Annotated in this window: 45 protein-coding genes (2 of these 45 running past the window's edge); 21 read left to right on the forward strand and 24 right to left on the reverse strand. The window is 69.4% G+C overall.

Annotation, left to right across the window (positions count from 1 at the left end; all coding sequences use genetic code 11):
- Window positions 1-8, forward strand: partial view of a LysR family transcriptional regulator gene (locus tag VV867_RS10500; RefSeq protein WP_328566328.1) — the 3' end only. It extends 856 nt beyond the left edge of the window; only the last 8 of its 864 coding nucleotides appear in the window; its start codon lies beyond the left edge, outside the window; its stop codon occupies window positions 6-8.
- Here the strand turns inward: VV867_RS10500 and VV867_RS10505 are convergent.
- Window positions 1-2058, reverse strand: partial view of a putative bifunctional diguanylate cyclase/phosphodiesterase gene (locus tag VV867_RS10505; RefSeq protein ID WP_109933474.1) — the 5' portion only. The gene continues 9 nt to the left of window position 1, outside the view; only the first 2058 of its 2067 coding nucleotides appear in the window; it begins with the start codon at window positions 2056-2058; its stop codon lies off the left edge, out of view. The genes VV867_RS10500 and VV867_RS10505 overlap by 17 nt on opposite strands.
- Window positions 2059-2227: 169 nt before the next feature.
- Here VV867_RS10505 and VV867_RS10510 point away from each other — a divergent pair, with 169 nt between their 5' ends.
- Window positions 2228-3325, forward strand: a complete 1098-nt coding sequence (locus tag VV867_RS10510; RefSeq protein ID WP_328566329.1) for an FUSC family protein — start codon at window positions 2228-2230, stop codon at window positions 3323-3325.
- Window positions 3326-3337: 12 nt separating this feature from the next.
- Here VV867_RS10510 and VV867_RS10515 read toward each other — a convergent pair whose 3' ends face one another.
- The 3 genes from VV867_RS10515 to VV867_RS10525 form a co-directional block, all read right to left on the reverse strand.
- Window positions 3338-3664, reverse strand: a complete 327-nt coding sequence (locus tag VV867_RS10515; protein ID WP_089394314.1) for a helix-turn-helix domain-containing protein — start codon at window positions 3662-3664, stop codon at window positions 3338-3340.
- On the reverse strand, window positions 3648-3902 hold the full coding sequence (locus VV867_RS10520) for a type II toxin-antitoxin system RelE family toxin (protein ID WP_109933475.1): 255 nt from the start codon (window positions 3900-3902) through the stop codon (window positions 3648-3650). Before VV867_RS10520 ends, VV867_RS10515 begins: the two co-directional genes overlap by 17 nt.
- Window positions 3903-4062: 160 nt before the next feature.
- Window positions 4063-4821 (reverse strand): 3-oxoacyl-ACP reductase family protein, encoded by a 759-nt coding sequence (locus tag VV867_RS10525; protein ID WP_109933476.1) that lies wholly within the window; start codon window positions 4819-4821, stop codon window positions 4063-4065.
- A gap of 120 nt (window positions 4822-4941) precedes the next feature.
- On the opposite strand from VV867_RS10525, the gene VV867_RS10530 reads away from it, so the two are divergent.
- Both VV867_RS10530 and VV867_RS10535 read left to right on the forward strand, forming a co-directional pair.
- On the forward strand, window positions 4942-5868 hold the full coding sequence (locus VV867_RS10530) for a LysR family transcriptional regulator (protein ID WP_275630377.1): 927 nt from the start codon (window positions 4942-4944) through the stop codon (window positions 5866-5868).
- A 230-nt stretch (window positions 5869-6098) separates the two neighbouring features.
- Entirely contained in the window at window positions 6099-6362 is a 264-nt protein-coding gene (locus tag VV867_RS10535; protein WP_328566330.1) for a hypothetical protein, read from the forward strand.
- An 84-nt stretch (window positions 6363-6446) separates the two neighbouring features.
- Here the strand turns inward: VV867_RS10535 and VV867_RS10540 are convergent, their stop codons facing one another.
- Entirely contained in the window at window positions 6447-6758 is a 312-nt protein-coding gene (locus tag VV867_RS10540) for an I78 family peptidase inhibitor (RefSeq protein WP_109933479.1), read from the reverse strand.
- Window positions 6759-6970: 212 nt separating this feature from the next.
- Between VV867_RS10540 and VV867_RS10545 the strand changes: the two genes are divergently transcribed.
- The 6 genes from VV867_RS10545 to VV867_RS10570 all read left to right on the forward strand — a co-directional run bounded on the left by VV867_RS10545 (window position 6971) and on the right by VV867_RS10570 (window position 14396).
- Window positions 6971-7333: a hypothetical protein gene (locus VV867_RS10545; protein ID WP_089394318.1), complete on the forward strand. Its 363-nt coding sequence runs from the start codon at window positions 6971-6973 to the stop codon at window positions 7331-7333.
- Between the two features lie 1208 nt (window positions 7334-8541).
- Window positions 8542-9879 (forward strand): putrescine-ornithine antiporter, encoded by a 1338-nt coding sequence (gene potE / locus VV867_RS10550; protein WP_328566331.1) that lies wholly within the window; start codon window positions 8542-8544, stop codon window positions 9877-9879.
- The gene (locus VV867_RS10555) at window positions 9876-10766 is read left to right on the forward strand and encodes an amino acid ABC transporter substrate-binding protein (protein WP_328566332.1); all 891 of its coding nucleotides are present in this window, start codon (window positions 9876-9878) and stop codon (window positions 10764-10766) included. The genes potE and VV867_RS10555 overlap by 4 nt, the downstream gene beginning before the upstream one ends.
- An 83-nt stretch (window positions 10767-10849) precedes the next feature.
- Window positions 10850-11560 carry a TetR/AcrR family transcriptional regulator gene (locus tag VV867_RS10560; protein WP_328566333.1) on the forward strand — a complete coding sequence of 237 codons (711 nt, stop codon included), beginning with the start codon at window positions 10850-10852 and terminating at the stop codon, window positions 11558-11560.
- 328 nt (window positions 11561-11888) lie between these two features.
- A complete protein-coding gene (locus tag VV867_RS10565) occupies window positions 11889-12269 on the forward strand; it encodes a RidA family protein (RefSeq protein ID WP_328566334.1) in 381 nt (126 codons plus the stop codon).
- 126 nt (window positions 12270-12395) lie between these two features.
- A complete protein-coding gene (locus tag VV867_RS10570; protein ID WP_328566335.1) occupies window positions 12396-14396 on the forward strand; it encodes a peptidase U32 family protein in 2001 nt (666 codons plus the stop codon).
- Window positions 14397-14450: 54 nt separating this feature from the next.
- Here the strand turns inward: VV867_RS10570 and VV867_RS10575 are convergent, their stop codons facing one another.
- Both VV867_RS10575 and VV867_RS10580 read right to left on the reverse strand, forming a co-directional pair.
- A complete protein-coding gene (locus VV867_RS10575; protein WP_328566336.1) occupies window positions 14451-15656 on the reverse strand; it encodes a cytochrome c biogenesis protein DipZ in 1206 nt (401 codons plus the stop codon).
- Between the two features lie 60 nt (window positions 15657-15716).
- Window positions 15717-15971 (reverse strand): DUF2790 domain-containing protein, encoded by a 255-nt coding sequence (locus VV867_RS10580; protein ID WP_089394325.1) that lies wholly within the window; start codon window positions 15969-15971, stop codon window positions 15717-15719.
- A gap of 223 nt (window positions 15972-16194) precedes the next feature.
- On the opposite strand from VV867_RS10580, the gene VV867_RS10585 reads away from it, so the two are divergent.
- The 4 genes from VV867_RS10585 (at window position 16195) to VV867_RS10600 (ending at window position 19511) form a co-directional block, all read left to right on the forward strand.
- Window positions 16195-16935, forward strand: a complete 741-nt coding sequence (locus tag VV867_RS10585) for a response regulator (protein ID WP_328566337.1) — start codon at window positions 16195-16197, stop codon at window positions 16933-16935.
- Between the two features lie 5 nt (window positions 16936-16940).
- Window positions 16941-18233, forward strand: a complete 1293-nt coding sequence (locus VV867_RS10590; RefSeq protein ID WP_328566338.1) for a sensor histidine kinase — start codon at window positions 16941-16943, stop codon at window positions 18231-18233.
- Window positions 18234-18359: 126 nt separating this feature from the next.
- Window positions 18360-19001, forward strand: coding sequence for a ferric reductase-like transmembrane domain-containing protein (locus tag VV867_RS10595; protein WP_275630386.1), 642 nt, complete (start codon window positions 18360-18362; stop codon window positions 18999-19001).
- Between the two features lie 21 nt (window positions 19002-19022).
- Window positions 19023-19511 (forward strand): HvfX family Cu-binding RiPP maturation protein, encoded by a 489-nt coding sequence (locus VV867_RS10600; RefSeq protein WP_109932464.1) that lies wholly within the window; start codon window positions 19023-19025, stop codon window positions 19509-19511.
- 812 nt (window positions 19512-20323) lie between these two features.
- Here the strand turns inward: VV867_RS10600 and VV867_RS10605 are convergent.
- The 7 genes from VV867_RS10605 to VV867_RS10635 form a co-directional block, all read right to left on the reverse strand.
- A complete protein-coding gene (locus VV867_RS10605; RefSeq protein ID WP_328566339.1) occupies window positions 20324-21115 on the reverse strand; it encodes an HvfC family RiPP maturation protein in 792 nt (263 codons plus the stop codon).
- Window positions 21108-21953, reverse strand: coding sequence for an HvfB family MNIO-type RiPP peptide maturase (locus tag VV867_RS10610; protein ID WP_328566340.1), 846 nt, complete (start codon window positions 21951-21953; stop codon window positions 21108-21110). The genes VV867_RS10605 and VV867_RS10610 overlap by 8 nt, the downstream gene beginning before the upstream one ends.
- Window positions 21954-22013: 60 nt before the next feature.
- Window positions 22014-22472 (reverse strand): HvfA family oxazolone/thioamide-modified RiPP metallophore, encoded by a 459-nt coding sequence (locus VV867_RS10615; protein WP_328566341.1) that lies wholly within the window; start codon window positions 22470-22472, stop codon window positions 22014-22016.
- Between the two features lie 767 nt (window positions 22473-23239).
- Complete coding sequence (locus VV867_RS10620) at window positions 23240-25684, reverse strand: TonB-dependent siderophore receptor (protein WP_328566342.1); 2445 nt, start codon at window positions 25682-25684, stop codon at window positions 23240-23242.
- A gap of 122 nt (window positions 25685-25806) precedes the next feature.
- Window positions 25807-26781: a FecR domain-containing protein gene (locus tag VV867_RS10625; RefSeq protein ID WP_328566343.1), complete on the reverse strand. Its 975-nt coding sequence runs from the start codon at window positions 26779-26781 to the stop codon at window positions 25807-25809.
- Window positions 26778-27293, reverse strand: coding sequence for a sigma-70 family RNA polymerase sigma factor (locus VV867_RS10630; protein WP_328566344.1), 516 nt, complete (start codon window positions 27291-27293; stop codon window positions 26778-26780). Before VV867_RS10630 ends, VV867_RS10625 begins: the two co-directional genes overlap by 4 nt.
- Before the next feature lie 114 nt (window positions 27294-27407).
- Window positions 27408-27731 carry a DUF2388 domain-containing protein gene (locus VV867_RS10635; RefSeq protein WP_328566345.1) on the reverse strand — a complete coding sequence of 108 codons (324 nt, stop codon included), beginning with the start codon at window positions 27729-27731 and terminating at the stop codon, window positions 27408-27410.
- A 172-nt stretch (window positions 27732-27903) separates the two neighbouring features.
- Between VV867_RS10635 and VV867_RS10640 the strand changes: the two genes are divergently transcribed.
- Window positions 27904-28590 (forward strand): type 1 glutamine amidotransferase domain-containing protein, encoded by a 687-nt coding sequence (locus tag VV867_RS10640; RefSeq protein ID WP_328566346.1) that lies wholly within the window; start codon window positions 27904-27906, stop codon window positions 28588-28590.
- Window positions 28591-28605: 15 nt separating this feature from the next.
- Here the strand turns inward: VV867_RS10640 and VV867_RS10645 are convergent, their stop codons facing one another.
- Window positions 28606-29505: a universal stress protein gene (locus VV867_RS10645; protein ID WP_328566347.1), complete on the reverse strand. Its 900-nt coding sequence runs from the start codon at window positions 29503-29505 to the stop codon at window positions 28606-28608.
- Window positions 29506-29709: 204 nt separating this feature from the next.
- On the opposite strand from VV867_RS10645, the gene VV867_RS10650 reads away from it, so the two are divergent.
- A complete protein-coding gene (locus tag VV867_RS10650) occupies window positions 29710-30279 on the forward strand; it encodes a phosphoribosyltransferase family protein (RefSeq protein ID WP_275630396.1) in 570 nt (189 codons plus the stop codon).
- 6 nt (window positions 30280-30285) lie between these two features.
- Here VV867_RS10650 and VV867_RS10655 read toward each other — a convergent pair whose 3' ends face one another.
- From VV867_RS10655 to VV867_RS10670, 4 genes are all read right to left on the reverse strand, one after another.
- Entirely contained in the window at window positions 30286-30957 is a 672-nt protein-coding gene (locus VV867_RS10655) for a phosphoribosyltransferase (protein ID WP_109936962.1), read from the reverse strand.
- A gap of 23 nt (window positions 30958-30980) precedes the next feature.
- On the reverse strand, window positions 30981-31445 hold the full coding sequence (locus VV867_RS10660) for a CBS domain-containing protein (RefSeq protein ID WP_109936961.1): 465 nt from the start codon (window positions 31443-31445) through the stop codon (window positions 30981-30983).
- 135 nt (window positions 31446-31580) lie between these two features.
- Complete coding sequence (fnr, locus tag VV867_RS10665; protein WP_328566348.1) at window positions 31581-32327, reverse strand: fumarate/nitrate reduction transcriptional regulator Fnr; 747 nt, start codon at window positions 32325-32327, stop codon at window positions 31581-31583.
- A 108-nt stretch (window positions 32328-32435) separates the two neighbouring features.
- Window positions 32436-32978, reverse strand: a complete 543-nt coding sequence (locus tag VV867_RS10670; RefSeq protein ID WP_328566349.1) for an Hsp20/alpha crystallin family protein — start codon at window positions 32976-32978, stop codon at window positions 32436-32438.
- Between the two features lie 206 nt (window positions 32979-33184).
- Between VV867_RS10670 and VV867_RS10675 the strand changes: the two genes are divergently transcribed.
- Complete coding sequence (locus tag VV867_RS10675) at window positions 33185-33898, forward strand: hypothetical protein (protein WP_328566350.1); 714 nt, start codon at window positions 33185-33187, stop codon at window positions 33896-33898.
- Between the two features lie 91 nt (window positions 33899-33989).
- On the forward strand, window positions 33990-34886 hold the full coding sequence (locus VV867_RS10680) for a universal stress protein (RefSeq protein WP_109936957.1): 897 nt from the start codon (window positions 33990-33992) through the stop codon (window positions 34884-34886).
- A gap of 75 nt (window positions 34887-34961) precedes the next feature.
- Here the strand turns inward: VV867_RS10680 and VV867_RS10685 are convergent, their stop codons facing one another.
- On the reverse strand, window positions 34962-35147 hold the full coding sequence (locus VV867_RS10685) for a hypothetical protein (protein ID WP_109936956.1): 186 nt from the start codon (window positions 35145-35147) through the stop codon (window positions 34962-34964).
- 15 nt (window positions 35148-35162) lie between these two features.
- Window positions 35163-35723 (reverse strand): GNAT family N-acetyltransferase, encoded by a 561-nt coding sequence (locus VV867_RS10690; protein ID WP_109936955.1) that lies wholly within the window; start codon window positions 35721-35723, stop codon window positions 35163-35165.
- A gap of 280 nt (window positions 35724-36003) precedes the next feature.
- Here VV867_RS10690 and VV867_RS10695 point away from each other — a divergent pair, with 280 nt between their 5' ends.
- Genes VV867_RS10695 through VV867_RS10705 form a run of 3 tightly spaced genes read left to right on the forward strand, consistent with a single transcriptional unit; the run spans window position 36004 to window position 39800 of the window.
- Window positions 36004-37362, forward strand: coding sequence for a glutamine synthetase family protein (locus VV867_RS10695; protein WP_328566351.1), 1359 nt, complete (start codon window positions 36004-36006; stop codon window positions 37360-37362).
- Between the two features lie 42 nt (window positions 37363-37404).
- A complete protein-coding gene (locus tag VV867_RS10700) occupies window positions 37405-38490 on the forward strand; it encodes a polyamine ABC transporter substrate-binding protein (RefSeq protein ID WP_328566352.1) in 1086 nt (361 codons plus the stop codon).
- 14 nt (window positions 38491-38504) lie between these two features.
- Window positions 38505-39800, forward strand: coding sequence for an NAD(P)/FAD-dependent oxidoreductase (locus VV867_RS10705; protein ID WP_328566353.1), 1296 nt, complete (start codon window positions 38505-38507; stop codon window positions 39798-39800).
- 168 nt (window positions 39801-39968) lie between these two features.
- Here the strand turns inward: VV867_RS10705 and VV867_RS10710 are convergent, their stop codons facing one another.
- The 3 genes from VV867_RS10710 to VV867_RS10720 all read right to left on the reverse strand — a co-directional run bounded on the left by VV867_RS10710 (window position 39969) and on the right by VV867_RS10720 (window position 42301).
- Window positions 39969-40850, reverse strand: a complete 882-nt coding sequence (locus VV867_RS10710) for a helix-turn-helix domain-containing protein (protein WP_328566354.1) — start codon at window positions 40848-40850, stop codon at window positions 39969-39971.
- A 136-nt stretch (window positions 40851-40986) separates the two neighbouring features.
- Window positions 40987-41661 carry a DUF2931 family protein gene (locus VV867_RS10715; protein WP_328566355.1) on the reverse strand — a complete coding sequence of 225 codons (675 nt, stop codon included), beginning with the start codon at window positions 41659-41661 and terminating at the stop codon, window positions 40987-40989.
- Window positions 41648-42301: a DUF2931 family protein gene (locus VV867_RS10720; protein ID WP_275630404.1), complete on the reverse strand. Its 654-nt coding sequence runs from the start codon at window positions 42299-42301 to the stop codon at window positions 41648-41650. Before VV867_RS10720 ends, VV867_RS10715 begins: the two co-directional genes overlap by 14 nt.
- Window positions 42302-42401 lie beyond the last annotated feature (100 nt).

A 42401-nucleotide genomic window follows, 5' to 3' on the forward strand; every position in this document is an offset into this window, starting at 1 on the left:
CTGGGTGAGGCGGCCGAGGAACTGCTCGGCCGGGCACGGCTGGCCAAGCAGGTAGCCCTGCAGCGAGTCGCAGCCCAGGCGGGTGAGGAAGTCCTGCTGGCGCGGCGTCTCCACACCCTCGGCGACGATGCGCAGGTCCAGCGCCTGGCCGAGGGCGACTATGGCCGAGACGATGGCGGCGTCGTCGCTGTCCTGCTCCAGGTCGCGGACGAAGCCACGGTCGATCTTCAGCTCGTTGGCCGGCAGGCGCTTGAGATAAAGCAGGCTGGAATAGCCGGTGCCGAAGTCGTCGATGGACAGGTCCACGCCCATGTCGGCCAGCTGGCGGAGGATCGCCAGGCTGTTGTCGGCATCGCGCATGGCGGTGGTCTCGGTGATCTCCAGGGTCAGGCAGTTGGCCGGCAGGGCGTGGCGGCGCAGGGTCGCGGCGACGCTCTCCACCAGCGCGGCATGGCAGAACTGCAGCGCCGAGAGGTTCACCGCCACGCGCCAGTCGACATGGCCCTGCCCGTACCACTGGCGCATCTGCCGGCAGGCCTCGTCCAGCACCCAGTCGCCGATGGGGATGATCAGCCCGGTGCGCTCGGCCAGGCCGATGAACTCGTCGGGCATCAGCAGGCCGCGCTGCGGGTGCTGCCAGCGCAGCAGCGCCTCGGCGCCGATCAGGCGCTGGCTGGCGGCGTCGAACTTGGGCTGGTAGTGCAGCACGAACTGGCCCAGGCCCAGGGCCGCGCGCAGGTCCTGGAGCATCTGCAGGTGGTTGCGCGCGTTGGTGTTCATCGACTGCTCGAAGAAGCTGTAGGCGTTCTTGCCGGCGCCCTTGGCGTGGTACATGGCGGCGTCGGCGTTCATCAGCAGTTCCTGCTGGGTGGCGCCGTTGCCCGGGTAGAGGGCGATGCCGATGCTGCCGGAGATGCGCAGCTCCTGCTCGCCGACGCGGAACGGCTCGGCCAGCAGGCCGATCTGCTGCCCGGCCAGGGCCGCGGCGTCTTCCGGCGCCTTCAGCTCCACCAGCAGGACGAACTCGTCGCCGCCGATGCGCGCCAGGGTGTCCTCGCCGCGCAGGCTCTCGCGCAGGCGCCGGGCCACGGCCTGCAGCAGCTGGTCGCCGATGTGGTGGCCGAAGGCGTCGTTGACCGGCTTGAAACCGTCCAGGTCGAGGAACATCAGCGCGAAGCAGCCGCCATGGCGCTGCACCTTGGCGATCAGCTGGCCGATGCGGTCCTCCAGCAGCAGGCGGTTGGGCAGGCGCGTCAGGTTGTCGTGCAGGGCCAGCTGGGTGAGCTCCTGGTTGGCCTGCGCCAGGGAGTCGGTGAGCTGCGCGGTGCGCGCCTCCAGGCGGGCGTCGAGCACCGAGGTGAGCAGCGCGATGGCGAGGATGGCCAGGGTCACGAGGATCACCAGCAGCGCCAGCCAGCCATTGTCCAGCCCGGCCGGCGCGGCGCCGCAGAAGCTGCCCAGGGGGAAGCGCGCGGCGGCCATGCCGGTGTAGTGCATGCCGACGATGGCCAGGCCCATCAGCAGCGCCGCGCCGCCGCGCACCAGGCGCACGTAGGGGGTGTTGCGGCGCAGGCGGAAGGCGATCCACAGCGCGGCGCCGGAGGCCAGCGCGGCGACCACCAGGGACAGGCCGAACAGCAGCGGGTCGTAGTCGATGCCCGGCTGCATGAGCATGGCGTACATGCCCAGGTAGTGCATGCCGGCGATGCCGCAGCCCATCACCAGGGCGCCGGCCAGCAGCTGCCAGCCGGGCAGGTGCGGCTGGCCGACCAGGGCCAGGGCGAAGCCGGAGCTGAGCACCGCCAGGGCCAGGGACAGCAGCGTCAGGCTCAGGTCGTAGCCCAGCGGGATGGGCAGGCTGAAGGCGAGCATGCCGATGAAGTGCATGGACCAGACGCCGATGCCCATGGCCACGGCGCCGCCGCCGATCCACAGCAGGGCCCCGGCGCCCCGGGCCCTGGCGATGCGCCCGGCCAGGTCCAGGGCGGTGTAGGAAGCCAGGACGGCGACGAAGAGGGAAATCAGCACCAGCGCAAGGTCGTAACGGCCTGTCAGCATCTCGAATCTCTGGAGCGCCGCCCGTAGCGCGCGCAAAAGCGCAGATTCTAGCCAAGCGCCAGCACCTCGAACCAGATGCATTTTCATTGCGCGACAGCCGCGGGTTTGCCGCTCGTCGGCCACAGCACCTAAGCTGAGCGGGTCCGCCCCGCGAGGAGAGCGCAGCGTCTTGGCGAAAGTCCTGCAATTCCTGGCCCGGCCCTGGCGCCGCCTGGCCAACCCCTACACCCGCTACCGCTACGCCGCATGGATCCACTGCGTGCGCGTGGGCCTGGCGCTGCTGGCCTCCATCCTGCTCACCACCGGCATCGACATCCCCCACGGGCTCTGGGCCTCGGTCACGGTGCTGGTGGTGATGGGCGGCCTGGTGCACCAGGGCACCATCCGCGGCAAGTCCCGCGAGCGCACCCTGGGCACCCTGCTGGGCGCCGCGGTGGGCCTGGCGATCATCCTGGTGCACAACCTCACCGGCTCCGATCCGCTGGTCTATGTGCTGATGTCGGTGGCCGGCGCGGTCTCGGCCTTCTACGCCATCCGCCGCCCCGGCTACGTGGCGCTGCTGGCGGGGATCACCATGTGCACGGTGGCCGGGCATGGCGACAACAGCATGACCGAGGGCCTCTGGCGCATGCTCAACGTGCTGGTCGGCGTGGCCCTGGCGCTGGTCTTCGCGCAGATCTACCCGTTGCGCGCGGTCTACGTCTGGCGCTACCTGCTGTCGGACAACCTGCGCGCCTGCGCCCGCCTGTTCGGCCAGCTGAGCAGCAGCGCCGACCTGCGCGCCGAGCACTTCGCCAGCCAGTTGGAGGAATTGGACCAGCGCCTGGTGGCCTCCCGCGCGCACCTGGCGCCGGTGGCGCGGGAAACCGGCATGCCGCTGCGCGAGCTGGAACTGATCCAGCGCGCCCACCGGGCCATCATGGGCACCCTGGAATCGCTGCTGGCCTCGCGCCAGTTCGCCGCCCAGGCCGGCGGGATCGCCCCGCTGCCGGCGGACCTGGAACCGCTGCGGCAGGCCATCGGCCGCCTGCTGCTGCAATCGGCCCACGCCCTGAAGTTCAGCCGCACCTCGCGCCTGGTCCAGGAATGCCAGGGCACCGCCCACCTGCCGCCACGCCCGCGGAGCCTGGCCGGCGCCTTCGAGACGCAGGGCTTCTACTGGCTGACCCTGCGCCTGTACGAGCAGGTGGAGCAGCTTTCCGCGCAACTGGCCGGCAGCGCCGCGCACTGGAACATCCAGAGCCGGGAGCGGCCGGCGGCGCGGTGAGGTTTCGGGAACTCAAAGCTCCAATTGCGCCGGCGCAATGCCGAGTGCCCCGGCGATGCGCGCGCGGGTGGCTTTCCTCGGCCGTGTCGAGGCCTCCTGCTGCGCATAGGCGGACTGCGTCACCCCCAGGCGCTCGGCCACCTCCAGCTGCGTCAGCCCCAGGTGCTCCCGCCAGGCCCTGATCGCGCTTGCACCATCCACCATGCGGCTGACCACGTCATGGGGAATCAGGTTCTCGTCCAGGCGGTGCTGCGCCACGTAATCGGCATAGGGAATCACCACGAAGGCCGGTTTACCGTCTGCGTCATTGATGATCTGCACCTTAGTAGGTTCGCTCATCGCGCTTCCTCACTTCTTGCACCGCAACGATCCTGATTTCACCGTCCCAATCGAACAGTACCCGGTAGTTGCCGACGCGAAGCCGGTAACCGTAGGCGTGATCGCTCAGTGCCTTCACTTGCCGGCAGTCGGGCATCCGCCTCAGCTCGCCAACGGCGTCGCGAACCTGCACCTGGTGACGCCTGTCCAGCCTGAGCAACTGCTTGACCGCCTTCCGCGTCCAGTTGACGGAGTTCATCGGATATTAGCCTTTTATTAGAGTTCCGATAAATACCTTATATCCATGCCAATCCCCGGGACTGCACTCCTCGAAAGCGACTCATGCCTTGGGCATTGGTGGGATGACGGGCAAGGCAGGTGGCGGTATTGCTTGCCGCCACCTGCCTCCGCGAAAGGTCTCAGGCCGCGAAGCCGCCGTCGATCAGCAGGTTGGCACCGGTGATGTAGGCCGCTTCCGGGCCTGCCAGGTAGGCCACGAAGGAGGCGATTTCCTCCGCGCGGCCGTAGCGGTCCAGGGCCATCAGGCCTTTCAGCGACTCGGCGAAGTCGCCGCTGTCCGGGTTCATGTCGGTGTCCACCGGGCCGGGCTGCACGTTGTTCACGGTGATGCCGCGCGGGCCCAGGTCGCGGGCGAAGCCGCGGGTCAGGCCGGTCACCGCGGCCTTGCTCATGGCGTAGACGCCGCCGCCGGCGAAGGGCATGCGCTCGGCGTTGGTGCTGCCGATGGTGATGATGCGGCCGCCCTCGCCCATGTGCCGGGCCGCGGCCTGGGTGGCGACGAATACGCTGCGCACGTTGACCGCCAGGGTGCGGTCGAAGTCTTCCAGGGTGAATTCGTCCAGCGGCGCCACGGCCAGCACGCCGGCGTTGTTCACCAGGATGTCGAGGCGGCCGAAGTGCGCGGCGGCGCGCTCGATGGCGGCCTTCAGCGAGTCGGCGTCGGCGCTGTCGGCCTGGATGGCCAGGGCGCGGCCACCGGCGGCCTGCACGGTGGCGGCCAGGTCCTCGGCCTTCTGCGCCGAGCTGACGTAGGTGAAGGCCACGGCGGCGCCGTCGCGGGCCAGGCGCTGGACGATGGCCGCGCCTATGCCGCGCGAGCCGCCCTGGACGAAGGCGACCTTGCCGGCGAGGGGAGTGTTGGGGGTGCTGTTGCTCATGTCGGTGCTCCGGGAATGGGGGAAGGTGAAGCGACGGGCACAGTCTCCTCCCGCGATTCATTACCCGGTAGCCGGTAATCGCTATATTCAGTCGATCCATCCGGTTTACACGAGCGCGCCATGGAAACCCTCAACAGCCTCGAATGCTTCGTCCGCAGCGCCGAGGCCGGCAGCTTCGCCGCCGCGGCCCGGCGCCTGGGCCTGACGCCGGCGGCGGTGGGCAAGAACGTCGCCCGCCTGGAGGCCGGCCTCGGGGTACGCCTGTTCCAGCGCAGCACCCGCAACCTCAGCCTGACCGAGGCCGGCGAACGCTTCCTGGCCGAAGTGGCGCCCGGCCTGGGCAGCATCCGCAACGCCCTGGCCAACCTGGCCAGCGCCGACGGCCAGCCCGGCGGCACCCTGAAGGTCAGCATGGGGCTGGTGTTCGGCCGCGACTACATCCTGCCGCTGCTGGGCGAGTTCCTCGGCCGCTACCCGGCGATCCGCCCGGACTGGCACTTCGACAACCGCCAGGTGGACCTCATCGCCGAGGGTTTCGACGCCGCCATCGGCGGTGGCTTCGAGTTGCCGCCGGGGGTGGTGGCGCGGCGCCTGTCGCCGGCGCACCTGGTGCTGCTGGCCAGCCCCGCCTACCTCGACGGCCGCCGGCCGATCCGCACGCCGGCGGACCTGGCGCAGCACGACGGCATCCGCATCCGCTCGCCACAGACCGGCCGCGTGCGCCCCTGGGGGCTGAGCCACCGCGGCGACAAGGGCCAGGCGCCCATCGCGCTGGGCGAGCGCATGTTCATGAGCGACCCGGAGGCGGCCTGCCATGCCGCCCTGCAGGGCCTGGGCATCACCCTGGTGAGCATGCAGCACGCCCTGCCCTACCTGGAGTCGGGCCAACTGCGGCGGGTGCTGCCGGACTGGTACGTGGACGCCGGCATCACCAGCGTCTACTACACCGCCCACAAGCTGCTGCCGGCCAAGACCCGCGCCTTCGTCGACTTCGTCCTCGAGCACTTCCGTGCGCAGCAGCTGGAGCGGCGGTTTTCCGCGCTGTAGCGAAAAACGGCGGATAACGCCTGGGGCGTTATGCGCCCTACGGGATGGACGCGCGGATGGCGGGGGCGAAAAAAATGACACGAACGGCGCGGGGGCCGGTCGAAACAGGCGTCAGGTATTCCTGGCCACCTTGATCGACATCAGGTGAAGCGGCATCCACGGGCCCGCGGGCTTGCTCGCGCACGGCCCCGCCCCCAGGTTCACGATGAACCCGTTCAGGAGACAACCCCATGAAGAAGATCGCCCTCGTCCTCGCCGCCACCCTGGCCCTGCCGATGGCAGCCATGGCCGACAGCAAGCTCTGCGACGCCAACCTGACCCAGTTGAAGGACTTTCTCGCCACGGCCAGCAAGAACGCCACCGGCGTGAAGGTCAACGTGGTCCAGGACCATATCGACCAGGCCGAGAAGGCCCGCGCCGCCGGCGACTACGAGTCCTGCGTGAACCACACCACCCAGGCGCTGCGCATCATCCGCAAACCGGCCAACCGCTGACCGGGCCCCGCCCGTGCGGGAGCCCGCGCCGGGCTCCCGTCACCCCGCGCCCGGGCATTGCACGCCGGGCGCAGTTCTCCCACCTCAGCCGCAGTTGAGCCCGCGCACCAGTTCGCGGTCGTCGACATTGATGTTCAGCCGCTGCGAGTTGTACTCCAGGGTCACCGCGTCATGGGGATGCAGCACGCGTGCGTTCTGCGCGCCGGCGTCGCGCCGGGCCTGCTCCACCAGCGCCTGGGACAGCGGCTTGCCGACCAGCGACTGCACCGCCCCGGCATTGCAGCGGCCGGCTTCGGGCGCGGCGGCCGGGGATTCGGCGGGCTTGTCGGCACTGCTGCAACCGGCCAGCAGGATGGCGCCGAACAGCATGGCCGGCAGGGCTCGATTCAAGGGCATAAAGCCTCCTTGGCTTGAGGGAAAACCCCAACCATAACAAGCCGCGCCGCCGCAGGCCCGGTTTTTGTGTTGCCGGCTGCATCGAAGAAACCCCGGAACGACCGTATGGCGCCCTTTACACAGGATTTACACAGCGCCGGTTACACTTTGCCTGAACAGAATGTCTTAGAAGTATCCGACCTCAAGGCCGGAACTTTCAGGAGGTAAGACAGATGATTCGCCGGATTCCGCAACTCGCCCTGGTGTTGTGCGCATCCTTCGCCCTGGCCGGGCAGGCATCGGCCAACAGCAACACCGATGCCGCGGCCATAGGCGCGGTGGTCGGCGCCGTCGTGGGTGGCGCTGTCGTCGCCGGCGCCTCCGCGCCGCCGGCACCGGTCTACGTGCAACCCGCCCCGCCGCCGGCCTACTACTACCCGCCGGCGCCGGTGTACTACGCCCCGCCGCCGCCGGTGGCCGTGGTGGTGCCGCCGCCGGTGCGCTACTACCGGCCGGTGTACTACGGGCCGGCGTACTATGGCCCGCGCTACTACGGGCCGCCGCATGGCTACTATCGTGGGTATCGCCACTGGTGATGGTGCGCGGGTCATGAGGAAACGCCGTTTTCTTTAGTAAGGGGAACGGCGTTTTTCATTTCCAACGAGGGGGCGAGGCTGTTGTAGGAGCGTGGGGGATGCCTGGTTCTTGCTCGCGAAGCTTGGGCCCGCACATCTCACTTCAACCTCGTCATTCTCGCGAACGCGGGAACCCAGTGGCTTGGGGCTCGGTGTAGCGCGCCGCTCCGAGTGTTCGGATATCTCTCGTTTCGCCCCCTCGGGCGAGTCCCTTTTGTCAAACGCCACAAAAGGAACCAAAAAGGCTTGCCCCGACATACGGGCCCGATGGAGCCGGGCTACCCTCGCGAATTCCCCCGCCACGGAGGCCCGCCCCGAGGGTACGTCCCTGTAGCCCATCGGGGCTCTCGCGACATCCATGTCGCATGACCTCCTGAGCGCCGGTTTCGCTCGGCCTTCTGAAGGGGCATTCCGGTGCGCTCGGAGGTTTCTCTGGAAGTCCAAAGGCAAGAGCCGCTTTTGCTCTTCGTAGGAGCGAGCTTGCTCGCGAACCCTGGCTTCCCGCGTTCGCGGGAATGAGGACGGCGGTGAGGACTATCAGGATGACTCCGGACGCTCCGGCAGCTCGGGACAGCCCCCTCTCCCTTCAGGGAGAGGGTTGGGGAGAGGGGACGGACTTCGCCCACGCACCTCTGCCAACCCTGACACCGCACCCCCTCCCTAACCCTCCCCCGCAAGCGGGAGAGGGGACCGTTCGGCGCAATGCGGAACCGCGAAGTTCCCGGGCTCCCCGTAGGGCGCATAACGCCTACGGCGTTATCCGCCAGATCGCGGACAGAGTCCGCTCCTATGGTTCCAGGAAGCACGGACGTAGGAGCGGGCCCTGCCCGCGATTCGCGCGCAGGGCGCGCTCCTACAGGGGATTGGCATGGCTCGGGCGTAGGAGCGGACTCCGTCCGCGATTGGGCTCACCGGCCGCGCCGGACGCTCCGGTGGCGTGGCCGACGGCGGATAACCGCGAACGGTTATTCGCCCTACGGTGGCGGGGTGTGAGGATGACGCCGGGCTCTCCGCCTGCACAGGACAGCCCCCCAAAATGCCACTCCAGTCCCATTCCCGAAAAATCGCCCCCCGCGCCATGGCCGCTCCGCCGGGCCGTGCCTATCCTTTGAGCATTCCACCGCCGTAAACCACAGCGTCGCCACCGGTCACCGACCCAGGAGCCCTGCATGGCCGCGACCAGGAAGATGGGCCTCACCGGGCTGACCACCCTGGTGATGGTCAACATGATGGGCTCGGGGATCATCATGCTGCCCTCCAGCATGGCCCAGCTGGGCGCGGTCTCGCTACTGTCGTGGGTGTTCACCGCCGTGGGCTCCATGGCCATCGCCTACTGCTTCGCCCAGTGCGGCATCTACTGCCCGCGCTCCGGCGGCATGTCCGCCTACAGCGAGGAGGCCCATGGCAAGTCGGCGTTCTTCCTCTGCTCTTATCTGTACTTCCTGTCCCTGGTGATCAGCAACGTGGCCATCAGCCTGTCCGCGGTGGGCTACCTGACGCCCTTCTTCCCCTGGCTGGGCAGCGGCGCGGTGCCCCTGTTCCTCGGGACCCTGGGGCTGATCTGGCTGACCACCCTGGCCAACTTCGGCGGCCCGCGGATCACCGGGCGGCTGGGCTCGGTCACCGTCTGGGGGGTGATCATCCCGGTGGCCGGGCTGGGCTTCTTCGGCTGGTTCCGCTTCAGCCCGGAAACCTTCGCCGCCGCCTGGAACCCCAACAACCTGCCGGTCAGCCAGGCGATCACCGACAGCATCCCGCTGACGCTCTGGGCCTTCCTCGGCATGGAGTCGGCGGCGCAGAACTCCGACGCGGTGGACAACCCCAAGCGCAACGTGCCGCTGGCCTGCCTGCTGGGCACCCTGGGCGCCGCGGTGGTGTACGTGCTGTCCACCACCGTGATCCAGGGCCTGGTGCCGAACCCGGAGCTGGCCAACTCCAGCGCGCCCTTCGCCCTGGCCTATGCGCACCTGTTCAACGACGGGGTGGGCAACCTGGTGATGGCCCTGGCGGTGATGGCCTGCGTCGGCTCGCTGCTGGGCTGGCAGTTCACCCTGGCCGAGACGGCCAAGGTCACCGCCGCCCAGGGCCTGTTCCCGCAGCTGTTCACCCGCGTCACCGGGCGCGGCGCGCCTTTGGCCGGGCTGGTCACCTGCGCGGTGCTGCAGAGCCTGATCGCCCTCTCGACCATCTCGCCCAACGCCACCGCCCAGTTCAACAAGCTGGTGAGTCTGGCCGCGGTCACCAACATCATCCCCTACATCACCTCGCTGACCGGGCTGGTGGTGATCCTCTACAAGGCCGGCGTCGGCCTGGAACTGGTGCGCCGCAACACCGCCGTGATGCTGGTCGCCGCCTGCTACTGCTTCTACGCGCTCTATGCCTCGGGGCTGGAAGCGGTGTTCGGCGCGGCCCTGGTGATGGTGGTCGGCTACCTGCTGTTCGGCTTCATCGCCAAACGCTTCGTCAAGGCCTACGAGCGCCTCGCCGCGCCGCCGGAGTCGCCATGAACCGCCTGTTCGCCGCCCTGTTCCTGCTGCCGCTGCTGCTGGCCCCCGGCGCCCGGGCCGACAGCCTGGCGCGCATTCACGCCAGCCATACCCTGGTGCTGGGCTTCCTGGCCGACAACGCGCCCTTCTCCGAGGGCGACGAGCACACCGCCAGCGGCTACGCCATCGACCTGTGCCAGGCGCTGGCCGCCCGCCTGCGCAGCGCGCCGGGCCTGGCCGACCTGCAGGTGCGCTACCAGCCACTGCCCCTGGAACAGGCCCTGGCGGCCGTGAGCGGCGGCCAGGTCGACCTGTTCTGCAGCCCGCTGGTGGAAACCCTGCAGCGCCGCGAAAGCGTCAGCTTCTCGCTGCCGGTGTTCACCGCCGGGCTCGGGGTGATCCTGCGCCGCGACGCCGACGCCACCCTGCAGGCCGCGCTCAGCGGCGCCCCGCGCGAGCGCACGCCGACCTGGCGGGGGACCGTCAACCAGGGCCTGAACAAACGCAGCTTCGCCGTGCTCAAGGGCACCACCAATGTCCAGTGGGCGCAGCAGAGGGTGCGCGAGCTGGGGCTGCAATCGCGCCTGGTGGAGGTGGCCAGCTACCAGGACGGCGTCGACCGTGTGCTGCGCCGCGAGGTGGACGCCTTCTTCGGTGAACGCCTGTCGCTGCTCAACTACCAGGCCCGCTCGGCCCAGGCCGACCGCTTGCAGGTGTCCGACCACCTGTTCGAGATGGCCAGCGTCGCCCTGCCCCTGCCCCGCAACGACGACGCTTTCCGCCTGGAGGTGGACCACGCCCTCAGCGACGCCCTGCGCGGTGCCACGGGCGAGGCGCTGTACAGCCGCTACTTCGGCCAGCCCTCGCCACAGCAACGCCTGCTGCTGCGTCTCTACTCCCTGCCCTGAACCCGGGAAGCCCCCGCGGGACAAGCCCGTCCCTACCGCTATATACTTTTGTAAATAGCGATAGCCGTTTCCCCGGATTTCCCATGAGCGACCAGGCCACCCGCCCTGCCCGTACCCCCGCCAACCGCCGCAAGGCCAGCGTCGACGACAGCGAAACGCTGGGCATCCGCGAGCGCAACCAGCGCCTGATCCTCGGGGCCGCCAGCCAGGAGTTCGCCGCCAAGGGCTTCCAGGCCGCGCGCACCGAAGACATCGCCGCCCGCGTGGGGCTGCCCAAGGCCAACGTCTACTACTATTTCCAGAACAAGCGGAACCTCTACGCGCGGGTGCTGGAAACCCTGGTCGAGCCCCTGCTGCAAGCCGCCGCCCTGCTGCGCGCCGAACTGCCCCCGGAGCAGGCCCTGCCCGCCTACATCCAGGCGCGGATGCGCGTGGCCCACGAGCACCCGCACACCTACAAGGCCGTGCTCGGGGAAATGCTGCTGGGCGCCCGGCAACTGCCGGCCCCCTGTGGCGAACGCCTGCGCCAGGCCGCGCAGGACAACCTCGCCTGCCTGCGCAGCTGGATGGAACGCGGCCTGATCGCCCCGGCCGACCCGCAGCACCTGCTGCTGTTCCTCTGGTCGGCCACCCAGGCCCACAGCCACTTCGGCTGGCAGGCCTCGCTGATCACCGGCAAGGCCCGGCCGGTGGAGGCCGACTACCGCGCCGTGGCCGAAAGCGTCAGCCGCCTGGTGCTGGGTGCCCTTGCCCCGGACGACGCGCGCCCGCGGTTGCGGCCGTTTCCGATATGAAGAGCCCCTCTCCCCAACCCTCTCCCGCAAGCGGGAGAGGGGGCTGTCCGGAGCGGCCTGGAATTTAGCCGCCATCCTCACATTCCGTCGCTCCCCCGTAGGGCGAATAACCGTTCGCGGTTATCCGCCGCTACACCGCGGCCACAGTCAACGCCAAGGTCGGCCCCGGAGCCGCCGGGCATCAAGGCCAAACGGCGGATAACGCCGTAGGCGTCATGCGCCCTACGTCCCGCCCGGCGTTGTCCGGTGTGCGGGCCCGCGCGGGTGACGCCGCGGGCCCCGGCGGGTAAGCTGCCGCCCCTCGTATCACCCGCACAAGGAGGCCCCCATGGCTGACAACGACCTCACCTTCCTCCCCGACGCCGATCCCGAGTCGATCTCCTCCGACGTGTCCGGCTTCGGCGGCCTGCTGGTCTCCACCCAGATTCCCACCCGCGAAGACGGCAGCCTGGAGCTGGGCGGCATCGTCGAGCAGAGCGAATGCACCCTGCTCGCGCTGAAGGCCGCCCTGGAGCGCGCCGGCAGCTCCATGGAGCGCGTGCTGCACCTGACCATCTACCTCACCGACATGGCCGACCGCGCCGCCTTCAACGAGGTGTACCAGCGCTTCTTCGCCAGGCCCTGGCCGGTGCGCGCCGCCGTCGGCGTGGCCGCCCTGGCCGTGGAAGGCATGCGCGTGGAAGTCACCGCGCTGGCCGCCAGGGCCTGACCGGGCCTCTTCGCCGTCCGGCGCCCCGCCGGGCGGCGCCACCACCGGGCAGCGCACGGGTGCCCGGCGGGCGTTTCGCCGCTACAATGCGCGCCTTGCCGTGCCACGCCTGATGAAGAAGAAACCATGTCCCTGCCCAAGAACCATCTGGAACTGCTCAGCCCTGCCCGCGATGTGAGCATCGCCCGCGAGGCCATCCTGCATGGAGCCGATGCCGTGTACATCGGCGGCCCGAGCTTCGGCGCCCGGCACAACGCCTGCAACGAGGTGAGCGACATCGCCCGGCTGGTGGAATTCGCCCACCGCTTCCACGCGCGCGTGTTCGTCACCATCAACACCATCCTCCACGACGACGAGCTGGAGCCGGCCCGCGCGCTGATCCACCAGCTCCACGACGCCGGCGTCGACGCGCTGATCGTGCAGGACCTGGGCGTGCTCGACCTGGACATCCCGCCGATCGAGTTGCACGCCAGCACCCAGACCGACATCCGCACCCTGGGCCGGGCCAAGTTCCTCGACCAGGCCGGCTTCTCCCAGCTGGTGCTGGCCCGCGAGCTGAACCTGAAGGAAATCCGCGCCATCGCCGACGAAACCGACGCGGCCATCGAGTTCTTCATCCACGGCGCGCTGTGCGTGGCCTTCTCCGGCCAGTGCAACATCTCCCACGCGCAGACCGGGCGCAGCGCCAACCGCGGCGACTGCTCCCAGGCCTGCCGCCTGCCCTACACCCTGAAGGACGACCAGGGCCGCGTGGTGGCCTTCGAGAAGCACCTGCTGTCGATGAAGGACAACAACCAGAGCGCCAACCTCAGCGCCCTGGTCGACGCCGGCGTGCGCTCCTTCAAGATCGAGGGGCGCTACAAGGACATGGGCTACGTGAAGAACATCACCGCCTACTACCGCCAGCGCCTGGACGGCATCCTCGCCGAGCGCCCGGACCTGGCCCGCGCCTCCAGCGGCCGCACCGAGCACTTCTTCCTGCCCGACCCGGACAAGACCTTCCACCGCGGCAGCACCGACTACTTCGTCAGCGAGCGCAAGATCGACATCGGCGCCTTCGACTCGCCGACCTTCACCGGCCTGCCGGTGGGCGTGGTGGAGAAGGTCGGCAAGCGCGACCTGATCGTCGCCACCGAGCAGCCGCTGTCCAACGGCGACGGCCTGAACGTGCTGGTCAAGCGCGAGGTGGTGGGTTTCCGCGCCAACATCGCCGAGCTGAAAAGCGAGTTCGAAGAAGATGGCCAGAAGCGCTACCGCTACCGCGTCGAGCCCAACGAAATGCCCGAGGGCATGTACCGCCTGCGGCCGAACCACCCGCTGTCGCGCAACCTCGACCACAACTGGCAGCAGGCCCTGCTGAAGACCTCCGCCGAGCGCCGCGTCGGCCTCTCCTGGGTGGCCCGCCTGCGCGAGGAACGCCTGGAGCTGAGCGCCACCAGCGAGGAAGGCGTCAGCGCCAGCGTCGCCCTGGATGGCCCCTTCGGCCTGGCCAACAAGCCGGAGCAGGCCCTGGAGCAACTGCACGACCTGCTCGGCCAACTGGGCACCACCCAGTACCACGCCGAGCGCGTCGAGCTGGATGCCCCGCAGGCCTTCTTCATCCCCAACTCGCAGCTCAAGGCGCTGCGCCGCGAGGCCATCGAGGCGCTCACCGCCGCCCGCGTCGCCGCCCACCCGCGCGGCAGCCGCAAGGCCGAGACGAACCCGCCGCCGGTGTACCCCGAGGCGCACCTGTCGTTCCTGGCCAACGTGTACAACCACAAGGCCCGCGAGTTCTACCACCGCCACGGCGTGCAGCTGATCGACGCGGCCTACGAGGCCCACGAGGAGGCCGGCGAGGTGCCGGTGATGATCACCAAGCACTGCCTGCGCTTCTCCTTCAACCTGTGCCCGAAGCAGGCCAAGGGCGTCACCGGCGTGCGCACCAAGGTCGCGCCCATGCAACTGGTGCACGGCGACGAGGTGCTGACGCTGAAGTTCGACTGCAAGCCCTGCGAGATGCACGTGATCGGCAAGATGAAGGGCCACATCCTCGACCTGCCGCAGCCGGGCAGCGCGGTGGAGCAGATCGTCGGCCAGATCAGCCCGGAAGACCTGCTCAAGACCATCCGCCGCGCGCCGCACTAAGGCGCGACGGCCAGACAGGGCGGTCGCCACGGCCGCCCTGCCCGTCCTTCCCGGTCAGCCCGCCGGCTGCGCACGCTCCCCGAGCAGCTGGCGGATGATCGCCTCCTGCCCTTCGTAGTCGCCCTCGCCCACGTGCAGGTGGCGGACGCGGCCCTTCGCATCGATGAAGTAGTGCGCCGGCCAGTACTGGTTGGCGAAGGCGTTCCAGATGCGGTACTGGTTGTCCAGCGCCACCGGGTAGTGGATGTCGTGCCGTTGCACGGCCTTCTGCACGTTCGCCGGGATGCGCTCGTAGGGGTATTCCGGCGTGTGCACGCCTATCACCACCAGCCCCTGGTCGGCATAGCGCTTCGCCCACTGGTTCACGTACGGCAGGCTGTGCTGGCAGTTGATGCAGTCGTAGGTCCAGAAATCCACCAGCACCACCTTGCCGCGCAGGTCCGCGCTGGCCAGGGGCGCGCTGTTGAGCCACTGCACGGCGCCGTCCAGGCTGGGCATGGCGCCCATATCGGCCAGGTCAGCGGCGCTTGCAGTGGGCATCAGTCTGTCGAGCAGCTTCGGCACGCCGTCCAGCAGCTTGTGCTCCAGGCCGGCCAGCACCCGCGAAGAGCCCGGGCCCACCAGCTGCGCGCTGGCGCCACTGCCGATGACCACCACCGCCAGCAGGGCCAGAGCCCCTGCCCCGCGGCGCAGCCACTCCAGCGCACCCAGCGATGGGCGCAGGCGCTGGTACAGGCCGCGGCCGAGGAACAATGCGGCGCCCAGGGCGACGGCGCTGCCCAGCCCGTAGGCCAACAGCAGCAGGCTGGTGGAGGCGCTGGGCCCCTGGAGCATGGCCCCGGAGAGGATCAGCCCGAGGATGGGCCCGGCGCAGGGCGCCCACAGCAGGCCGGCGGCGAAGCCCAGCAGCCAGGCCGACAGCGCCGGCGGCAGGCCGCGGGCCTGGCCGTGCAAACGGTCGCCGAGCCAGGCCCAGGGCCGCGACAGCCAGGTGCCGAAGCGCGGCGACAGCAACGCCACGGCGGATAGCCCGAGCAAGCCCAGCGCCAGGTAGCGGCCGACCTCGCTGGCCTCCACCACCCAGGCGCTGGAAACCGCGGCCAGGCTGGCCAGCACGGCGAAGCCGCTGGCCAGGCCGGCGAGGGTCAGCAGCGGCGACCAGGCCGGCCCGCCGGCGCGCTGCAACAACAACGGCAATACGGGAAGGATGCAGGGGCTGAGCAGGGTCAGCACCCCGCCGAGAAAGGCGATGAGCAGCATGGCGACCTCGTCTGCAGGGGGATCGGGGCGTTACGGCCATCCCTGGCCAGGCGCGGCGCATCAACCGCCTTCGTTGCAGTCGCTGGAGAACTTCTGGTAGGCCAGGCTGTGGGGCTGGCCGTTGGAGTCCAGGTAGTCCATGCGCGCCTGCACCACCTGGCAGCTGCCGGGCTCCTCGTGCAGGGCCAGGACCTTCTTCACGTCCAGGTGCTGGCCGTAGTGGTACTGCTCCACCGGTGCAGGGGCGCTGGCGGCGAAGCTGGCCAGGGGCGCGGCGAAGGCGAACAGGGCGGCGGCAAGGGTCAGGGTTTTCATGGCGATGTCCTCGGTGGTGGGTTCGTGGCGCGGAGGCCTTGTGCCTTCCGCTTGGTGCCCATTTCACCGGCCGCGGGTATCGCGCCTGTGTCCGCCACGCCCGGCGAATGCCGCCCCAGGTATCCAGGTACCGCGCAGATACAGTGGAATACAAAGCCCGGCAGGCAGGCGCCGCCCTGCCCTATACACTCAGCCTCACGAGCGAAGCCCACGAGGAAGCCCCATGGAACACGTCGATCACGTCCTGATCGTCGACGACGACCGCGAGATCCGCGAGCTGGTCGGCAACTACCTGAAGAAAAACGGCCTGCGCGTCAGCCTGGCCGCGGACGGGCGGCAGATGCGCGCCTTCCTGGACGCCAACGCCGTGGACCTGATAGTGCTGGACATCATGATGCCCGGCGACGACGGCCTGAAGCTGTGCCGCGAGCTGCGGGTGGGCAAGCACAAGGCCACCCCGGTGCTGATGCTCACCGCGCGCAACGACGAGACCGACCGCATCATCGGCCTGGAAATGGGCGCCGACGACTACCTGACCAAGCCCTTCTCGGCCCGTGAGTTGCTGGCGCGGATCAACGCCGTGCTGCGGCGCACGCGCATGCTGCCGCCGAACCTGTCGATCACCGAGAGCAGCCGGCTGATCGGCTTCGGCCAGTGGCGCCTGGACACCAGCGCGCGCCACCTGCTGGACGCCGAGGGCACTCTGGTCGCCCTGAGCGGCGCCGAGTACCGCCTGCTGCGGGTGTTCCTCGACCACCCGCAGCGGGTGCTCAGCCGCGAGCAGCTGCTGAACCTGACCCAGGGCCGCGAGGCGGACGTGTTCGACCGCTCCATCGACCTGCTGGTCAGCCGCCTGCGCCAGCGCCTGCGCGACGACGCCCGCGAACCGGACTGCATCAAGACGGTACGCAACGAGGGTTACGTCTTCTCGCTGCCGGTGCAGCTCATCGAACCCGCCGAGTGACCGCCATGCCCCGCACCCTGGCAGCGCGCCTGGCGCTGATCTTCCTCACCGGGCTGGTGCTGGCCTACGGCCTGTCCTTCAGCTCGCAATTCTACGAGCGCTACGTCAGCGCGCGGAGCATGATGCTCGGCAACCTGGAAAGCGACGTGAGCACCGCCGTCGCCCTGCTCGACCGCCTGCCGGCGAACGAGCGCGAGCAGTGGCTGCCCATGGTCGAGCGCCCCAACTACCGCTACCGCCTGGACGAAGGCGAACCCGGCCAGGCCATGGACATGGCCCAGGCGCCCATGGCCGCGACCAGCATCGAGAGCGCCATCGGCTCGCGCTACGCCCTGCGCTTCGAAACCCTCCCCGGCCCCGCCGCGCACTTCCAGGCGCACCTGCGCCTGGCCGACGGCAGGCCGCTGACCATCGACGTCACCCCCCGCGGGGTGGCGGCGGTGGCGCGCTGGCTGCCGGTGGTGCTGGTGCTGCAGCTGGCCGTGCTGCTGGCCTGCACCTGGCTGGCGGTGCGCACCGCGATCCGCCCGCTGACGCGCCTGGCCCAGGCCGTCGACCACCTCGACCCGGACACCCCGGCCGCGCCGCTGGACGAGAACGGCCCGAACGAAGTGGCCTACGCCGCCCGCGCCTTCAACGCCCTGCAGGGCCGCATCGGCGACTACCTGAAAGAACGCATGCAACTGCTGGCGGCCATCTCCCACGACCTGCAGACGCCGATCACGCGCATGAAGCTGCGCGTCGAGCAGATGGACCCGTCGCCGGAAAGCGAGCGCCTGTGGAGCGACCTGGAGGAAATGCAGCACCTGGTCCGCGAAGGCGTGGCCTATGCCCGCAGCATGGACGGCGCCAGCGAGGCGCAGCGTCGCGTCGACCTCGACGCCTTCCTCGACAGCCTGGTGCTCGACTACCAGGACGCCGGCCAGCAGGTCAGCCTGCAAGGCCGCGCCGGCGTGCCCCTGGAAACCCGCCCGCATGCCCTGCGCCGGGTGCTGGGCAACCTGCTGGACAACGCGCTGAAGTTCTCCGGCGCCGCGCAACTGGAAGTGCGGCGCGACGGCGGCACCTTGTGTATCCGTGTACTGGACCGCGGCCCGGGCATCGCCGAAGCCGAGCTGGAAGAAGTGTTCAAGCCCTTCTACCGCGTGGAAAGCTCGCGCAACCGCAGCACCGGCGGCACCGGCCTGGGCCTGGCCATCGCCCGCCAGCTGAGCCAGGCCCTGGGCGGCCGGCTGAGCCTGGCCAACCGCGACGGCGGCGGCCTGTGCGCGCAGCTGGAGCTGCCGCTTTCGGCCTGAGGGCCTGTACACGGGGATACAAGGCGGCCCCCGGCGGGACACATCCGGGACAAGCCGCCTTGCCAGCATGGCTCCACCGGCAGCGACGGCACCCCGCCGCTCGCGCCGGCCCCCTGGAGCCCCACCATGAACCCCACCGCACCCACTGCCAGCCTGCACGGCTGGCGCCTGTTCACCGCCCTCGCCGTCGCCGTGCTGGCGGTCACCGCCCTCTGCCTGCTCTGGCAGCCGCAGCTGGTGGAGGCCCTGCGCAGCGCCATCCGCGCCACCGCGCGGACCTCCTTCGCCCTGTTCCTGGCGACCTTCCTCGCCTCCGCCCTGGCCACCCTGGTGCCCAGCCCCGGCAGCCGCGCCCTGCTGCGCGAGCGGCGCTTCCTCGGCCTGGCCTTCGCCTTCTCGCACCTGGTGCACGGCGTGCTGATCATCGCCTACGTCAAGCTGTTCCCGGAGACCTTCTGGGCCGGCCGCACGGCGGCGGCGAACATCCCCGGCTCAGTGGGCTACCTGTTCATCCTGGCGCTGGCCCTGACCAGCTTCCCGGCCGCGGTGAAGGCCCTGGGCGCCCGCACCTGGAAGCTGCTGCACGGCACCGGCACCTGGGTGATCGCCGGCATCTTCTGCCTGTCGTTCTTCAAGCGCATCCCCATGGGGCCCTGGTACGTCCTGGGCTTCGCGCTGATCTTCAGCGCCATCGTCCTGAAACTCACCGCCAAGCTCGCCACCCGCCAACGCCGCGCCACCCCGGCCCTGCGCGGCGCCACCCGCTGAACGCCCCCAGGAGACACCGCCATGCAAAGCACCCTCGCAACCACCCTGCGTCCCCTCGACCGCCTCGGCGCCTGGGGCGCCGACATCCCCCTGCGGCTGTTCCTGGCCTGGGAATTCCTCGAATCCGGCCTGGAGAAATGGAACGGCGAGAACTGGTTCGCGCAGATCCACGGCGCCTTCCCCTTCCCCTTCGACCGCCTGCCGGCGAGCCTGGACTGGCAGGTCTCCATGTGGGCCGAACTGATAGCCCCGCTGCTCCTGCTGCTGGGCCTGGGCACCCGCTTCGCCTCGGCGGTGCTGATGGTACTGACGGTGGTAGCCATCGCCGCCGTGCACTGGCCGGCGCACTGGTCGAGCCTGGGCGAACTGGCCATGGGCTATTCCATCAGCGACAACGGCTTCGGCAACTACAAGCTGCCGCTGATCTACCTGGTGGCGCTGGTGCCGCTGCTGCTCAAGGGCGCCGGGCGGCTGAGCCTGGATGCGCTGCTGCGGCGGCGCTTTGCGTAGGTAAGTGCACCGTCCTGACGAACCCGCCGCATGGCGGGTTCTTCTTTTTCGTCCCCCTCGAACACAGGCGCCCTGGCCCACGTTGGGCACGTGCGCAGGAGCGGACTCCGTCCGCGCTTGGTCCCGTAGGGCGCATAACGCCTACGGCGTTATCCGCCGTCGCCCCCGAACACCGGTGCTTCGGCTTGTTTATTACGTAGGAGCGAGCTTGCTCGCGAACAGATATCGCCTGCCCCTCCGCTGCCTTGGCTTAACGCCGTCCCCTCTCCCCAACCCTCTCCCGCAAGCGGGAGAGGGGGCCGTCCTGAGCGGCGTCGAGGTCAGGCGCCATCCTCCAGGCCAACCTGTATGGCGCTCTCCGCCATCGCCCCGAACACCGGTGCTCCGGCCCACGTTGGGCGCGTGCGTAGGAGCAACTGTCTTGCAGGCCGCGCCGGGGTGCTCTTCGTAGGAGCGAGCTTGCTCGCGAATGAGCCCCGCAGCGAAGTGTGTTCGCGAGCAAGCTCGCTCCTACGAGAAGCCATGTCCACCGGCATGGTAGGAGCGGACTCCGTCCGCGATTGGTCCCGTAGGGCGCATAACGCCTACGGCGTTATCCGTCATCGCCCCCGAGCACCGGCGCTCCGTCCGGCGGCGGATAACCGCGAACGGTTATTCGCCCTACGCTGCCCCACCCGCGCCTACGGATTGCCCGTCCGCTCGCCATCGTGCACTGCTTCCCCAACGAAAAAAGCCCGCGCACCTGGCCAGGCACGCGGGCTTCTCGAACATCACCTCACTGCATCACGGAATGGTGCTGTCCGGTATGTCGGTCATCGCGGTGTCTCCCTGGGGGCTGAGGAATGCTGTCGACGGTGGGTGGCGCACAGGTTGCGCGTGCCGAGCACCACGCCCTGTGCGTGGAGGGCCTGCAACAGGGCCAGGCCCTGCCGCAGGATGGGTTCGGGGTCGGCGCCAATGGCCTCGGCCAGCGCCTGCAGGTGTTCCCGGCCGCTCAGCTGGCGGTCGCGCACGGACTCCAGCAACGCGTGGGCCAGCGGCGCCAGGCGGGCGAAATGCACCTGCTGGTCGTCGCCGCGGCGGGCCAGCAGCAGCGTCGGCTGCTCTGGCGGCTGCCCAGGCAGGTGGCCGGGGCCCAGGTCGCTCACCGGCCAGGCGTAGGCCAGCGGCCAGGCCAGGGACGACAGCAACGGCACGCCCTCCAGCAGGTCGCCCTGCGGGTCGTGGGCCGGCTCCCGGCTGTCGCTGAGCGACAGGGCGGTCTCCACCCACTCGTAGTGCGCCAGTTCGGCGGCCCAGGCCGGCGCGTCGGTCCCGCGCTGTTCGAGGAAGGCGACGAACTCGCCGGCCAGCTCGGTGAACAGCGGCGTCTGGCAACGGTAGTCAGCGTAGAAGCGCTCCGTCAGCTCATGCCACTGGCTGTCGGCCAGGCTGGCGCGCAGCACCGGGAAGCTGGCGGCCAGCAACGACTGCACATTGCCCAGGAACAGCTGGCGATACACCGCCAGGCGCCGTGCCTCGATGCCCGGCGGCGGCGCGTTGCGCTGCGGGTCGCGGATGTGCCGGGCCAGCTGCAGTTGCTGCTCGCGCAAGGTCTCAGCCATGGCTCACCTCCCGCGGCGCGGCGGCCCGCTGCAGGGTGCGGATGCAGTCCACTTCCGCCAGCAGCTCGGCCAGCGGCGGGAAGTTGAAGTCGCGCTCCAGCAGCGTCGGCACCACGCCGCAGCGGGCATAGGCCTGCGCCAGCAGGTGCCATACCGGCTGCTGCACGCTGGCGCCGTGGGTATCGACCTTCAGGTCCGGCGCCTCGTCGTAGTGCCCCGCCACGTGGATGCAGGCCACCCGCTCGGCGGGCACCCGGGCCAGGAAGGCGGCGGCGTCGTAGCCGTGGTTGCAGGCATTGACCACCAGGTTGTTGACGTCCAGCAGCAGGTCGCAGTCGGCTTCCGCCAGCACGGCCCGGAGGAAATCGATCTCGCTCAGCGCCTGGTAGGGCGCGGCGTAGTAGGAAATGTTCTCCACCGCGATGCGCCGCCCCAGCACGTCCTGGGCCTGGCGGATGCGCGCGGCGACGTGGTGCACCGCCTCGTCGGTGAAGGGCAGCGGCAGCAGGTCGTAGAGCTGGCCGTCGTCGGAGCAGTAGCTCAGGTGCTCGCTGAACAGGCCGACGCGGTGGCGGTCGAGGAACTGCCGCGTACGCCGCAGCAGCTCGAGGTCCAGCGGCCCGGGGCCGCCGAGGGACAGCGACAGGCCGTGGCAGGCCAGCGGGAAACGCTCGGCGAGCTGCGCCAGGCCATCGCCATAGGCACCGCCGACGCCGATCCAGTTGTCCGGCGCGCATTCGAGGAAGTCCACGGCTTCGGCGGGCATCGCCAGCAGCTCGGGCAGCAGCGCGCGGCGCAGGCCGAGGCCGGCCCCGCGCGGTAGGGAATGGGCATTCATGGCAAGGCTCCACGGGGGAGGAATGCCCTCCCCGCGGGGAGGGCCGGGTTGGCGGATGACTCAGTGGCGGTCGCCCTGGAGCCTGGCGAACAGGCCGGCCGGCATCGGCTTGCCGTGGGCCTCGAAGACGTTCTTCAGGTGCTGGTAGGCCTCGGCCTCGGAGATGAAGCCGTCGTGGTCGGCGTCGATCACGTCGAAGTCGCCGGCGCGGTCCCTGGCCACGGCCAGGAACTCGTCGCGCGAGACCTTGCCGTCGTGGTCGCTGTCGGTACGCGAGAAGGAGGCGTCGCCGCACTTGCCCTCCCCGCACTTGCCTTCGGCCTGGGTCGCCTTGGCCTTGCTGGCGCCGCACTTGCCTTCGCCACACTTGCCTTCCCCGGCCTTTTCGGCGGCGGCGAGCTGGTAGCCCTGGGGCAGCGCCTCGACGGCGAAGGCCGAGGTGGCCAGGTTGGCGCCGCCCACCAGGGCGATGGCGAGCAGGCCGAGGCGGGTCTTGGTCTGGATCGGGTTACGGGACATGGGTGTTTCTCCGATGCTGGGCGCTTGGCGCGCGGGTCTGGGTTCTGGTCGAACCCGGACGAGCGGGGGGCCGGCTTTCGAAGCCCGCCGGGTCTCTCGTCCGGGTGTGGCCATTTGGCCCGCGCCATGTATCGGCGACGTATCGGAGGGTGGCCGGGTTTGTATGCCTGCCTCGTGCAGGGGCTGGCGGGATACATTGGGATACAGCGCCAGGATGCCCAATGGCTCGTGCGGCCGGAGGCCATCGCGGACGGAGTCCGCTCCTACAGTTACCCACCCGTAGGAGCGGACCTTGTCCGCGATAGCCGGAGGTTCAGGCGCGATTCGCGGATAAGATCCGCTCCTACGCTGCCCCACCACGCCGTGCCCATGTAGGAGCGCGCCCTGCGCGCGATTTCGCGGGCAGGGCCCTACAACATCACCGGTTGGCAGCGCTTTTCGTAGGAGCGGACCTTGTCCGCGATAGCCGGAGGTTCAGGTGCGATTCGCGGATGAGATCCGCTCCTACGCTGCCCCACCACACCGTGCCCATGTAGGAGCGCGCCCTGCGCGCGATTTCGCGGGCAGGGTCCGCCATGACGCACGGCATCCCCCGCAGGAGCGGACTTTGTCCGCGATAGCCGGAGGTTCAGGCGCGATTCGCGGATAAGATCCGCTCCTACGCTGCCCCACCACTCCGTGCCCATGTAGGAGCGCGCCCTGCGCGCGATTTCGCGGGCAGGGCCCGCTCCTACAGGTTTTCGTGAGGTACCTGGCCCTACGGCTCCTCAGAAGTTGTAGCTCAGCGAAGCCGTCACGTTGCGCGACGGGCCGTAGAAGCCGGAACCCCCGCTGTACAGGCTCATCAGGTACTTGCGGTCGGTGACGTTGTTCAGGTTCAGCGACGTGCTCCAGTGCTTGTCGATGTCGTAGCTGGCCATCAGGTCCACCAGAGCGTAGGCGTTTTGCCGCACGCGGCTGTCGTCGTCGAGCTGGATGGCGCTCTGCCAGGCCACGCGGGTGCCGAGCTTGGCCCGGGGCAGGCCCGGCAGCTGGTAGGTCAGGCTGCTGCGCAGGCTGTGGCTGGGCACGTACTGGCGCGCCTTGTGGCCGTCCGGGTCCTCGATGTGCACGTAGGTGTAGCCGCCCTGCAGTTGCAGGCCGGGGGCCAGTTGGCCGCTGGCTTCCAGTTCCACGCCATGGCTCTTGAAGTCCTCGCCGTTGTAGATGGTCTCGCCGCCGGGCAGGCTCTGGTCGGTGGCTTCGGCGACGTTGCGCTGGTCGGTCTTGAACAGCGCAGCCGACACGCTCAACTGATCGTCGAGCAGGCTGCCCTTGATGCCGGCCTCGTAGCTCTTGCCTTCCAGCGGGTCGAGCACCTTGCCCTGGGCGTCCATCACGTACTGCGGGTTGAAGATCTTGGTGTAGCTGGCGTACAGCGAGTACTGCTCGTTCAGGTCGTAGACCACGCCGGTGTAGGGCGTCACCTCGCCATGGATGCGCACGTCGCGGGCGCTGCCGTAGTCGGTGCCGTCGCTGTCGACGCTGAGCATGCGCGCGCCGAGGATCCAGTGCAGCCGGTCGGTGAGGTTCAGGCGGGTGCCGGCGTAGACGCTCTTCTGCCGGTCGGTGAAGCGCGCCATCTCGATGGTGTCGTTGGTGTAGGTCAGGCTCGGCCTGGGTACGGCGCCGCCCAGGGTCTGGCCCAGGTCGGCGTCCATGAACTCGTCTTCGTTGTTGTAATAGCCACGGTCGCTGTGCCGCGAGCGGCCGTAGTCCACGCCCAGGGTCAGGTCGTGCTGGCGCCCGCCGAGGCTGAACGGGCCGCTCAGCTGGGCCTCGCCCAGCAGCTGCTTCTCGCCGGAGTGGCTGTGGCTGGGGTCGGCCAGCCAGGGCGTGTCGGCGTCGTTGGCCATCAGGTAGTACATGTTCGCCTGCTGGCTCTGGTCCACGCCGGTGACGTTGAGCTTGCCCTTCCAGCCGGCGCCGAAGTCGTGGGCCAGTTCGACGAAGGCGCGCTGGGTGTGCACGTCCCAGTAGGTCCAGTCCTGGCCGATGTTGGCGCCGCGGCGGCTGTAGTGGATCAGGTTGCCGGCGTAGTCGGTCAGCGGCAGCGCGCCCCAGCTGCTGCCGTTGGAATTGCTCTTGTTGTCCGAGAAGCCGACGGTGAGGGTGTCCGCCGCCGAGAGGTCGAAGGCCAGCATGCCGCTGAGCACGTTCTTCTCGTGGGAGTAGCGGTCCAGGTAGGAATTGCCGGTCTCGTTGGCGTAGATGAAGCGCCCGCGCACGTTGCCCGAGTCGGTGAGCGGGCCGGCGGCGTCGAGGTCGACGCGGCGGGTGCCCCAGGAGCCCACCGACAGCTTCACCTGGGCCTGCGGGGTGTAGGTCGGGCGCTTGCGGATGAAGTTGACGGTGGCCGAGGGGTTGCCGGTACCGCTCATCAGGCCGTTGGCGCCATGGAGAATGTCCACCTGCTCGTACTCGGCCAGGTCCAGGTCGCCGCTGAGCAGGCCGGCGCTGAACGGCGAGCCGATGCCGTCGTACTCGAAGTTGTTGATGTCGAAGCCGCGGGAGGTGAAGTTGGTGCGGTCGGTCTCGTACTGCTCGACCGTCACCGAGGGCGCGCTGCGCAGCGCGTCCTTCACGCTGTTCATGTTGAAGTCGTCCAGTTGCTGGCGCGACAGCGTGGTGACGCCCTGGGGCGTTTCCCGCGGCGTCAGGCCCAGGCGCGTGGTGCTGCTGTCGCTCAGTTGCTGGTAGCCGCCCGGGGTGCCGGCAGCGCCGGCACTCGCCTGGATCACCGTCTCGGGCATGGCCAGGGTGTCGCGGCCCTTGCCGAGCACGGTTTCGGCCGGCATCTGCAGCGCGGTGCCGGAATCCTCCAGCGCGTAGATGCCCGCGCCGCGCTGCACCGGTTGCAGGCCGCTGCCGCGCAGCAGGCGCTGGAAGCCTTCGTCGACCGTGTAGCGGCCCTGCAGGCCCGGGCTGCTGCGCCCGGCCAGCTTCGCCGGGTCGAACACCAGTTGCACCCCGGCGCGCGCGGCGAAACGGGCCAGCACGTCACTCAGCGCGCCGGCGCCGATGGCGTAGTCGCGCGCGTCCTCGGCGGCCATGGCCACGGACGGGGCCAGGGCCAGGCCGGCGCAACCCAGGGCCACGCCATGGATCGCCGCCGCCAGGGCCAGGTGGGTGATTCGGCCAGTGCCGGAATGCCGTCGGTGCTTCGAAGCCATGCTCATTGCCATCCTTCAAGCCGCGCGTCGCGCGGGCTGCCCACCCCTCCCCACGAGGCGTGTTCAGCCTCTTTCCCGGACGAGACGGAAAAAGTGCTCAGGGGGACGTGAAATTTTTTTCTCTAGCGGGCGGAAACCGTCACCCAGTAGCGGCTCAGACGCGACACCCGCACCGGCAGCGTCAGCTCCAGGGCGTTGAGCGCCTGGTCGGTGTCCGCCACCGACAGCGCGCCGGAGACACGCAACCCGGCCACCTCCGGGTCGCAGCGCAGCAGGCCCTGGCGATAACGCCCCAGCTCCGCCAGCACCTCCGCCAGCGGCTGGTCGCGGGCCACCAGCATGCCCTGCTCCCAGAGCGCGGCGCTGTCGTCCACCGCCGCGGTGCGCAGCACGCCGCGGGCGTCGAACCAGGCCTGCTGGCCGGCGGCCAGGCGCAGCACGGCGCCGGCATGCGGGCGAATCTCCACCTGGTGCTCGAACACCGCCACCTGGCACTGCTCGCCCAGCTGGCGCACGCTGAAACGCGTGCCCAGCGCCTCGACCACGCCCTGCCGGGCATCGACCAGGAACGGCCGGCGCGGCGCCACCGGGTCGGCGTGGGTGGTCACCAGCACCTCGCCATTGCGCAGGCGCAGGCGGCGCGCCGTGGCGTCGAAGCGAACGTCCAGCCCCGATGCCGTGTTGAGCACCACCTGGCTGCCATCGGCCAGCGTCAGCGCCCTGCGTTCGCCGGTGCCGGTGCTGGCATCGGCCAGCCAGCCGTCCCAGGGGGCGCTGCGCGCCACCAGCCAGCCGGCCGGCGCGGCCATCAGCAGCGCGCCCAGCAGACGCAGCGCGCGGCGCCGGCTCAGGCCCTTGAGCCCCTCCAGGCCATGCAGCGCCTGGCAGCCCAGCTCCGTGGGCACCGCGTCGAAGGTGCCGAACACCCGCTCGGCACGCGCCCAGGCCTCGCGGTGCGCTTCGCTCTGCCCGCGCCAACGCTCGAAGGCCTGCCACTGCGCCTCGCCGGGGGCGTCGAAGCGCAGCGTCATGATCCACTCGGCCGCCTCTTCCAGCAGCCTGGCCGCGGGCGCGGCCCGGGCATCCCCGCGGCTCATGGGTCGCAGGCCGCCATGCAGGCCACCAGCGCCTTGTGGATGTGCCGGCGCACGGTGATCAGCGCCATGCCGGTGCGCTCGGCGATCTGCTGCAGGGTGAGTTCGTGGAACTGCGCCAGCAGGAACACCTCCCGCGTCTGGCTCGGCAGCCCGTCCAGCATCGCGTCGATGCGCAGCAGCGACTCGACGATCAGCCAGTGGGTTTCCGGCGCCGGCACCTGCGCCTCGGGCAGGTGCGCGATGGCCTCGCGGTAGGCGCGCTCCACGTCCTGGCGGCGCCACAGGTCGATGACCAGGCCCTTGGCCACCTGCACCAGGTAGCGCCGCGAATCGTCCGGCGGCGGCGTGCGCCCGGAGGTGAGGATGCGCAGGTAGGTGTCATGGGCGATGTCCGCCGCATCCGGGGCATTGCCCAGGCGCTGGCGCAACCAGCCGAACAGCCAGCCGTGATGGTCGCCGTAGAGACGCTCCAGCGCGGCTGCCGGCGAAGCGTGGGACGAAGCGGGAAACATGCGCGGACATCCTTGGCGGGACCGCCGAAAGGGTGAAAATGAGAAAGCGTCTCATTTTATTTCAACGCGACAGGTTTCCACAATGCGCGTCAACGCCCTGCCCCGGCACCGGGCTCAGCCCGGGCTGGCGATAGCCAGGGCCCGGGCCAGCTGCATGTCGCTCAGCCCGGAGCGCGGATGCGCCTGCCGGTAGAGGCGCAGCGCCTGCTCCAGTTGCGCGCCATGGATGCGCCCGGCGGAGGCGACGTAGGCCAGCGCGTCGTCGCGGGCGGCCCGGTAGGTCCGCAGCGGCTGGCTGGTGGACTCGCTGGCCGCCGCGGTGCCCAGGCTGGTGGCGACGGTGAAGTGGTCGGACGAGTTGCCTTTTCCGTCCATGGCCCCCGCCTGGCCGGCAGCGGCCAGGAGCGTGGCGATCAGCAATGGGCTTGCGCGTTTCAAGGTGGGGGGTTCCGGCAGCGGGCGACCGCTCCTTTTACCCTGCCCTGGCGTTGGCGGCCAGTCGCCTCCATCCCCACCCCCACTTCCCGTCACCAGCACGCTTGACCTTGAAGTTATATTCAAGCTTAGAGTTCACCCAGGGCGCAGGTCACTCACTGGGAAGGAAGGGCGAATGAGCAAGCGCATTCTCCACGTCGTCAGCAACGTCGCGCACTACGCCGACCCGTCCGACCCCACCGGCCTGTGGCTGTCGGAGCTGAGCCATGCCTACGACGTGTTCGCCGGCAAGGGCTACGAGCAGCGGATCGTCAGCCCGAAGGGCGGCGTCACGCCACTGGAGCCGCGCTCGCTCAAGTGGCCGAACCGGGATGCCTCGGCCAGGGCCTGGCTGGCCGACGACGCCCGCCGGGCGCTGCTGGCGAGCACCGCGAAGCCCGGGGACATCGACCCGGCGGACTTCGATGCCATCTACTTCACCGGCGGGCACGCGGTGATGTGGGACTTCCCGGACGACGCCGGGCTGCAGCGCCTCACCCGCGACATCTACGAACGCGGGGGCATCGTCTCATCGGTGTGCCACGGCTACTGCGGCCTGCTGAAGGCCCGGCTGTCGGACGGCGGCCTGCTGGTGGCGGGGCGCAGGCTCACCGGGTTCTCCTGGCGCGAGGAAATCCTCGCCGGCGTGGCGAAGAAGATGCCCTACAACGCCGAAGAGGAAATGAAGCGGCGCGGCGCGCGCTACGAGAAGGCCCTGCTGCCGTTCGTGCCCAGGGTGGTGGTGGATGGCCGCCTGGTGACCGGCCAGAACCCGCAGTCGGCGAAAGCGACGGCGCTGCGGCTGGCCGAGCTGCTGCGCTAGGCGGCCGGCGCCGGCCTAGCCGCCCGGGCGCACGGCCAGCACGCTGCCCTCGACGTGCTCGATCAGGTGTTCGGTGGTGCTGCCGATCAGCCGGTCCACGGCCCGGCGGTGGATGCGGCCCATCACGGTCACGTCGATGGCGTTTTGCTCGACGAAGTTCGCGATGCCGCGCACCGCCGTGCCCATCAGGAAGTGGCGGCGCTCCTCGGGGACGCCGTACTGGTCCGCCAGGGCGAGGAAGGGCTTGTGCAGCGCGCCGCGCATCTCTTCGACCAGGTCGACCCAGGCCACGCCGCCCTCGCCGCCATTGGCCATGTAGGCCGGCATGCAGTCGTAGATGAACAGCAGGTGCAGCTCCGCGTTGCATTGCAGGGCCAGGCCATTGGCGGCCGAGATGACCCTGTCGTTGATGTCGCTGAGCTGGGTCTGCGGGTCGGACGGGTCGACCGCCGCGACTATCCGGCGCGGCAGGGGCTGGCGGATGTCGTTGACCAGCAGCAGCGGCGCCGGGCACTCCCGCAGCAGGTGCCAGTCCAGGGGGGTGACGAAGGAACGCTTGAGCGCCGGCTCGTGGCGCACGTCCTTGATCACCATGTCCGGCTGCATCTCACGGATGTCCTGGAGCATCTCCTCGCGCAGGTTGCCCGCTGCCACGACCGAGGCCGTGACCTCCAGCCCCCGCCCCCGCTGGGCCGCGCATTCGCTTTCCCAGGCTTGGCGCTGGGCCTGCAGCATGCTTTCGCGTGCCTGCTCCATGACCTTGCGGTCCAGCAGGAAGGTCGCGAAGGGCTCCACGTAGACGAGCACGTGAAGGGCCGCGTCGCAGGCCGATGCCAGGGCGAGCGCGCGCTGCAGGCCGGGAGAATGATGTTGCTCGGGATGGGTCACGAACAGGAGCTTGCGTAGCTGACTCATATCGCACCTCGTGATTGTCCGGCCGCGCGCCGGAAGGCAGGGGCAACCGCTTCCGGCTCGATGGAAGCGCCACCAACGAGTTTCCGGCGCCCGGCAGGCGCAGGATTTGCGTTGGATCAAATTCGTCCATCGTCCGACGCGGGATGGTGGATGCCATGGCAGCCCCAGCCCATGGGCCCTGCCCCACTACTGCCCGGAGGCCCCATGGCGAACCCGAACGATGCGCAACGCCTGACCCTGTACGACGCCCGGGAGCTGGATGCGGTGCTCCTGGAAATGGCGCGCAGGGCCGCCCCGCTGCTGCCCCCGGGCGACAGCGCCCTGGTCGGCATCCTGCGGCGTGGCGAACCCCTGGCGCGGCGGCTGCAGGAACACCTGGTGCAGCACTGCGGGCACGCGCCGCTGCCCGTCCACGCCCTGAAGGTGAAACGCTACGCCGACGACCTGAGCCTGCTGCACCCGGAGACGGCGCTCACGGAAAACCCGCAACTGGCCGGCATGGACCTCGGCCGCACCACGCTGCTGGTCGTGGACGACGTGCTCTACGAGGGGCACTCGCTGCTGCGCGCCTGCGCGTACCTTGCGCAACTCGGCGCGCGCCACGTCCTGGCCGCCGTGCTGGTCGACCGCTGCGTGAGCCGCCAGCCGGTGCATGCCGACGTGGTGGGGGTGCATCTGCAGGTGGCGCCGGACGACATCGTCGAATGCAACGTGCCGCCCTACGAGGCGGAGCTGCGCATCGACGTGCTCCGCCATGGCCGGCGCCGCACCTGACGGACGCTAGGCTCCGCCCGCCTCCCGCTGCCAGGCCCGTTGCAGCAGGTCCACCACCTCGGCGTCGCTGGTCTGGGAGAAGTCCAGGTACCAGCGGCCGATGGCGCTGAACGGCTCCGGGGTGAACGGGCAGACCACCTCGTCGACCTCGTCGCGCAGCTCCGCCAGCACCTCCGCCGGCGCCACGGGAACGGCGACGACTATGCCCGCGGGCGCCTGGCGGCGTACCGCCCGCACGGCGGACAGCATGGTGGCGCCCGTGGCCAGGCCGTCGTCGACCAATATCACCTGCCGGCCACGCAGTTGCGGCACGGGCCGCTGCCCGCGGTAGGCGCGCTCGCGCCTGTGCAGCTCGGCGCTTTCCCGGTGCTCCACCGCCTCCAGGGCACGCGCGTCGACGCCATATGTCCGCAGCACGTCCTCATTCAGCACCCGCACGCCACCGCTGGCGATGGCGCCCATGGCCAGTTCCGGGTACGAAGGCACGCCGAGCTTGCGCACGATCAGCAGGTCCAGGGCCACATCCAGTTCATTGGCCACCTCATAGCCGACTGGCACCCCACCACGCGGCAGGGCCAGCACTATCACCCCAGGGTCGCCCCGGCGGGCCTGCAGCAGCCGCGCCAGGGCCCGGCCGGCATCGGCGCGGTCGACGAAGGGAAGTCTTGCGTCACTCATGGCAGCCACCTGACCCGGGGGGCCTAGTAATCCTCTTCGCGCTCGCCCTCTTCGCGCAGGTTCTGGAACCCCACCAGCCGCGAGAGGTCGCGCAGGTTGTCGGCCAGCACGCCGAGCAGGTCGTCCGCCGAGACGATCCCCACCAGCATCCCCTCGTCGTCGACCACCGGCATCCGCCGTACGCCGGCCTGGCGCATGCGGGTGATGACATCGAACAGGTCGTCGCTTTCCTTCACGGTGATCAGGTTGCGCAACTGGATGTCGCCGGCCTGGATGCTGCCCGGCTCCGGTTCGTTGTTGGCGACGACCTCCAGCACGATGTCGCGGTCGGTGATGATGCCCACGGGCCGGTAGCGCTCGCGCTCGACCTGCTCGGCGAGCACCAGGTCGCCGACGTGGTACTGGCTCATCAACTGGGCGGCGGTCAGGATGGATACGGTGGGCGCCGCGATGACGACGTCGCGGTTGCAGTATTCGCCGATGGCCATGGTGCGTCTCCTCTGCGGGCAAGCGGACATTCGCTTGCCTTGCACCATGGGCGCGGCGCAACGGGCCCACCTTGATCTCGATCAGATTGGCGCCGCCCCCGCCCCCGCGCCCCGGCCAGCGGATGAACGGCCCGGTCAGCGCGATGCGCGTTCCTGCTGCGCTTCCAGGCCGCTCATCCGACACAGGCCCTGGCGATCCAGCAGGCGCACCTCGCGGCCGTGGCATTCGATCAGGCCGGTCTGGACGAAACGGGTGAACAGGCGGCTGACCGTCTCCATGGTGAGGTCCAGGTAATTGCCGATGTCGCCGCGGCTCATCGGCAGGGTGAAGCGGTCCTGCGACAGGCCGCGCTGGTGGTAGCGGGCCGACAGGCCGAGGAGGAAGCCGGCCAGGCGCTGTTCGGCGCGCTCGCGGCTGCAGCGGATGTGCGCGTGCTCGCCCTGGATGCTCTGGCTGAGGATATGCAGCAGTTGGTGGCGCAGGCCGGGGATGCGCCCGGACAGGTCCTCCAGCTGTTCCAGGCCGATGCTGCACACCATGGAAATTTCCAGCGCCACCGCATAGCCCGGAAAGCGCGGCGAGCCGATGGCATCCAGCCCCAGCATCTCGCCGGGCAGCACGAAGCCGGTCACCTGTTCGCCGCCGCTGGCGTCCAGCAGGTAGCCCTTCAGCGCCCCGGAGCGCACGGCGAACACGTGCTGCATCGGCTCGTCGGCGCGGAACAGGTACTCGCCCTTCTGCAGCGGGCGGCTGCGCCGGACGATGCGGTCCAGCTCCTCGACTTCGCCGTCGCTGAGGCTGGCCGGCAGGCACAGGCGGCTCAGCGAGCACGCCTGGCAGTTGACCTGCGGGCGCGGCGTAGGGCGATGAGCGTCGGACATGGCGGGACCTCCGACAGGAAGGGGATTTTCCCACTATAGCCGTTTCGCCATGCCGCGCTTCGCCCCTCGACGAAGGGGCGCGCCTGCCGCCAGGCGCGCCCGGATGCGTCAATCGTTGGCCTTCACCGGGATGACTTTCTCCGGATGGACCGCCTCGGCGCGCTTGGGCAGGTGCACCTGCAGCACGCCCTTGGCGAACTGCGCGTGGACCTTCTCGGGGTCGACCTCCCTGGGCAGCCGGAACACCCGCTCGAAACTGCCGTAGTGGCGTTCCGACAAGTGGTATTCCTTGCGCTGCTCGTCCTTCTCTTCCTTCTTCTCGCCCTTGATGACCAGGTTGCCATTGGCCAGCTTGACCTCGATGTCCTTCTCATCCATGCCGGGCAGCTCGGCGCTGATGCGGTATTCCTCGGCCTGCTCGCTGACGTCCACCGCGGGCAGGCCGCGGGCGAAGGGCTCGCGCCGCCAGAACGGCTCCACGTCGAAGGCGCTGTGGCCGAAGGGCAGGCGCAGCGGCGTGCGGCCGAAGTCGTCGAACAGGCTGTCGATCTGCCGTCGCAGGGTGTCAAAGGGCCCGGCAGCGGGGGCTGGCGCCTTGGCGGGCTGGTTGGCGGACGGCGTGATGGGGACTTGCTTGGCGGGGTCGGACATGGGGAATTCCTCCGCAAGATGAAAACGCCTCGGAAATGGGGCGAATCGATTCTGCGACTGCCGCGGGCGCTGTCCTTGATCCCGGTCAAAACGCCGGCCGCGACCCCCGCGGCGCAGAACTTGATGGCGGTCAAGGCGGCGCGGCCCGCGACGCCTAGCCTGGACCGGGAAGCCACGCGTCATCGACCTCGGCAAGGGGGCGCGCAATGGAACGGGTACGGCTACTGGAGGTGCTTTGCGTGCCGGGCACGGGGCAATGCCTGCGCCTGGCGCTTGAGGATGACGAAGGCAGCGCCGTCATTCCCGGCCAGTACTGCCTGCTCGGCCCCCATGGCGGGACGCTGCAGCCGTACAGCTACATCAGCCTGCCGGAGCACCACGGACCTTTCATCGTCAGCGCCAGCCATCCCGGCCGGTTCACCGCCACCGAGGGCTGGCTGGACTACCAGGGCCCACTGGGCATCGGCTGGCCCCTCCCCCTGCGCGCCGGCCGGGTGCTGGTGCTGGCCAGTGGCAGCGGCCTGCTGTCGGTAGTGGCGGCGATCGACGAACTGGCCTGCTGGATGCCCGGGCTGCACCTGGACCTGATCGCGGATGCGGCCAGCCTGGCAGGCCTGCCCCCGGAGTGCCGCCGCTCGTTGCACTCCCTGGGCCTGCTCGACGAAAAGGTGCACGGGGCCTGCCTGTTGGAGCGCCTGCACCGACAGTTGCTGGAGCGGCTGCCCGACGTGGTGTTCTGCGCCACCTCCGACTTTCTCGGCCGCAGCGCGGCACAGGCCTGCCTGCGCAGCGGGGTGCCGGCAACGCGCATCTGGCTGCGCAGCGAGCGCCTGCCGTCGCCGCCCCTGGGGCAGGCGCCCGCGGAAGGGCCGGTGGTCCGTTTCGACCGGCTGCCGGCCCCTCTCCACCACCGTTCTTGATACGCATCAAAGTGCCCCTGCCGGCCCCGGCCCAGGCTCACACCCACCCAGTCCGCGCCCGGTAGGCGCGGGCGCCGCTGCGGAGACTGCCATGAACGCCTATTCGCGCCTGCTCCTGATCTGCGACACCCACCTGCACTATTCCGCCGCCATGGCCCGCGCCCAGGCCCTGGCCGGCTCCGCCGGCGCCAGCCTGCACATGCTGATGCCGGACAGCCTGGCACCGGCCCTGAACACCCTCGACTACGAACTGCAACAACGCGCCCGGCGGACGATCCAGGAGCACCACCAGGGCTGGCTCGACGACCAGGTGGCGTTGCTGCGCGGCCGCGGCATCGAGGCCAGCGCCGAGGCGATCTGGAGCGACGACCCGCTGCAGGAAATCCTGCGCCTGGTGCGCGAGCGCGGTTTCGACCTGCTGGTCAAGGACGTGCACTACGAAACGGCCGTCAGCCGCGCGCTGATGACGCCGCTGGACTGGCAACTGCTGCGCCAGTGCCCGGTGCCGCTGCACCTGGTGAGCCACGCCGAGCATCCGCTGCCGCGCAAGGTGGCGGCGGCGCTGGACCTGTCCCAGGACGACACCCGGGTCGACGAGTTGAACGCGCGCATCGTCGAGTCGGCCCAGCAGCTGGCGCGGCAATGCGATGCCGAGCTGCACCTGCTGCAGGCCTACGACCTGAGCAGCAGCTTCCTCGCCTATGCCGTGGGGCCGGTGGCCTGGACCAGCGAGATCCAGGAACAGATGAGCGGCCGCGCCACCGAGCGCATGCAGCGCCTGGGCGAGCGCTTCGGCATCGAGCAGAAGTGCCTGCACCTGATCAAGGGCGCGGCCAACCGGGTCATCGCCGAGTTCGCCGACGACTACCGGATCGACGTCGTGGTCATGGGCACCCTCTACCACGCCGGGCTGGCGAAGATCGTCGGCAGCACCACCGAGCAGGCGCTGTACCGGGTGCACTCCAGCATCCTGGCGATACGCCCCTGAATGCCAGGTACAGGGCCGCCCCGCGTGGGCGGCCGGGAGGGCCCACGGCACAGTGCCCGTGGGCCGCGGGCAGGCTCAGCCGGCCTGGCGCTTCTCGGCGTCGCGGCGTTGCGCCTCGGCCAGCACGTGGGGCGCAGCGATGCGCTGCTGCAGGCACGCCAGGTAATCCCGGGCCTGCTCCGCGCCCTGGAAAGGCACGCGGATCTGGTCGAGCTGGACATAGCAGCGCCCGTCGCTGGTGCACAGCAGTTGGATGTGCATGGCTGCCTCCCCGCCTCAGGTCGCCGGCTGCAGTTGCAGGGTGTGGATCGTCTGCGTCGGGTCGTCCGGGTCCTGATGGCTGCTGAAGCCGAGGAAGCGCACCAGCTCGTGCATCGGGGCGTTGGCCGCCGAATCGATCGAGTACATCTGCGTCATGCCGTTGCGCCGGGCGGTCTCGATCAGGTGGCGCATCAGGGCCGCCGCCAGGCCGCGGTGCCGCCAGTCGTCGGCCACCGTCACCGCGCACTCGCACTGGCCGGCGTCGGCGCCGCGGGCGTAGCGGCTGACGCCCACCTCCACCAGCTCGCCATCCTGGTGCACCAGGGCGACGTAGGCGACGCTGTCGTGGAAGTCCACCGCCATCAACTGGTCGAGCAGCGCCGGGCTGACCTCGCGCATGCTGCAGAGGAAGCGGAAGTGCCGCGCTTCCGGCGACAGCCGGGCGATGAAGTCCGCCTCGCGCTGGCGGTCCTCCGCACGCAACGGCCGGATCAGCACGTGGCTGCCGTCGGGCAGGGCCTCGACCCAGTGCTCGTCGGTGGCTTGGGTGGGCTGTGAAGGCTGGGCGATGGGCATGGAAACCTCCTGGCGTGGCGCCGGCATGGGAAGGAACCGCCGGGTCACTTGTACGCCGCGGGGCGAACGGAAGTTTGACCCCGATCAAATCACACCGACGCCGCCGCCCCCGGCGGTCGAACGGTACCCCCTACCCCGCCTGAAGCCTGAAGCCTGAAGCCCAAAGCCTGCGGAAAATGGATAGAACGCCCCCCGCCCTACGGACGAAACTAGCCCCGCGGCCAGGCAGCGGCACGCTGCCAGCGCACCCACCAGAACCCATGGACCATCCGAGGCTTGTATGAGCACCCCCGCCGAGCAACTGGAGCAACGGCTGAAGCAACAGAAAATCACCGAAGTCGAATGCGTGGTCAGCGACCTGACCGGCATCGCCCGCGGCAAGATTTCCCCCACCAACAAGTTCCTCGGCGAAGGGGGCATGCGGCTCCCGGAAAGTGTGTTGCTGCAGACCGTCACCGGCGATTTCGTCGATGACGACGTCTATTACGACCTGCTGGACGAAGCCGACATCGACATGGTCTGCCGGCCCGACCCGAACGCCATCTTCCTGGTGCCCTGGGCGCTGGAACCGACCGCGATGGTCATCCACGACACCTTCGACAAGTACGGCAACCCCATCGAGCTGTCGCCGCGCAACGTGCTCAAGCGCGTCCTCGGGCTCTATGCGGACAAGGGCTGGAGCCCGGTGGTGGCGCCGGAGATGGAGTTCTACCTGACCAAGCGCAGCAGCGACCCGGACTTCCCCCTGGAGGCCCCGGTAGGCCGCTCGGGCCGCGCCGAGAGCGGCCGGCAGAGCTTCTCCATCGACGCCGCCAACGAATTCGACCCGCTGTTCGAGGACGTCTACGACTGGTGCGAGCTGCAGGGCCTGGACCTGGACACGCTGATCCACGAGGACGGCCCGGCGCAGATGGAGATCAACTTCCGCCACGGCGACGCGCTGAGTCTGGCCGACCAGATCACCGTGTTCAAGCGCACCATGCGCGAGGCCGCGCTCAAGCACGACGTGAGCGCCACCTTCATGGCCAAGCCGATCACCGACGAGCCGGGCAGCGCCATGCACATCCACCAGAGCGTGCTGGACATCGCCACCGGCAGGAACATCTTCGCCAACGAGGACGGCTCCATGAGCGAGCTGTTCCGGCACTTCATCGGCGGCCTGCAGAAGTACATCCCCAAGGTGCTGCCGATGTTCGCGCCGAACGTGAACTCCTTCCGCCGCTTCCTGCCGGACACCTCCGCGCCGGTGAACGTCGAGTGGGGCGAAGAGAACCGCACCGTGGGCCTGCGCGTGCCGGCCGCCCCGCCCGCGGCCATGCGCGTGGAGAACCGCCTGCCCGGCGCCGATGCCAACCCCTACCTGGCGCTGGCCGCCAGCCTGCTCTGCGGCTACCTGGGCATGCTCGAGCGGCTCGAACCCAGCGCCCCGGTGCAGGGGCGCGCCTACGAGCGCCGTAACCTGCGCCTGCCGATCACCATCGAGGACGCCCTGGCGCAGATGGAAGACTGCGAGGTGCTCGGCGAATACCTGGGCCGCAAGTTCGTCCAGGGCTACGTCGCGGTGAAACGCACCGAGCACGAGAACTACAAGCGCGTGATCAGCTCCTGGGAGCGCGAGTTCCTGCTGCTGAGCGTCTGATCCGCCCTTCACGTCGATCACAACAACAATTCAGGAGCCGTCATGAGACTGCTGCGCTACCTTGCGCCCTTCGCCCTGGCCACGCTGGCCGCGGGCGCCCACGCCGAACCGACCGTCAGCGTCTACAACTGGACCGACTACATCGCCCCCGACACCCTCGGCGGCTTCCAGAAGGCCACCGGCATCAAGCCGGTCTACGACGTCTTCGACTCCAACGAGACCCTGGAAGGCAAGCTGCTGGCCGGCCGTTCCGGCTACGACGTGGTGGTGCCCTCCAACCACTTCCTCACCCGCCAGGTGCAGGCCGGGGTGTTCCTGGAGCTGGACCGCAGCAAGCTGCCGAACTGGCAGCACCTGGACCCGAAACTGCTCAAGCTGCTGGAGCAGAACGACCCGGGCAACAAGCACTCGGTGCCCTACCTGTGGGGCACCAACGGCATCGGCTACAACGTCGCCAAGGTCAAGCAGGTGCTGGGCGTCGACCACATCGACTCCTGGTCGGCGCTGTTCGAGCCGGAGAACATCAAGAAGCTCAGCGCGTGCGGCGTCGCCTTCATGGACTCGCCCGACGAGATGATCCCCTCGGTGCTCAACTACCTGGGCCTGGACCCCAACAGCACCAACCCGGCGGACTATCCCAAGGCCGAGGCCAAGCTGGTGGCGGTGCGCCCCTACGTCACCTACTTCCATTCCTCGAAGTACATCTCGGACCTGGCCAACGGCAACATCTGCGTGGCCTTCGGCTACTCCGGCGACGTATTCCAGGCCGCGGCGCGGGCCAAGGAAGCCGGGAACGGCATCGAGATCGCCTACGCCATTCCCAAGGAAGGCGCCAACCTGTGGTTCGACCTGATGGCCATTCCCTCGGACGCGACCCACCCCGAACAGGCCCTGGCGTTCATCAACTACATCCTCGACCCGAAGGTGATCGCCGGCATCAGCGAGTACGTCGGCTACCCGAGCGCCAACGGCGACGCCAAGGCGCTGCTGCCTGCCGGGATGCAGAACGACCCCGAGGTCTACCCGAGCCAGGAAGTGCTCGACAAGCTGTACATCGCCAAGGCGCCGCCGCCCAAGATCATGCGCCTGATGACCCGCAGCTGGAGCAAGATCAAGTTCAACCAATGAAGCGAGAGCGAGCCATGCGCCACACCGACGAGCAGGTCGCGTCCTACTACGCCGCGACCGCCCGGGACAAACAGCCGTACCCCTCGCTGGAAGGGGACGTCCGCGCGGACGTCTGCGTCGTCGGCGGCGGGCTCACCGGCGTCAACACCGCCCTGGAGCTGGCCCAGCGCGGCCACTCCGTGGTGCTGCTGGAGGCCCGGCGCATCGGCTGGGGCGCCAGCGGGCGCAACGGCGGCCAGCTGATCCGCGGCATCGGCCACGACGTCAGCGGCTTCGCCAGGTACGTCGGCGATGAAGGGGTGCGCTACCTGGAACGGGCCGGGGTCGACTCGGTGGCCCTGGTCGCCGAGCGCATCCGCGACCTGAACATCGAATGCGACCTGCGCTGGGGCTTCTGCGAGCTGGCCAACACCCCGGCCCAGTTCGCCGCCATGGCCGAGGAGCAGGAAGCCCTGAACGCGTCCGGCTACCCGCACCAGACCCGCCTCGTCGAGGCGAGCCGGATCCACGAGGTGGTGGCCAGCGACCAGTACGCCGGCGGCCTGGTGGACATGGGCTCGGGGCACCTGCACCCGCTGGACCTGGTGCGCGCCGAGGCCCGCGCGGCAGCCACCCTCGGCGCCAGTGTCTTCGAGCGCAGCCCCGCCCTGCGCATCGAGCATGGCAGGCAGGTGGTGGTGCACTGCGCGCAAGGCCGGGTGCTGGCCGACAACCTGGTGCTCGGCTGCAACGCGCACCTCGACGACCTGGAACCGCGGCTGACCGGCAAGGTGCTGCCCGCCGGCAGCTACGTGGTGGCCAGCGAGCCGCTGCCCGAGGCGCTGGCAGCACGGCTGATCCCGCAGAACATGGCGCTGTGCGACCAGAAGGTGGGGCTGGACTACTACCGCCTGACGGCCGACCGCCGCCTGCTGTTCGGCGGCGCCTGCCACTATTCCGGGCGCGACCCGAAGGACATCGGCGCCTACATGCGGCCGAAGGTGCTCAAGGTGTTCCCGCAGCTGGCGGACGTGAGGCTCGACTACCAGTGGGGCGGCATGATCGGCATCACCGCCAACCGCTTCCCCCAGGTCGGGCGGCTCAAGGCACAGCCGAACGTGTTCTTCGCCCAGGGCTACTCCGGCCACGGGCTGAACGTCACGCACTGGTCGGCGAAGCTGCTGGCGGAAGCCATCCACACCGGCCACAGCCAGGGCCTGGACCTGTTCAGCGCAGTGCCGCACCTGACCTTCCCCGGCGGCAAGCTGCTGCGCTCGCCGCTGCTGGCCCTGGGCATGGCCTGGTACCGGCTGCGCGAGATGCTGGGCTGAGGACGCGCCGAAATGCTCTTCGTAGGATGGGTTGAGCGAAGCGATACCCATCCTACGAAAAGCGCCCCGGCGCGGTGGGCAAGACAGCTGCTCCATGCCCCGTAGGGCGCATAACCGTTCGCGGTTATCCGCCGCAGGCCGAAACGCCGATGCCCGAGGACAACAGCGCTAGGGCCGTGCGCCGTGCCTGACAGTGGCCTTGGGGTACTCGCCGAACAGCGCGTGGTAGGACTGGGAGAAGCGCCCCAGGTGCCAGAACGACCACTTCATGGCCACCTCGGCGACGCTCACGCCCGACTCGGCGGCGCCCAGCAGGTCGCGGCGGGCGGCGTTCAGGCGGCGGTTGCGCAGCCAGACGATGGGCGGCATGCCGGCGTAGCGCAGGAAGGATTGCTGCAGGGTGCGCGGCGAGACGCCCGCCTTCGCGGCCAGCTCGGCCATCGCGAAGTTCTCCTCGGGGCAGTCGTTCAACAGGTCCCGGACGCGCTGCACCACGCGCTTGGCCTGGACGATGGAGCGCGCGCGGTGCCCGTCGCCAGCCGGCGCCTCGCAGAGCAGGGAGAAGCAGTTGGCGACTATGGCCTGCGCCACACCGGGGGCGTCCACCGGCTGCGCCCCGGCGCCCGCGCCAGTGAGCATGCCGCTCAGCGAAGCCGCCAGCGCGCGGCAGCCGTCGGAGCGCAGGGGCATCAGCACCAGGTCGGCGAAGTCGTCCAGCGCCTGGCCCCACTGCCCCGCCTGCTTGATCACCACCGCCACCTCGCGGTAGTTCTCCGGCGTGACCCAGGCGTTGCGCGTCTCGCCATCGAGCAGGTAGAGGCTGTTCTCCGACATGTCGAAGCTGAACACCAGCGCGCCGGGCGGCGCATGGAACTCCTGCTCCACGCGCAGGTTCATCTGCTCCTCGTAGAGCTCGATGCCCTCGACCTCGGCATGCAGGATACGCCCGGCGAACCGCCCGGCGGACATCTGCGTGTACTGCTGCTCCCAACCCGGAATGGCTATCCGCTGCTGATCGACTTCCTGCGCTTCGACAACCCTGATCACCATACCCGGGGCCTATATTCTTCTTAGGCCGCGAAGGCTACCAATGGCCGCGAACGCGACGCAAGCGGCAACGCCGGCCGGTGGCCCGGGATGGACTCCCTGCGGGTCCGGGGGGTGGCGTCACGCCGGGCCGGAGGGCTCACCAGGAGCCATAGGGAATCCCGTACTTCTCGATATAGGCTTTGGACGTCGCGGATAGTGGCCGGTGCTGGCCACCCGACTTGCCTCCATAGGGACCTTTCTTCACGACGGTACCCTGCACCCGCACCACGTCGATGGCCGACAGACATCCCCCCATCAGCCATACCCTGGCGATACCTCCCGGCGCCAGGCCTACCGTCAGCATGTCGCGATAGTCTTCACGCCAAATTCCCCTGGCCGAACAATAGCCGGTCTCCGGCTTCACCATCGCCCTTCGGGTGGCCTCAGGGATTACGATGTAGGCCTCGTAGGTCTGCGGCTCGGCCAGGGACTGCCAGCGCACATAGACCAGGCGCGGCAGGTCGGCCCCCAGTACCTGTTTGCCGGCCCCGGCTCCAGGCCGGGTCGGCCAGCCCCGTGGATCACCCTTGAGGTTCTTCGGGGTATTGATCGCGGCAACCCCGTTCATGGCACGGCGAAAGACGCGATCCTGCACATCCACCGCATCGGCGGTTTCGATCCACACTTCCATGTAGTTGGGCGCGAACAAACCCAGGCGCCACGAGTCATAGGGCAACCGATGGGCGCCACCGGCACAGCCGGCCAGCCCGAGCAGCAAGCCCAGCAGCACCAGCGTTCGGAGCCTGCGGTCAATGGGATCACCACGAACCATAGGGAATCCCATACTTCTCGATATAGGCTTTGGACGTCGCGGATAGTGGCCGGTGCTGGCCACCCGACTTACCTCCATAGGGACCTTTCTTCACGACGGTACCCTGCACCCGCGTGACATTGATCGGCGCCAAGCACCCTCCCATGAGCCATACCTTGGCGATACCTCCCGGTGCCAGGCCTACAGTCAGCATGTCGCGATAGCCCGTGATCCACTTGGCATCGGCTCGGCAGAATGCCTTTTCCCCTATAACCATCAATTGCCGGGTGGCTTCGGGGATCACGATATAGGCCTCATAGGTCTGCGGCTCGACCAGGGACTGCCAGCGCACGTAGATCAGGCGCGGCAGGTCGGCGCCCACCACCTGTTTACCCGCTCCGGCTCCAGGCCGCTCTGGCCAGCCCCGTGGATCGCTTTTGAGATCTTTCGGCCTCTGGGTCGAGGCAATCCCACTCATGGCGCGATGGAAGACACGATCCTGCACATCCACTGCATCGGCGGTCTCGATCCACACCTCCATGTAATTTGGGGTACCGAAACCCAGGCGCCACGAGTCATAGGGCAGCCGGTGGGCTCCGCCGGCACAGCCGGCCAGCCCGAGCACCAAGCCCAGCAGTACCAGGATTCTGAATCTACTCATTGGGGTGCTCCTTGCGCTGCATACCCTCGGCTGGGCGATGGATGAACGCCACGTCCAGGGCGCTGTTGTTCCAGCCCTTGGCGGCATTCCAGTTGGCCGA

It is taken from the genome of Pseudomonas sp. JH-2, assembly GCF_036231725.1.
In the GTDB taxonomy this organism is placed as follows: Bacteria; Pseudomonadota; Gammaproteobacteria; order Pseudomonadales; family Pseudomonadaceae; genus Pseudomonas; species Pseudomonas delhiensis.

Bases quoted from the DNA above. Each gene is read 5' to 3' on its own strand.
- VV867_RS10515 (WP_089394314.1), bottom strand. From the start codon at position 3,664: ATGAGCGAACCTACTAAGGTGCAGATCATCAATGACGCAGACGGTAAA.
- VV867_RS10520 (WP_109933475.1), bottom strand. From the start codon at position 3,902: ATGAACTCCGTCAACTGGACGCGGAAGGCGGTCAAGCAGTTGCTCAGG.
- VV867_RS10525 (WP_109933476.1), bottom strand. From the start codon at position 4,821: ATGAGCAACAGCACCCCCAACACTCCCCTCGCCGGCAAGGTCGCCTTC.
- VV867_RS10530 (WP_275630377.1), top strand. From the start codon at position 4,942: ATGGAAACCCTCAACAGCCTCGAATGCTTCGTCCGCAGCGCCGAGGCC.
- VV867_RS10535 (WP_328566330.1), top strand. From the start codon at position 6,099: ATGAAGAAGATCGCCCTCGTCCTCGCCGCCACCCTGGCCCTGCCGATG.
- VV867_RS10540 (WP_109933479.1), bottom strand. From the start codon at position 6,758: ATGCCCTTGAATCGAGCCCTGCCGGCCATGCTGTTCGGCGCCATCCTG.
- VV867_RS10545 (WP_089394318.1), top strand. From the start codon at position 6,971: ATGATTCGCCGGATTCCGCAACTCGCCCTGGTGTTGTGCGCATCCTTC.
- potE (WP_328566331.1), top strand. From the start codon at position 8,542: ATGGCCGCGACCAGGAAGATGGGCCTCACCGGGCTGACCACCCTGGTG.
- VV867_RS10555 (WP_328566332.1), top strand. From the start codon at position 9,876: ATGAACCGCCTGTTCGCCGCCCTGTTCCTGCTGCCGCTGCTGCTGGCC.
- VV867_RS10560 (WP_328566333.1), top strand. From the start codon at position 10,850: ATGAGCGACCAGGCCACCCGCCCTGCCCGTACCCCCGCCAACCGCCGC.
- VV867_RS10565 (WP_328566334.1), top strand. From the start codon at position 11,889: ATGGCTGACAACGACCTCACCTTCCTCCCCGACGCCGATCCCGAGTCG.
- VV867_RS10570 (WP_328566335.1), top strand. From the start codon at position 12,396: ATGTCCCTGCCCAAGAACCATCTGGAACTGCTCAGCCCTGCCCGCGAT.
- VV867_RS10575 (WP_328566336.1), bottom strand. From the start codon at position 15,656: ATGCTGCTCATCGCCTTTCTCGGCGGGGTGCTGACCCTGCTCAGCCCC.
- VV867_RS10580 (WP_089394325.1), bottom strand. From the start codon at position 15,971: ATGAAAACCCTGACCCTTGCCGCCGCCCTGTTCGCCTTCGCCGCGCCC.
- VV867_RS10585 (WP_328566337.1), top strand. From the start codon at position 16,195: ATGGAACACGTCGATCACGTCCTGATCGTCGACGACGACCGCGAGATC.
- VV867_RS10590 (WP_328566338.1), top strand. From the start codon at position 16,941: ATGCCCCGCACCCTGGCAGCGCGCCTGGCGCTGATCTTCCTCACCGGG.
- VV867_RS10595 (WP_275630386.1), top strand. From the start codon at position 18,360: ATGAACCCCACCGCACCCACTGCCAGCCTGCACGGCTGGCGCCTGTTC.
- VV867_RS10600 (WP_109932464.1), top strand. From the start codon at position 19,023: ATGCAAAGCACCCTCGCAACCACCCTGCGTCCCCTCGACCGCCTCGGC.
- VV867_RS10605 (WP_328566339.1), bottom strand. From the start codon at position 21,115: ATGGCTGAGACCTTGCGCGAGCAGCAACTGCAGCTGGCCCGGCACATC.
- VV867_RS10610 (WP_328566340.1), bottom strand. From the start codon at position 21,953: ATGAATGCCCATTCCCTACCGCGCGGGGCCGGCCTCGGCCTGCGCCGC.
- VV867_RS10615 (WP_328566341.1), bottom strand. From the start codon at position 22,472: ATGTCCCGTAACCCGATCCAGACCAAGACCCGCCTCGGCCTGCTCGCC.
- VV867_RS10620 (WP_328566342.1), bottom strand. From the start codon at position 25,684: ATGGCTTCGAAGCACCGACGGCATTCCGGCACTGGCCGAATCACCCAC.
- VV867_RS10625 (WP_328566343.1), bottom strand. From the start codon at position 26,781: ATGAGCCGCGGGGATGCCCGGGCCGCGCCCGCGGCCAGGCTGCTGGAA.
- VV867_RS10630 (WP_328566344.1), bottom strand. From the start codon at position 27,293: ATGTTTCCCGCTTCGTCCCACGCTTCGCCGGCAGCCGCGCTGGAGCGT.
- VV867_RS10640 (WP_328566346.1), top strand. From the start codon at position 27,904: ATGAGCAAGCGCATTCTCCACGTCGTCAGCAACGTCGCGCACTACGCC.
- VV867_RS10645 (WP_328566347.1), bottom strand. From the start codon at position 29,505: ATGAGTCAGCTACGCAAGCTCCTGTTCGTGACCCATCCCGAGCAACAT.
- VV867_RS10650 (WP_275630396.1), top strand. From the start codon at position 29,710: ATGGCGAACCCGAACGATGCGCAACGCCTGACCCTGTACGACGCCCGG.
- VV867_RS10655 (WP_109936962.1), bottom strand. From the start codon at position 30,957: ATGAGTGACGCAAGACTTCCCTTCGTCGACCGCGCCGATGCCGGCCGG.
- VV867_RS10660 (WP_109936961.1), bottom strand. From the start codon at position 31,445: ATGGCCATCGGCGAATACTGCAACCGCGACGTCGTCATCGCGGCGCCC.
- fnr (WP_328566348.1), bottom strand. From the start codon at position 32,327: ATGTCCGACGCTCATCGCCCTACGCCGCGCCCGCAGGTCAACTGCCAG.
- VV867_RS10670 (WP_328566349.1), bottom strand. From the start codon at position 32,978: ATGTCCGACCCCGCCAAGCAAGTCCCCATCACGCCGTCCGCCAACCAG.
- VV867_RS10675 (WP_328566350.1), top strand. From the start codon at position 33,185: ATGGAACGGGTACGGCTACTGGAGGTGCTTTGCGTGCCGGGCACGGGG.
- VV867_RS10680 (WP_109936957.1), top strand. From the start codon at position 33,990: ATGAACGCCTATTCGCGCCTGCTCCTGATCTGCGACACCCACCTGCAC.
- VV867_RS10685 (WP_109936956.1), bottom strand. From the start codon at position 35,147: ATGCACATCCAACTGCTGTGCACCAGCGACGGGCGCTGCTATGTCCAG.
- VV867_RS10690 (WP_109936955.1), bottom strand. From the start codon at position 35,723: ATGCCCATCGCCCAGCCTTCACAGCCCACCCAAGCCACCGACGAGCAC.
- VV867_RS10695 (WP_328566351.1), top strand. From the start codon at position 36,004: ATGAGCACCCCCGCCGAGCAACTGGAGCAACGGCTGAAGCAACAGAAA.
- VV867_RS10700 (WP_328566352.1), top strand. From the start codon at position 37,405: ATGAGACTGCTGCGCTACCTTGCGCCCTTCGCCCTGGCCACGCTGGCC.
- VV867_RS10705 (WP_328566353.1), top strand. From the start codon at position 38,505: ATGCGCCACACCGACGAGCAGGTCGCGTCCTACTACGCCGCGACCGCC.
- VV867_RS10710 (WP_328566354.1), bottom strand. From the start codon at position 40,850: ATGGTGATCAGGGTTGTCGAAGCGCAGGAAGTCGATCAGCAGCGGATA.
- VV867_RS10715 (WP_328566355.1), bottom strand. From the start codon at position 41,661: ATGGTTCGTGGTGATCCCATTGACCGCAGGCTCCGAACGCTGGTGCTG.
- VV867_RS10720 (WP_275630404.1), bottom strand. From the start codon at position 42,301: ATGAGTAGATTCAGAATCCTGGTACTGCTGGGCTTGGTGCTCGGGCTG.